Origin of the sequence: Paenibacillus sp. MMO-177 (genome assembly GCF_037147795.1) — a bacterium.
Classification (GTDB): domain Bacteria; phylum Bacillota; class Bacilli; order Paenibacillales; family Paenibacillaceae; genus Pristimantibacillus.
In genome coordinates this window covers 57672-106969 of record NZ_JBBCUR010000015.1, presented here as the reverse complement: position 1 = coordinate 106969, position 49298 = coordinate 57672, and the positions used below count along the sequence as shown (strand labels likewise).

Below are 49298 nucleotides of genomic sequence, written 5' to 3'. Positions count from 1 at the left end.
GGGGCGCCAGGGCCGAAGTGGGCTGTGGCAGCCGAATAAGAGGAAAAAACCGAGTTACAGCTGGGGCGCCAGGGCCGAAGTGGGCTGTGGCAGCCGAATAAGAGGAAAAAACCGAGTTACAGAGGGGTGGCCGAGCCGAAGTGGGGCTGGAGCAGCCGAATAAGAGGAAAAAACCGAGTTACAGGTGGGTGGACGAGCTGAAGTGGGGCTGGAGCAGCCGAATAAGAGGAAAAAACCGAGTTGCAACGGGGTGGACGAGTATAAGTGGGGCTGGAGTAGCTAAATAAGAGGAAAAAAGCGAGTTACAGCGGGGTGGCCGAGCCGAAGTGGGGCTGGAACAACCAAATAGCAGGCAAAAAGCCTGCTACAGAAAGTGAGCGGCTCAGCCGCTGCCCGCCCTCTGCCCGCTCCGGCCGCAGACGAACAAAAAAAGCTGCCCACCCGGAGGTGGACAGCTTCAACTTATATGCGCGTCATAGCCATCAGGCTGCTGTAGGCGACGGTGCGGTTGCGGCCGTCGCGCTTGGCCTGGTAGAGCGCCTGGTCGGCGTATTTGAACAGGTCGACGACTTCGTCCGCTGCATCGGGGAAGGTCGCCACTCCAAGCGACATCGTTACCGATTCGCCGATTGGAGTGACGGACTGCCCGATCCGGAGACGGATCCGCTCCGCAACCAGGACAGCCTCTGCCTCGGTGGCATGAGGCAGCAGCATGGTAAATTCCTCGCCGCCAAACCGGCAGCAGTAATCGTCGGGACCCTTCTCGCTGACCATGATGCCTGCCACAAACTTCAGCACCTCATCGCCCATTTGATGGCCATGCCGGTCGTTGACATTCTTGAAATGGTCGAGGTCCATAATAATGACCGAGAACGGCGTGCCCTGCTGCTTCCATAAGCTTGTGATCGCCCCCATAGTCCGGCGGTTCGTCAGGCCGGTAAGCGCATCGGTGTTCGCTTCGGCATGCAGCTCTTCCTTCTGCGCGCGCAGCTTGTTGAAGGCAACCGCTACCGTATCGACGAGCTGATTCGCTTCATAGTTCCAGCTGACATCCGCCTGAAGCGGCTTCAGCGTCTCGTCTCCGCCGGAGAGGCGGGAGGCGTAAGTAGCCAGCCGGTTAAGCGGATGGGCCAGCTTGCGGGACAGCCAGAACGAGAGGAGAACGAGCAGCAGAACGAACGGTGCCGAGAACTTCACCATCTCGCGGATGACATTTGCCGAGGTATTCGTAATATGGTCCTGCGGCGTCTGCGATACGATGCCCCAGCCCGCGGCCGGGACTGGCGCGAAGCCCGCGAGGAAATTCTGTCCCCGCGTGTTAATGACTTGCTCTGCGCCGGATAGTCCTTTCATCAGCTTCTGAACAACCGGATTGCTGCTCACATTTTCCGAGATGCGGTCTTTTTCCGGGTGATAGATCAGGTTGCCGGCGGAATCTACGACATAGAAGTAGGAACCGCTTGTGGTGCTTGCCTGAACGCCTAGAATATCGCGGAAAATATTCGCCTGCTGCAGGTAGATCGACCCGCCGACAAAACCTTTGTAATTGCCGTCGCGATCGAAGATCGGCGAGCTTACCATAACGATCATGCGGTTCGTTATGGCATGGAACGGCTTCGAAATATACGGCTTCTTCAGCCGGAGCGATTCCGTTGTCGCTTCCGAGGTCGGCTTGCTGCCAATTAGTTTCAGGTTGTTCGGCGAAGTGGAGACAATAACGCCATTCTTGTTCACAATGGTCAGCGAATTAAAATAAGGGCTTGTCCCCATAAAGAAATCAAGCTGGGATAAGACATTCTCATCGCTCAGCTCGACGTCCGAGAAATAATTCGCGGTCACTTCGAGACTTTTTTGCATGGAGATGACAAGCGACTGCGTGGTTTTGCTTAAGTTCAGCGCCGCAACGCCGTTCATTTCGATTGTATTATGGAAGAGCGATTTTCGCTCGGTCGTATAACCGATAACGGTGCTGATGAAGATGGTAATCAGAACAGAAAGAATAACGACGAATGAAAAAATAGAGGACAGCTTAAAGCCTTTGCGCGGCCGGATCTTGTAGACCATAGATGGTAAGCAATGCTCCTTTCCAATTCTTACTAAACGCTAAACGCTAAACGATAGTGTATCACTTTTTGTCGAAAGATACGAGATATGATAAATGTTCGACAAACAATCCGCAGGAAGAAAAAATGCCCATCCGGCCCACCGCATTCAAGGATGCGGAAGGAGCGGATGGGCATTAACGCCATTAACCTTTAACGGCGCCGGCTACAACGCCTTTAACGATATATTTTTGCAGGAAGATAAACACGATGATCGAAGGCAGAACGGCCATAACCATAGCGGTCATTGCATACTGCCAGTCCGACGTGTATTGGCCAACGAAGGTGTAAGCCGCAAGCGTCAGAGTCTTCGTATCCGGCGAGCCGTTAACCATAAGGAGCGGCAGCAGGAAGTCGTTCCAGATCCACATCACGTCGATAATGACGATGGTTGTCGTTACCGATTTGAGCAGCGGGAAGATGACGCTGAAGAAGAGCCGGAAGCCGGAAGCGCCGTCGATCGTTGCGCTCTCGTCGATTTCTTTCGGGATCCCTTTTACAAAGCCATGATAGATGAACACGGCCAGCGGTGCGCCGAAGCCCCAGTACAGAAGGCCAAGTCCCCAAGTGCTCTCGGTAATGTGGAGATTCTTGGATAATTGAAGAACGGTAAGCATGATCGATTGGAACGGAATCAGCATCGGCATAATGCAGAGCATGTAGATGAGGCCGCTCCATCTCGATTTGGTACGCGCCAGCTTATAAGCCGCGATCGAGGAAACAAGGATAATCCCTACGAGACCAAGACCGGTAATCACGAAGTTGTTCAGGAACAGCTTCGGATAGTTGATAAAGGACCAGACATGCGAGTAGTTGCCGAACGACAGCTTGGTCGGCAGGGCGATGACGTCTTTCATCACCTCGCCAAAGCTTTTGAACGAGTTGATGATGGCCAGGAACAATGGATACAGGAACAACAGAGACAGAAGGACCATCACCACTTCGAGAATGATGCGTCCGGCTTTTGATTGACGGTTCATTATGCCTCAACCTCCCTGCGTTTGAAGAACGTCAATTGAATAATCGTTACGATAAGCACGGCAACGAACAGGATCAGCGCTTTGGCCGTACCATAGCCGTACAGGTTGTTCTGGAATGTGTCGCGGTAGATGTCGTAAGCGATACTGTAAGTCGTACCGCCGGGACCGCCGCCCGTGAGCGACAGGATAACGTCGAATACTTTGATCGAGTTCGTCAGGGCCATAAAGACCGAGATCGTAATCGATGGTGCCAGAAGCGGCAGCGTTACGCTGAAGAAGCGGCGGATTGGACCGGCTCCGTCAACCGTAGCGGCTTCCTTCAGATCATCCGGTACGGATTGCAGACCGGCGATGTAAATAACCAGATAGAAGCCGATCGACTGCCAGATGGATACGAACAGGATAGAGATAAAGGCTAGTCCCGGTTCACCCAGCCAGCTAAGCTTGAAGATGCCCCAGCCCGTGCTTGCGCCAAGCGATTCGAAGCCTTGCATAAAGATGAATTTCCAGATGAAGCCGACGATAACAAGGCTCAGGATGTACGGAATGAAGAAGGCCGCACGCAGCCAGGTTGTCGATTTGAGCTTCATGTCGAGCACAAGCGCAAGCAAGATCGCAAAAACATTGATAAGTACGATGTATAGAACCGCGTATTTAATCGTGAACCATGCCGATTGGGTAAAGTTCGTGTCATGCAGGAAAATTTGCTTGAAGTTATCAAGTCCGATAAATTTAGGATGCTTGGAGATCCCGTTCCATTTGGTCAGGGAATAGCGGATCGTCATCGCGAACGGGATATAGAAAGCAATCGCGATACAGATGAGAACCGGCAGCGTGAACAGTCCGAATTCGACTTTCTCGCTTACTTTTCTCCCCATTTTCTTAAACATATTTGCACCTCTTCTCGATGTCGTCAGTTGTCGCCTAGTATGTCTTGTTGTCGTTAGCCGACTATACATCAGTACCTTATTCGATATACTGTGTATTATAAATGCGCCTTAAGGCAGCCAAAATGGATATATGAAATCTGTTAGGGGTAAAAAGGTGAACTGTACGGTAGACACCGTGAGCATGGGGAGTGGATGGCAATCGTAAATCGTATCGCAAAAAGCTGGAGCGCCTTGACCGAGCGCGTATCCAGCCGATTGGTGAACAAGCTTATTTTGCTTTTTACGACAATCATTATTCTGGTTGTGGGGTCTCTGACCTTCATCTCTTACAAGATGCTGCAGCGGGAAGCGCTGAATAACAGCATCGCCAGCACGTCGAACAATTTGCTTCTCGTCAACAAGAATCTGGAGGGGTACCTTGCGGGAATGGAGCAGCTGTCGCTGCCGCAAATTAATTACGATGAACTGGCTTTCGCCATCACGCATGCGTCCTCGGATTATGCATCCAAAATGTACGTGGAGGACTATCTCCGGGGCATGTATTTTTCCCGCAGCAATGAGGATCTGGAAGCTATTTATTTGTATTTTGTCGCGAGCGGCACGTACTACACGATTGCCAAGGAGAACTTCGATATCAAGATCCGGTCGGGTCAGGCGGATAATATTCCGTCGATGTCGTGGTACAAGCAGGCGATGGACAGCGGGAAGAATCAGGCGTATCAGTCCTTCCTTCTGTCGAACGAAGAACGGGGCTACGAGATGGACCCGAGCCGGAGCTTTATGGCGTATCACCGGGTGCTTCGCTCGATTTCGACACGCGCGCCGCTGGCGGTAGTGTCCTTCTATTACAACAAGAGTACGATCAACAAAATCATGAAGGACATTCCGGAGGACAAAGGACAGCATCTGCTCTTCTTAAGCCCGGACAATGTGCCGTTCGCGCTGGATAACAGGCCGTTCTACCAGTCGATGGAGGGCAGCGGTCTGTTGAAGCAGATTAAGATGGACGGAATAGGCGCAAACGGTCTGACCTGGACGTCGCCGGAGGATAATAAGTATCTGGTGGTCTATAACGTAGGCGCGCAGGAGGGCTGGAAATTAGTGAAGCCGATTCCTTATAAAGAGCTTTACGCGGCCGCGAAAACAACCCGTAACTTGAACTTTATGATCGGCCTGCTGTTCCTGTTGCTTGCCGTTGTGCTGATCACTTATTTCTCCAATGCGGTCACAAAGCCGCTCAAGCTGCTGTCGCAGCAGATGAAGCGTTTTAGTACCGGCGATTTCGAGGCTTCTACCGAGGTGGTCGGCCGTGATGAGCTGGCTTATCTGTCCCGTCAATTCAACCAGATGGTCAGCCAGACGAACGAGCTTATTAACGAGCGTTACAAGATGAAGCTGGTGGAGAAAAACGCGATCCTGAAGGCGCTCGAAGCGGAGATTAACCCGCATTTCCTCTATAACGCGCTGCAGGCCATCTCGACCAAGGCGCTTAAGGCGGAACGCTTCGATATCGCCGATATGGTCGATGCGCTGGCGCTTACGCTCAGATACTGCATCAGCGGCAAGGATATTGTCCGCGCGAGCGAGGAGCTGCTGCATATCGAGCGCTATATGTCGCTGCAGAAGGCGCGGTTCGGAGGCAGGCTGCAGCTGGTTATCGATTGGGATCAGGACCTGAAGGAGCTGGAGCTGCCGAAGCTGTCGCTTCAAACCTTAGTTGAAAATGCAATCAAGCACGGTGTCGAGATGGTCTCAAGCCCCGTCACGATTCGGATCAGCGCAAGGGCGGCCGGCGGACATGCCTTTATTATCGTCAGCGACAACGGACCGGGCTTTGCATCCGGCAGGCTGAAAGACGTGCTTCAATCGTTCGAGGCCGACTGGAGTGAACGAGCGGAAGAAGAGGGAAGCGTAGGGCTGGTTAACCTGAATACGCGGCTGAAGCTGCTGTACGGAACCAGCTCGCAGCTGGTGATCCGGACGAGTCCGTCAGGTACGGAAATGGAAATGCTAATACCGCGAGGAGGCGGGCAACATGTATAAAGTTCTTATTATCGACGACGAAGAACCGCTTCGCGAGGCCATTCGGATTCTGGGCGATTGGAAAGGGCTTGGCGTAAACGAGGTGCTGGAAGCCACGGACGGCAAGATGGGCCTTGAGATGATTGCCAATCATTCGGTTGATCTGGTGATGGTGGATATGAAAATGCCGGGGATGAGCGGCGCGGAGCTCCTGCAGGTGCTCGAACGCGACTACCCGGATTTGCCGGCTATCGTCATTAGCGGCTATAACGATTTTGAATATACCCGGCAGGCGATCCGCTCCAAGGTCGTCGACTATCTGCTTAAGCCGATTAACCGGCCGGACCTGAACGCCGCGCTGCGCAAGGCGGTAGATCTATTGGAAGCGCGCCGCGAACGGGAGAGCGAGTTCATTAACCGCAATATTACCCTCAATATGTCGCTGCCCAAGCTGAAGGAGAAAATGTATCTGTCGATCATCGACCGCAGCTTCCGCAGCCAGACGAACGAGGCGTTCCTTCCGCTGATCGGAGCGGATGATCCGGATAACCGGTTTGCCGCCGTTGTGCTTAGAATGCTCAATATGGAGAAGGTGCGCAAAGCCCGGTTCCATTCGGACGTGGACCTGCTTCATTTTGCCGTGGGGAATATGCTGAACGAGATTGCGGGCGAGTACTTCCAGGCGTTCAGCTTCGCCAGTCCCAAGATGGACCGCGAGCTTATCGTTATCTTGACGATGAAGGGAGCCTACCAGGAGGATATCGCGTACCGGTCGCTGCACCAAATGAACAAAGCGCTCTCCGCGCTGCAGGAGCTGCTTGGCATTGTGGCCGTGGCCGGGATTGGATCGCCATGCGAGAGTATTATGGAGATTGCCTCTTCCTACGAGACGGCCAAGGCGGCCATTAACGGAATTGATCTGCTGAAGCTGAAAGGGTACTTTGTGGCCAATACGGTGGCGAAATCCACGAACGAAGGCTATCCGGTCACGGGGCGGATTCAGATGTTCCGGGCTGCGCTGGAATCCGGCAATACGGCAGGCGCGAAGTCGATCCTCTCGGAAGAGCTGCGCAAATGGGGCGGCGCGGATTTGTTTACCCTCGGTGATGCCGATCAATCGCTGGCCCGGTTTATTATTATGATGAACGATCTCGCGCTTGATCTTGGCGTGCCGAGAGAAAAGCTGCCTTTAATGGAAGAGCATCCGGTTCGCTTCATGGGCTTGTCCGATGATTTTGCGAGCTATGAACAGTTCAGCAAGCTGCTGGAAGACGCGCTTCATTACTATCTGGAACAGATCCGCCTGACGCAGTCCGCGAATCGTCCCTTCGAGATCGGAGACATTAAAGCCTACATCGACAACCGGTATTACGAGGACATTAAAATATCGATGTTCGCCGATAAATATTTTTTAAGCAGGGAATACATAATGAAGCTGTTCAAGCAGCAGTTCGGATGCGGGATCCACGAGTACGTGCAGCGTATTCGAATGGACAAGGCAAAGGAGCTCCTTGATGATCCAAGCCTGAAGATCCAGGATATTTCCGAGATGCTCGGCTACAAGGACAAGAACTATTTCAGCAAAGCATTCCGGAATTATTTTTCCATTTCGCCGACGGAGTATCGAACCGCTCGCAAGGAAGGATAAAAAGTGAACTCGGGCAACACTCCGCTTTTTTACCCTTAACTAGTCACTTATGTGCATTTTTATCCCGTTCCGTATTCATTATGATAAACGTGTGCATAAGGTCAGCGATAGAGCAGCCCGCCAAAAAGACGGGAAGTCAGAATGCTGGCAACTATGAGAAATGGGGGCGTTACAATGTTCAAAAGAATTGCTTCGGTGTCGCTCAGCCTTGCGCTGGTCGGCGGCATGCTCGCTGCTTGCGGCGGCAACAACGGCAACGATACAGCTAATAACGGTGGCACGGCAGCGGGTAATGGCGCAGCTTCGGACAAACCGGTAACGATTAACATGTTCACAGCTTCTCCGGAGTACACGGATGCGTTCAACGCATACATCGCCGAGTACAAAAAAGTGAAGCCAAACGTAACGATTAACCTTGAAATTATGCAAGCCGATTACAATACAGTGTTGAAATCCAAAATCGCTTCGGGCAGCACGCCTGATGTATTCCAAACTACGGCCGGCGGCGACATCGATACGTTCGCGGAGTACAGCGCGGATCTGACAAACGAGCCGCTTGCGGCTGCGATGACAGACGGCGTTAAAGCAAACATGACTTCTTCGGACGGCAAAGTATTGGGTCTGCCGGTTAAAGGCAACCTGATGACGCTGATCTACAACAAGAAGCTTCTGACGGATGCGGGCATCGCTGAGCCTCCTAAGACAATCGCAGAGCTGAACGACGATATCGCGAAGCTTGAAGCAAAGAAAATCACGCCATTCGCCAACGCTTATAAAGAGTGGTGGGTATGGAAGCACATTTTCCAACACTATGTAAACGCAGCTGCTGAAGATGCGGGTATCGCACCAAAAGAACTGGTACAACAATTCATCGACGGCAAAACAACGTTCAACGATCATCCGGTTCTGAAGGACAACTTCTTCAATTTCATCGACCTGACGGTTAAGCATGGCACAGACAAGCCGCTTGAGCGCGACAGCAACGCGGAAGTAAGCGACTTTGCACAAGGCAAAGCAGCGTTCATGACGGGTAAAGGCGCATGGGATGAGGAAGCCATCAAGAAAATCAGCCCGGACATCCAAATCGGCATCGCCGGCTACCCTGTAAGCGACAAGCCTGAGCAGGCGCAAATCGTTACAGGCGCAGACCAAGCGCTTCGCATCAACAAAGATTCCAAAGTGGCTCGCGAAGCAATCGACTTTTTCAACTGGCTGTACACTTCGGATTACGGCAAACAATGGTTCTCCAACGTAGCGAAGGTTATTCCTCCAATCAAGGACGCTCCGCTTCCTGACCTGGATATGCCTAAGCAAATGGAAGAGATCCTGAAAACACAAAAATCCGGCGACCTGTCGGTTAACTACTCGCTCGATACGTTCCATCAGAAATTCGGCGAAATCATGCAGGCTTACATCGGCGGCAGCAAAACCAAAGATCAAGCAATCAAAGAAATTCAGACTGCATGGCAGCAATTCGGGTCGGCCGAATAAGCTACTTTAACAAGGGGGCTGTCCCAGAAGCCAATGGCTAATGGGACGGCCTTTTTACATCGATAAAACCTATTGTAGACGCGGCCCTTCATTTTCGAGAGGCATCGATAGAGGTCAAGTAGGGGGCGCCATTTGCGGGGCGAAACGGGTTGATGAGGCATGCGATGCCCGTTGGGGGCAGGTCCACCTGCGGAGCTAGCGGGTTGATGAAGCGCGCGATGCCCGTTGGGAGTGCGCCCCACCTGCGGGGACGTAACGAAACTAGGTAACGTTATTTGGGCCTTTTGAGCGGATTTGTGAGTGTAACGAAACTAGGTAATGTTATTTGGCCTATTTTTGCAGAATGAGCATGGTTTGATGGTATATAGCGTGTCTGAGTTTCGTTAGATTTGAAAAAACAGCAAATTTAGCGAAATAAGAATATGAGGTTTCGTTAGAATCGGAAAGGCGGTAATAGGGGATGGAGAAACTGGCTACGGCAGCGGGAATCAACAAGGTAGAAGAGAATGGCCTGCATTTGGTGTATGAGGTGCGGGAGAACGGCGATGTGCTGCTGCTTCATTTTGGCGCGTTGCCTTGGGCGGAAGAGTCGATTGGGGCGAAGCAAAAAGAAGGCTTCCGCCTGATGGAGCTGCAATTAACCGGCGAGGATCGGGCAGAATATCACGGCCGTACGCACCGCGCTTCGCAGCCGGGTCTGCGGATGGTGTATGACGGATTGTCCGACACCCGTAATGAGTTCGGACGGAAGCTGGTTCTGGGGCTGAAGGATCCGGTTACCGGCGTATCCGCTCTGTGGAATGTTCAGTTCTATAACGGCGCTCAGGTTGCGCGTTGCTGGACGGAGCTTGTGAACGGAGGCAGTGAGGAAGTTGGCGTAGAGTACGTATCTTCCTTCGCGTTGACCGGTTTTGATAAAGACGGCCAAGGTGACCGCGATGACAAAGTAACGTTGACCCTTGCGCATAACGCATGGCAAAGCGAGCTGCAATGGGGGACGTATACGCTGCCCGAGCTCGGCATGTCGCATCTGATCGACCGCGGCTCGAAGCGTCTGGCGTTCAGCAACACCGGTTCTTGGTCGGCGGCTGAGCTTATTCCGATGGCGATTATGTCGAATACGGCTTCGGGTGAAAGCTTGTTCTGGCAGATCGAGCACAACGGCTCTTGGCATTGGGAGCTGACCGACCAGGTGGACCGACTGACGCTGCTAATCAGCGGACCAACCGAGCATGACAATCACTGGTGGCTGAAGCTGGCTCCGGGCAAGACATTCGTATCGGTGCCGGTTGCGATTGGCGCGGTAGAGGGCGGAGTTGAGGAAGCGGCTGAACAGCTGACCGTGTACCGCCGCCGGATTCGCCGCGAGAATGACGATAACAAGCTGCTTCGCGTTATCTTTAATGATTACATGAACTGCCTCTGGGGTTCGCCGACGACCGAAAAGCTGCTTCCGCTCATTGATGCGGCAGCGGATGTAGGCTGCGAATACTTCTGTATCGATGCGGGCTGGTACGCACCGGGCGAATGGTGGGATGGCGTAGGCCAGTGGCTGCCTTCGGAGGAGCGCTTCCCGGAAGGAATCAAATACGTGCTTGATTATATTCGCAGCAAAGGGATGATTCCTGGCTTATGGCTTGAGCTTGAAGTTATGGGCATCAATTCACCGAAGTTGGCAGATACCGATGACAGCTGGTTCTTCATGCGTCACGGGAAGCGGGTAAAGGATCGCAGCCGCTACCAGCTGGATTACCGTAATCCGGCTGTTATTGCCCATGCGGATGAGGTGATCCGCCGCTTGGTTGAGGATTATGGCGTAGGCTACATCAAGATGGACTACAACATCAATGCGGGTATCGGTACGGAGACGGATGCGGACAGCCCTGGTGACGGTCTGCTCCAGCATAACCGTGCTTACCTGGCTTGGCTGGACGGCGTGTTTGCGCGTTATCCGGAGCTTGTTATCGAGAACTGCTCCAGCGGCGGCATGCGGATGGACTATTCGATGCTTAGTCGTTACAGCATTCAATCGACCAGCGATCAGGAGGACTACGTGAAATACGCTTCCATCGCAGCGGGTGCACCTGCCGTGCTGACGCCGGAGCAGGCGGCCGTCTGGTCTTATCCGCTTCGTGAAGGCGATGACGAGGAGGTTATCTTTAACATGGTTAACGCGCTGCTGCTTCGCGTTCACCAATCCGGCCATCTGGCCGAGCTGAGCCCGCGCCGCCGCGAGCTGGTGAAGGAAGCGCTCGATTACTACAAAACAATCCGCGGCGATATCCGCGAAGCGCTGCCGGTATGGCCGCTTGGCCTGCCGGCGCATGGCGACGACTGGCTGTCGCTTGGCTTGCGGCGCGGCGACAAGCTTTACCTCGCCGTATGGCGCATTGGCGGCGAGTCGAGCGAACTCGCTTTGCCGCTGCCGGAGCTTAGCGGCAAGCAGCTTGCAGCGCGCTGCGCGTACCCGGCAGCCGCGAGCGACACCGGCTGCAGCTGGGACGCCGCTGCAGCCGAGCTGCGCGTGACGCTGCCAAGCCCGCGCACCGCGCGCTTGTTCGAGCTGACACTGGGCTAAGCGCCAGCGCTTTTACTGGCAAAGTTAAGGCCACGGGCTATCCCGTGGCCTTTTGCTCGTGCAATAACTAGTTAGTTGAATTGACGCCATCCGCCTAAGCAGCACGTTGTGCATCGGAGTAGTGCGTGTCCACCAAGTAGCTTAGAAGACCGCCGTTGTCCGCCTTCGTTGCACGAAATGCAGTATAAAGGCGCATCGCAGCCCAGTAATCCGATATATCCTGCACGGAATGCAGGATATCGAAGTAAAACATGCCCCGATAAGCACAAATTGGGGCTATATCCTGCATTCTATGCAGGATAACTCGCTCAGTTAGCCTGAAATGGGGCAATATGCTGCATTTCGGTCAGCATATCCAAAAGGCTAGCGCTCTTTGGGATGAGGGAAAGAGGTTGAAGTGCCGCCGCCACCGTCCACCTACGCTGCACATCGTGCAACAAATGGTGGGTATGCGCCCAGCAGCTGGTTAGTTGAAGTGACGCTGCCGTCAGATTACGTTGCACGAAATGCAGTATAAAGGCGCATCGCAACCCAGTAATCCGATATATCCTGCACGGAGTGCAGGATATCGAAGTAAAACATGCCCCGATAGGCACAAATCGGGGTTATATCCTGCATTCTATGCAGGATAACTCGCTCAGCTAGCCCGAAATGGGGCAATATGCTGCATTTCGGTCAGCATATCCAAAAGGCTAGCGCTCTTTGGGATGAGGGAAAGAGGTTGAAGTACCGCCGCCACCGTCCGTCTACGCTGCACATCGTGCAACATAGGGTGGGTATGCGCCCAGCAGCTGGTTAGTTGAAGTGACGCTGCCGTCAGATTACGTTGCACGAAATGCATCATAAGGGCACAACGCAGCCCAGTAACCCGAAATATCCTGCACGGAATGCAGGATATCGAAGTAAAACATGCCCTGATAGGCACAAATCGGGGCTATATCCTGCATTCTATGCAGGATAACTCGCTCAGCTAGCCCGAAATGGGGCAATATGCTGCATTTCGGTCAGCATATCCCAATAGGGCAGCGCTCTTGGGGATGGGGGGAGACTTGCTTCAGGAGACGAGGAATCGGTGCGGTTACAGATGCTCAATAGCCCGGTCGTTCAGCTCATAATATCGAGTCTGGACGCCACGCACGGTCGGCTTCAGCATTCCTTTTGCGGATAGCGACTGCAGCCTTTTGCGTGCGGTGCGGAAGCTGATTCGGAAATGATCGGATACATCCTTGGGACCGACACGTCCTCCCGTGTGAAAAGCAAACCGAAGAACGTCTCTCTCAGCCGATGGGATTAATAGGCTCCCTGCGTTGTGCCGGCCTCGAATCATCTGCGTACCGAGAACATGCTTCAGCAGCATGATGCATATCTCCGGACGGTTCTGCACATCGTCGAAGGAGAAATGAATCATCTTCCACCCCATCCCCGTGAGGAATGTATCTCGATTTAAGGAGTAGCTGAATTTCTCGCGGTCCATATCTTTCACATGGCTTTGGAAGCCGTCGCACTCGATAGCAAACATGCCTTGCGGGGGTAAATAAGCGAAGTCTATGAATTGCGATTTGCGATTCCAATCATAAACCTCATATTCGGGATGCAAATGCTCGAAACTGCCAAATAGCGGCCACCACACGTTCTGCAGGAACAGCTTCTCCGCGAAGTTATGCCCTCTGGCTAATCTCCCCCTCCGCTCCCCCGTTCTTCCCTCCATATGAGTCTCAATAAACCGCCGATGCGCTTCCTCATACTCATCGTTAACCGTCATATACCTAACCTCCCCGAAAAATAAAAAAGAACGCCCCAATGCTGCCAATAATGGCTTGGGACGTTCTTCGTCTGAAGCTTAGTGTAGCATAGCTTTTTTGGTAATAACAGTCTCATCCTGTGGCTTACAGGATATACTGCCCGAAATGCAGTATATAAGCCCATTCCAGGCATGCTGGGGGAGTTATCCTGCACAGAATGCAGGATATAGCCTCAATTTTCACTTGTCGGGGCTGTTTTTCCCCGATATCCTGCATTTCCTGCAGGATATTCCGGGTTACTGGGCTTTCTAGCACCTTTATGGTGCATTTCGTGCAACGTAGGCGGAGGGCTGTAGCAGCACTCAACTAACTAGCTACTAGGCGGTTACCCGCCGTATGATGCATTTTAGGCGGAGGGCTGTAGCAGCACTCAACTAACTAGCTACTAGGCGGTTACCCGCCGTATAATGCATTTCGTGCAACGTAGGTGGAGGGCGGTAGCAGCACTCAACTAACTAGCTGTTAGGCGGTTACCTCCGTATGTGCATTTCTTGCAACGTAGGCGGAGGGCTGCTCCACCGCCCACGAAATGTGACCGAGCACCAAGTGCCGCGATGGCACTACGCGCCGGAAGGCATGCGAGGTGCGGTGTTTAGAACCAACCAATTATAGCCAACCTAATAAAAAACAGCAGTGCAATCCCCCGGAGGGGATCCGCACTGCTGCAGGCTTACACTTACAACGAATCTTAGTCCAATACCGCCGTAATATGCTCTTTGGTAATCGCCCAGTGGGACGCGGACCATACTTTCGCCTTTTTGTCCAAATAGATGATTTGCGGCGATTCGTGCTTCACCGCTGTGTCTTCCGCAATTTGCAACGAGACAGGGCGGGACTCGATGACCTTAACGAGTACATAATCAGCATCCTCGCGCGGGTTGCCGTTCAAATATTCATTGAACTCGCGGTACGCGTTGGCGCTTACCGGGCAAGTCGTGCTGTGTTTGAAAATAACGGTTGGACGGCCGCTCGAAGCCTCGAACGTTTCGTTCCAGCCTTCCATAGAATCAATCTCGCGATATTGTGCCATAGGGCCACACACTCCTTATAAGTAAATAGTTTTTTGAAAGAGAGAAGACTTATTCTTGTATTATATCCCCCCAAGGACAAAAAGTCATGCGCGCACACGCAAGCTTCATGTATAATCAAATGCTGAAAGCAATCGTTAGGAACCTAAACCATTAACTATGTTTACCTCCGGGTATGAAGGAGTGCAGCCATCATGTCGGATCAAACGATCATCCGATTCGAGCAAGTGACGAAGCAATACGACGATCAGACGACCGTCTTAAGCGAAGTCAGCTTCGAGATTGAAAGAGGCAAGTTCTATACGCTGCTCGGCCCGTCGGGCTGCGGCAAAACAACGATCCTTCGGCTGATCGCCGGGTTCATCGAACCGTCCAAGGGTCAGATTTATTTTAACGGCAAGGTCATTAACCGGATTCCGCCGAACGAACGCCAAGTGAACACCGTATTCCAGGACTACGCGCTGTTCCCTCATCTTAATGTGTTCGAAAATGTCGCCTTTGGCCTTCGCATCAAGAAGCTGAAGAACGCGGCCATCACGGCCAAGGTAAAAGAAGCGCTCCGCTTCGTCAACCTGGAAGGCTACGAGACGCGCAATATAAGCGAAATGTCCGGCGGCCAGCGCCAGCGCGTGGCGATTGCCCGCGCGATCGTGAACGAGCCGGAGGTTATTCTGCTGGACGAGCCTCTCTCCGCGCTGGACCTGAAGCTCCGCACCGAGATGCAGTACGAGCTTCGCGAGCTGCAGCGGCGACTTGGCATTACGTTTATCTTCGTCACGCATGACCAGGAAGAAGCGCTGGCGATGTCCGACGAGATTTTTGTCCTGAACCAGGGCAAGATCGAGCAATCAGGCACGCCAAACGATATTTACGATGAGCCGATTAACCGGTTCGTGGCCGATTTTATCGGGGAATCCAACATTGTCGCCGGCCGCATGAAGCAGGACTTCGAGGTCGAGTTCGCCGGCCGTACGTTTGAATGCGTCGACCAAGGTCTTAATCCGAACGAGCCGGTCGAGATCGTCATTCGCCCGGAGGACCTCGAAATTACGACAACGGAGCAAGGCAAGCTGCAGGTGCGCGTCGACTCTCAGTTGTTCCGCGGCGTTCACTACGAGATCTCCTGCTACGATGAAGCGGGCAACGAATGGCTCGTCCACTCTACGAAAAAAGCAGCCGTAGGCGAGCAAATCGGCTTGTACTTTGATCCGGAAGCGATTCACGTCATGCGCTTCGGCGAGACGGAGGAAGAATTCGATAAGCGTCTGGATGCGTACAGCGAGGGTCACGATGAGAACTAATACGCGCAACTTTTATCTCATTCCGTATCTTCTGTGGATCGCGCTGTTCGTTATTACGCCAATCGTGCTGGTCGTGTACTACTCCTTCTTCGACGTAGAGGGGAACTTCACGTTCGGCAATTACGAGAAGTTTTTCACGCCGGTCTATATGCGTATGACGTTGAGCTCGTTCTGGTACGCTTTTCTGATTACGGCGTTCTCGCTGCTTGTCGCTTATCCGGCTGCCTACTTGCTGACGAGAACCAAGCACAAGCAACTGTGGCTGCTGCTGATCATCCTGCCAAGCTGGATCAACCTGCTGCTCAAGGCTTATGCTTTTCTAGGCCTCTTCGGCACATACGGCGCGGTTAACGGCATGCTCAAATTCATTGGCATCGGTACGCAGCAGATTCTGTTCACCGATTTCAGCTTTATTTTTGTATCGGTCTATATCTTTATCCCGTTTATGATCCTGCCGATCTTCAACTCCCTGGAGGAGCTTAATCCTTCGCTTGTGTTCGCGGCACGGGATCTTGGGGCATCGCCTTGGACGGCGTTCCGCCGGGTTATTTTCCCGCTGACGCTAAGCGGCGTGAAGTCCGGCTGTCAGGCCGTCTTTATCCCCGCGCTGTCGCTCTTTATGATTACGCGGCTTATCGCGGGCAACCGGGTTATTACGCTTGGTACGGCGATTGAGCAGCATTTTCTCGTTACCCAGGACTGGGGCATGGGCGCTACGATCGCGGTGTTCCTCATTATCGCGATGGCGGTTATTATGCTGTTAACGGGCAGCAGAAAGAGAGGGCTGCAGAATGAAAACCGCAAAGCTGTCTAATGTGTACCTGATCGCCGTATTTATCATTTTGTACGCGCCGATCTTCTATCTGATCTTCTATTCGTTCAACAGCGGCGGAGCGATGCGCAACTTCGAAGGCTTCACCCTAGAGTGGTACCAGGAAGTGTTCGCGGACACGCGGCTCCTTATTATCGTACTGAACACGTTTGTTATCGCGCTGCTGTCGTCGGCCATCTCGGTTCTGTTCGGCATTGCAGGCGCGCTTGCCATTCATTATGTAAGAAGACGCCAGCCGAAGAATGCGCTGCTGTCGCTTAACAACGTGCTGATCGTCAGCCCGGATGTCATCATCGGCGCCTCATTCTTAATCATGTTTACCATTATCGGCATTAAGCTTGGCTTTGTGTCCGTTCTGCTGTCGCATATCGCCTTCAGCGTGCCGATTGTCGTTATTATGATTCTGCCGAGGCTGCAGGAGATGAGCTCCACGCTGATCGACGCGGCCCGCGACCTTGGGGCAAGCAGCTGGCATGTGCTGACGCGCGTTATTATTCCGTTTATCAAGCCGGGCATCTTTGCCGGATTCTTTATGGCGTTAACGTACTCGCTGGACGACTTCGCGGTGACCTTCTTCGTAACGGGTAACGGCTTCTCCACCTTATCGGTTGAGATCTACTCGCGGGCCCGCCAAGGGATTGCGCTCTCTATCAATGCGCTGTCGACTCTGATCTTCCTGTTTACGATACTGCTGGTTATCGGCTACTACTTCATCAATCAGCGGAATAACCGGACTTCGGCGCGATCGGAGGGACGGGGATGAAATCTTTAGTTCAGACGTTTATCGCCGTGCTGGTCGTTTCCTTCGGACTGATGTACCTGACCTCTTACCTCAATTCGAGTGAGGGCTACACGGGCAAGGATACGCTTACGATCTACAATTGGGGCGATTACATCGATCCGGAGCTGCTGGATGAATTCCAGAAGGAGACTGGCATCAAGGTGATTTACCAGACCTTCGACTCGAACGAAGCGATGATGACGAAGATTGAGCAGGGAGGCACGACGTTCGACGTCAGCATCCCTTCGGAATACGCGATTGACAAGATGAAGGAAGAAAATCTTCTCATTCCGCTTGACAAGAGCAAGCTGCCGAATCTGAAGTACATCGATCCAAGCTTCCTTAACCTGAGCTTTGATCCGGATAACAAATACTCGATTCCTTACTTCTGGGGAACGGTTGGGATTGTCTACAATCCCGATCTGACCGATCTTAAGTTCCATAGCTGGAACGACCTGTGGGATCCAAGCCTAAAAAATCAGATTCTGCTGCTCGACGGCGCGCGCGAGGTCATCGGGATGGGTCTGAACAGCCTTCACTATTCGCTGAACGATACGAATGAAGAGCATCTGCAGGCGGCGAAGGCGAAGCTTGGCACGCTCACTCCGAACGTAAAGGCGATTGTGGGTGACGAGATCAAGCTGCTGCTCGCGAACGAAGAGGCGGCGGTTGGGCTTGTATGGTCCGGCGACGCATCGGAGATTATGAGCGAGAACGAGAAGCTCGACTACGTCGTGCCGGAGGAAGGCTCGAACCTGTGGTTCGATAATATGGTCATTCCGAAGACGGCGAAGAACATCGAAGGCGCGCACAAGTTCATCAACTTCATGCTGGATCCGAAGCATGCGGCGCAGAATGCCGAGTATGTCGGTTACTCTACGCCTAACGCCAAGGCGCTTGAATATTTGCCGGAGGAAATCTCGGGCGACAAACGCTTCTACCCGGATAAAGAACTGACGGAAAAGCTTGAAGTCTATAAGAATCTCGGCAAAAAAATGCTCGTACACTATAACGAATTATTTCTAGAATTCAAGATGCATCGCAAGTAAAATTTTACATTTATTGGCATAGCCGTGCTAACGGCCGACCAGAGTCTCTTATTTGTGACAGAATAGGACCTCTGCCGGCGGCTGGCATGGCTTTTATTTTGTCATCTAACAGAAGGAAATTTAATTTCCAGCATTAAATATCGACTGAAAACGCTATCAAAGCAGGAATTTGTCCCGAAAAAATAGTCCGATATGATTATTTTTTGTCGAATACTAGGAAATATTGCGAAAGTGCTGATTCTCCAGTTCTATTCTGCTATAATGGGCTTCAAGTATTTTCCTAGGTACATTTTAACAATAGACAGTAGATAGGCACAGATTTCCCGCAGATACGTATGGCGGAATGGACCAAAATTGGCATCCAATTAACAGAAATGGATAACGAATTGGCAAATCAATTAGAGATAGAGCGCTCGCTCTAGTCGTTTTGTCGCGTTATTGTGTGTCTATAAATACCAATTTATGGTATAGAAAGTAGAAAAGTTACATACTGTCACACTATTAAACTACGAGGTGAATGTAAGAAATGACGATCAAAAAGAAGCTTATCGTATCCACAATCGCAGCAAGCATGGCGGCAACAGCATTCGCGGGAATTCCGCTGAGCAACAAAGGACTGGCTGAAAAACTAGGATTTAATAATACGGCTTACGCGGCAACATCGTCTACAGACCAGCTTATTGCCGAAGCTAACAAATGGCATGATGCTCTAGCTGCAACTAATGGGCTGGAGAAAGTAAAAGCATTACGCGATGTGATCAAAGGCTTGTCGAATTCCGATGTGGCAACTATTATCGCACCAATTACAGACGGCATTAATAGCAAGTACACTTTGTCTGTTGATGAGAAGGCTGCAGTAGAAGCTTTATATCTTAAAGTGCTTGGTTTTACATACACAGCGGACTTTTCTTATTTCGATGGTATTCAAGCAACACCGGGATTTGATGTATTACGTACACTTGCTGGAGAAGCTAGTGTTTCCAATCTGACCGTTGAAGATCTGGCTGCTTACGTGCTTAAAGTGAAAACAAATCTATTTGCCAGCCTGGATGCCCTTTCGGTCTCGCAAGTTCAAGCACTTGCCTCCAACCCGTTGGATGTAGTGACGCTTGTTAAGAATGCTATTCAAGCCGTACCGAACGATGGTACTGCAAGTAAAATCAAGCAAGTATTCAATTATTACGGCATTGATTCGACTGTATTGACGACAGCTGCCGGAAATCTTGTTGTTAAGGTAACTGCCGTAAAAGCTAACGCAATTCCTGATGCAGTAAAAGCTGTTATTGACGCTTATCTGAGCACTCGTAGTACTACTAACCCTGGCACCGGCGGTGGCGTAGTCGGCGGCGGAGATGAGACTGGTACTGTCGCAATTCCGAAAGATGTTACGGACTTCATTAACAGCATCAAGGACAAACTCAAGAATGCATCGGACGCTGAGAAAGCGGCTATTATCGCAGAAGCGGTTAAACAAGCAACTGCCCTTGTAAATAAGTTGTCGACAATTGATCTGTCCAGCAACATTAAAGTATCGAACGGTCAAGCATCCGTTCAAGTAAGCGGTTCGTCCGTATTGTCCGCTATCGCGGGTATCGGCGAAATCCTTAAGAACGTGAAAGCACTGGCTCCTGGCGTTACTGTTCCAGCTGTAATCTTGAATCTTAACTTGGGCAATGTTGCGCAAGACAACGTGAAGATTGGCCTCGACAATGCGGTTATCCAAGAAGCAATCAAAGCAGGTCTTGGCGGCATCAACCTGACCGTTAACGGCCTGAGCGCAACGCTTCCGGTTGGCGGACAATTCAACGGCGCAGTTGACTTCAACATCAACAAGTCGAAGGCTGATTCCTCGACAACCGGCGGATTGAAAGCAGCTTCCGATGTATACAGCTTCGACCTGACAATCGGCGGCAAATCGGTAACTTCCTTCGAGCAGCCTGTTACGGTAACGATTCCGCTAGGTAACGTAGACGGCGTAGACAAAGAACTCCTGTCGCTCGCGAAGATCGTTGACGGCAAGCTTGTGTTCCAAGGCGGTACGGTTCAAGGCAACACAATCGTTGAACACCGCGATACGTTCTCCCAATATGTTGTTGTTGAGAACAAAGTAAGCTTCACAGACATCGCTTCCGTTCAATCGTGGGCTGGACGTGCAATTGAAGTAATCGCAGCGAAAGGTGCAATCGAAGGCAAAAAAGCCGGTGTATTTGCTCCAAAAGATAACGTAACTCGTGCAGAGTTCGCGAAAATGCTGACTCGTGCTCTTGATATCGATAACAGCTCTGCAAAAGAAAATTTTGCGGACGTGAAGGATACAGACTGGTCTGCTCCTTACATCGGTGCAGCAGCTAAGCTTGGCATTATCCAAGGCCGTTCGGCTACAAAGTTCGATCCTAACGCGCAAATCACTCGCGCAGAGATGGCGACGATGATTGCTCGTGCATTGAAAGTAACAAAAGGTGCTCAAGACGTAACGGACGTGACTGCAGCATTGGCAAGCTTCAAGGATGCTAGCTCGATCAGCGCTTCCCTGAAAGCTGGCGTAGCTTTCGCTTCCAAGAACGGCATCGTAATCGGCAACAACGGCAAGTTCTCGCCGAACGCATCGGCTACACGCGCTGAAGCAGCGGTAATGATCTACCGTGCAGTAAACTTTAAGTAATCTATAGGACTCAAGACCTTCCTCTCAGATGCAGCAGTTGGGAGGAAGGTATTTTTTCGCAAAATTATAGTAAAAGTTGGTTTATTTACAATAATTGTCTACAATCTTTAGGACTAACGTATTACAATCATCATAGGCAACTAGGCAATCAGGAGGAGGCTAATAGTGTCCGAGGAACTAGATTTAAGAGAGTACTTCCTTATTGTGAGGAAGAGATTGTTGCTTATCGTTATTTTTGTACTGGTATGTACCGTGGCAGCGGGTGTATACACCAAGGTTTTCAGGGATCCCATCTATGAGGCATCAACCAAGATCGTGGTGAACCGCACCAATGAGTCGCTAGCCGTGGGAGCACTGGACATTAACGCCATTAACTCCAACATCAAGATGATCGAAACCTATAAAGAAGTCATTAAGACGCCTGCTATTCTTGGCAAGGTTGCAGAGAAGTACCCGCAGTTGGGCCTATCTGTGAAGGAACTGACGAAGATGATTAAAGTCAGCTCTGTGAACGATACACAGGTTATGACACTAGCGGTACAGGATGTATCGTACCAACAGGCCGCCAAGGTTGTTAATGCAATTTCCCTTGTGTTCCAACAAGAGATTCCACACATCTTCCAGGTCGAGAACGTATCCATTCTGAACGAAGCGCCGCTGGATGACCAGCCTGCACCGGTATCGCCGAATGTGACGCTGAACATCATCATCGCTTTTGTAGTGTCGCTTATGATTGCGGTGGGCATTGCCTTCTTGCTGGAGTATATGGACGACACGATTAAGACGGAAGCCGATGTCGAGCGTTATCTGGGTCAGCCAACTCTGGCTATGGTCGCAAGGGTAGAGGCTAGCGAATTCCAGACCGGATCGTCCCGGGCAGAGAACAGACAGAAGGCAGGAGGGCTAGAGAATGTCACAATCGGAAAGTAAACGCCGCCTGATTACCGTCGTCAATCCGCGTTCACCGGTATCGGAGACGTACCGAACGCTTCGGACAAATATCGAATTTGCTGCGATTGATTCTGCGATGCAAGTCATCATGGTATCGTCAGCAGGTCCGGGTGAAGGGAAGTCCACAACCATCGCTAATCTGGCCGTAGCGTTTAGCCAATCCGACCGCAAGGTTGTTCTGATTGATGCCGACATGAGGAAGCCAACTGCACATAAGACGTTCCAGATTTCCAACCGTTTTGGACTGTCATCGGTCATCTCGCAGCAAAGCACTTTGCAAGAGGTCATTCAATCGACCGATGTTCCGAACCTGGACGTCATTACAGCTGGGCCCATTCCTCCGAATCCAGCAGAGATGCTCGCGTCGAAACGAATGACGGCTTTGCTGGATGAGCTTCGCACGATGTACGACATTGTCCTTGTGGATACGCCGCCGCTTCTTGCGGTAACGGATGCGCAGATTGCGGCTACGAAGAGCGACGGGGTTGTCCTTGTTGTCGATCAAGGCCGGGTGAAGCGCCAGTTCGCGCAGAAGGCGATTCAGAATCTGCAGAATGTCAATGCCCGCATTCTTGGCGTTGTGCTCAACAACGTGAAGCGCCGTTCGAATGAAGAGGCTTACTACTATTATTATAGTGCTGACGTGAAGTAGGGAGAGCGGCTACAACCACCGCTCAAGGTAAAGTCTGCTGCACCTTTATCACTGCAGGCACTCGGTCACGCTGTGGGTTTATTAGTAAACCTTAGGCATTATTGCCAATGGTGTGATGTGAGGATGGGTTAAATGCCCCAATTAAATAACTAAATGTTCGAGCTATGTTTTTCTGCTGAAGGAAGACATAGCTCGTATATTTATACCCACCATTTATCCAATATCCACCACATACATAGACAAAATAGAGAGAGAAAAGAAAGAAAAGAGAGGGAACAAAACATGACGAAAGTGAAAAAGGCTATTATCCCGGCCGCAGGTCTTGGAACCCGGTTCCTGCCCGCGACCAAAGCAATGCCGAAGGAAATGCTCCCGATTGTAGACAAACCCACGATTCAGTACATCGTGGAAGAAGCGGTTGCTTCGGGTATCGAGGACATTATTATCGTCACCGGCAAGGGTAAACGCGCAATCGAAGACCATTTCGACAGTGCCTTTGAGCTTGAGCACAATCTGATGGAGAAGGGCAAGCTTAAGCTGCTGGATGAAGTACAGAAGTCTTCCAGAGTGGATATTCATTATATCCGCCAGAAGGAAGCGAAAGGCCTTGGGCATGCCGTATGGTGTGCGCGCAATTTTATCGGAGATGAGCCGTTTGCCGTTCTTCTTGGAGATGACATTGTCGATTCCGAGATTCCATGCACGAGACAACTAATGGAACAGTTCGAACAAACGGGCCGGTCGGTTATTGGCGTGAAGCCAGTTCCCATGAATGAGACCGAGCGTTATGGCATTGTGGAATACAGCGAGAAGAACGGACTGTTAAGTCAGGTTGACCGTTTTATCGAGAAGCCGGCTCCAGGCACAACGCAATCGAATCTTGCTATTATGGGTCGTTATGTCCTAACACCAGATATTTTTAAGTTCCTATCCAAGCAGGAGAAGGGTGCAGGCGGAGAGATTCAATTGACGGATGCAATTCAGAAGCTGAATGAATCCCAAGGCGTATATGCTTATGAGTTCGAAGGCAGACGCTTTGATGTGGGCGAGAAGCTGGGTTTTATTACAACAACGCTAGATTATGCCCTGCGGAATGAATCGCTTAAAGGACCATTGCTGGAAGCCATGAAAGAAATTTTAGAGCGCGAGCTTATCCATAAATCCAAGTAAACGGGGGGAGACAACAACATGGCGTTATCGCCTCTTCGGAAAGAATCCGAGATGACTATAGACAGCCATTTATCCATTGCTCAACGTGTTCAAGCCAAGACGAGAAGTACGAAACGAACTTATCTGATGATTAAGCGCATGATGGATCTGGTTGGTGCAGCTTGCGGGATCTTATTATTATCCCCGTTGCTGCTCGTAATTACCTTGCTGATTAAGCTGGAGAATCCGAAAGCACCGGTGTTCTTCTATCAGACACGGGTGGGTATTAACGAGAAGACATTCCGGATGTACAAATTCCGGTCCATGGTCCCGAACGCCGAGGACTTATTGAAGGACCTCTTACATAAGAATGAGATAGAAGGTGCCATGTTCAAGATGAAACATGACCCGAGAATCACACCAGTTGGAAGATTTATCCGACGGACCAGTATTGACGAGCTTCCTCAATTGTGGAATGTCGTTCGCGGCGATATGTCGCTTGTTGGTCCGCGTCCGCCTCTCCCAAGAGAGGTTGCTGAATATAGCAGCTATGATAAACTCCGCCTTCGTGTGAAACCAGGCTGTACCGGACTGTGGCAGGTTAGCGGCCGGAATGAGCTAAGCTTCAAGGAAATGGTGGAGCTGGATCTGGAGTATATAGAGAAACGAAACGTGTTCTTTGATCTGCAGATCATCGCTAAGACAGCTAGAGCGATGGTTGGATCGGATGACGCATACTAGGAGAAGGAGTGGATAGAGAGTGGAACTAAATTCGAAAATTTTTGTAGCGGGACACAGAGGGTTGGTAGGCTCAGCTATTCTAAGAGCTCTCGAAGAGAAAGGTTATACGAACCTGGTCTATCGCACCCGTGCTGAACTCGATCTGCTGGACAGAGATCGGGTTCTTTCTTTCTTCGAGGAAGAAGGCATTGAATATGTATTCCTGGCAGCAGCCAAGGTTGGCGGTATTGTCGCTAACAATGAGTATCCGGCAGACTTCATCCGAGACAATATTATGATTCAGACGAATGTCATTGATGCCGCATACCGCAACAAGGTGAAGAAGCTGCTGTTCCTGGGCTCAACTTGTATTTATCCGAAGTTCGCGCCTCAGCCGATGAAGGAGGAATACCTGCTGACAGGTGTTCTTGAGCCTACGAATGAGCCTTATGCCATAGCGAAGATTGCCGGCATTACGATGTGCCAATCCTACAACCGTCAATACGGAACAAAATACATCTCAGTTATGCCGACCAATATGTATGGACCTAACGATAACTTTGATCTCAAGACCTCGCATGTCCTTCCTGCGCTTATTCGCAAATTCCATGAAGCGAAGGTGAATCAATCTCCAGAGGTTGAAGTATGGGGAACGGGAACGCCTCGCAGAGAATTCCTCCACTCCGATGATCTGGCCGATGCTTGTCTCTTCTTGATGAATACCTACGAAGAGAACGAGATCGTGAATATCGGTGTTGGTGAAGATATCAGCATTAAGGAACTGGCTTATTTGATAAAAGACGTAGTAGGCTACGAGGGCGAAGTTGTATTTAATACTTCTGCTCCGGATGGTACTCCACGTAAGCTTGTAGACGTCACGAAGATTAACGGACTGGGCTGGAAAGCAACGATTCCTCTTGAAGAGGGAATTAGAGCCGTTTACGAAACCTTTCAGAATGAATATCTGGTACGGCAATAAGATTACAAAGAGAGATTAGAGGGAGTGGAAACAATGGTAAAGCGCGCATTAATTACAGGTGTAACAGGACAAGACGGTTCCTATTTGGCAGAATTCTTATTGGAGAAAGGTTATGAGGTTCACGGTGTTATTCGTCGCAGCTCCTCGTATAACCAAGAACGTCTGGAAGATCTTCTTACAGAAGAAGAGGCAAGATTCATTCTTAACAACCAGAACTTCCATCTTCATTATGGCGATGTTACCGATGCTCTTAACATTACACGCTTAATCGGTGAAATCCAGCCAGATGAGATTTATAACCTCGCTGCACAATCGCATGTACGCGTATCCTTCGATATGCCTGGCTATACGCTTGATGTTGACGGCAAAGGAACACTGAACATTCTTGAGGCAGTCAAATTCCTTGGCCTTACAGAGAAGACTCGCGTATACCAAGCTTCCACTTCCGAGCTTTACGGCAAAGTTCAAGAAGTCCCTCAGAAAGAAACAACTCCATTCTATCCTCGCTCTCCATACGGCGTTGCGAAGATTTATGGCTTCTGGATTACGAAGAATTATCGTGAATCCTATAATATGTTCGCGGTTAACGGCATTTTGTTCAATCATGAATCCGAACGCCGCGGTGAGACATTCGTTACCCGGAAGATCACCCTTGCTGCAGCGCGCATTGCACAAGGCAAACAGCAGAAGCTGATGCTTGGCAACCTGGATTCCCTCCGTGACTGGGGTTATGCCAAGGATTACGTAGAATGCATGTGGCTGATCCTTCAGCATGATAAACCGGAGGATTTCGTTATCGCTACAGGCGAAATGCACTCGGTACGAGAGTTTGTGGAGCTGGCCTTTAAGCATGTAGGTATTCAGATTGAATGGCAAGGCAACGGCGTAGAAGAGAAGGGCATTGATACGAAGACAGGTGAAGTGATTGTTGAAGTCGATCCTACCTTCTTCAGACCGGCCGAAGTGGATCAATTACTGGGCGATCCAACTAAAGCCAGAACGTTATTGGGCTGGAACCCTACGAAGACTTCCTTCGAAGAGCTCGTAAGCGTAATGGTGAAATACGACATGGCTAAAGTAAGCTCCGAAGAAGGCAGCAGAAAGATGTTCGATGGGGTGCTAGTGTAGCTTGGGGTAGTAAACCTAACCTACAAGGAGAACAAAAAATGGCGATTACAGAAATAATATCTAATAAAGAAGAGTATAGGCGTAAGGTCGATAAAAGAGAAATTCCTACCTGCAACATACTTGGTGTAAATATTGCAGCAATAAATATGCAATGGCTTTTGAATTATCTGAACCAAAAAGTTAAAAATGAAGCAGGTAACCTTCTTGCAGGGTAGTATATATGCGTTTCTAATGTGCATACAACTGTTACCTCATATGAGGATGAAGGTTACCGTAGAATTCAAAACGAGGGTTTAATGGCTATCCCGGATGGAGGACCTTTGTCCTCCTTAGGGAGAAAACGAGGATTTAAGGATATGGAGAGAGTAACTGGGCCTAGTCTAATGATCAAGCTATTTGAATCCTCCAAGATAAATGGATATCGTCACTACTTCTATGGGTCAACAGAGCAGACTCTTGAAATGTTGCAAATAGCAATAAAAAAAGAATATCCAGCAATACAAATAGCAGGAGTGTATAGCCCGCCATTTAGATCCATTACTAATGAAGAAGATGTAGAAATAATAAAGCATATTAATGAGGCCGAACCTCATTTTGTTTGGGTCGGTTTAGGTGCACCAAAGCAAGAAGAGTGGATGGCTAATCATCAAGGTAAAGTAAATGGTTTGATGATAGGTGTCGGGGCAGGGTTCGATTATATCGCAGGAAATATTCAAAGAGCCCCGATTTGGATGCAAAAGTGGAACTTAGAATGGTTTTATAGATTACTGCAAGAACCAAGAAGATTATTTAAAAGATATCTCCGTACAAACAGTAAGTTTTTATGGTTGTTAGTAATGGGAGGTAATGATCTTGAAAAATAGCCTTCATAAACCCAAAATACTTTTTGTTCATAATTACTATCAGATTCCAGGTGGAGAAGATACTGTTGTAGCAAATGAAATGAATATGTTACTGGATCAGGGTCATGAGGTTATTTTGTACAGTAGAAATAATTCCGAAATAAAAAGTATGAGTATATTTCAGAAACTTCTCCTTCCTCTTACTACAATATTTTCTTTAAAAACATACAGAGAAGTTAAAAAAATTATTAAGCAAGAAAAAATTGAAATTGTTCATGTACATAATACTCTAAGTTTAATCTCTCCATCTGTGTATTATGCAGCATTTTCTCGCAAAGTAAATGTTGTTCAAACAGTTCATAACTTTAGACTGATTTGTCCAGGGGCTTTGCTATATAGAGAAGGGGAGATATGTGAGGATTGCCTTAGTAATGGTTTGAAATGTGCTGTTACGAATAGTTGTTATAGGAACAGTAAAATGCAAACGTTAATCTGTGTTTTAATGTTAAAGATCCACAGGTTGTTAGGTACCTATAAGAGAATTAACTATATCTGTCTTACTGAATTCAATAAAAGAAAATTACTTCAAGTAAATGAAGGTAATAAACAAATAATTAATCCAGAGATGGTTTTTGTGAAGCCTAATTTTAGTATTAATAAATAAGTCTGGTGTGATATGAAGAACAGGGTTTTAATGTATATCATGAGAAAATTTTTAAAATTCCTATGGAACAAATCAAAGTTTGGGCACAGTATGAAATATCCTAAATTCGTTGATTAGGAGCGGCATATGCATTATATATCAGTAATAATGAGTGTATATAATGAACGCGACTCTTGGTTAAAAGAGTCAATAGAATCAATATTAAAACAGTCATATTCAAATTTTGAGTTTATTATTGTACTTGATCAACCCCAAAATGAGGTCTTAAAGCAAATAATTCTAGAATATGCAGAGATAGATAACAGGGTTAAATTAATTGTGAATGAAAAGAACTATGGGTTAGTCTATTCCCTTAATCGAGCCTTAGGAATAGCGCAAGGAGATTTTATAGCAAGAATGGACGCGGATGATATTGCTACACATGACCGATTTGAAAAGCAAATTAACGTTTTGAATCAAATGGGATATGATATTGTTGCATCTGCTTTGCAATATATAGATGAAGAAGGTAACAATCTTGGTCTCTCTTCATGTTATGGTCAAACGCCAGAAAAATGTAGAAATAGTCTTTCACATAGATCTATACTTGCTCATCCAACTTGGATGTTTAAACGTGAGATCCTCAATGAAATAGGTTTATATCATAATGTAGTGACGGCAGAGGATTATGATTTTCTATGCAGAGCAGTATCATCCGGAAAAAATGCTATAAACATGCCTGAAATTCTTTTAAAATACCGCATTAGAAACAATGGAATTTCAATTGGTAAGGCTTTTCAACAGCAAAGAACTATGTATATTATTCAAAATGAGTATAAAAAAACTTTTGAAAAAAGTGTGAAATATAATAGTAGGAATGTTATGAGTAGGACTGAAAAAATTGATTTCAACAAGCGTTATTCCTTCTTTTCATATACAACAAACATTTATAAGGAAGCTTGTAACTTAATCAAAAATAATAAAATAAAAGGTTATATTCTTTTGCCGATGAGTATAGTTCTAAACTATCACAATTTAATTAATTTAGTGAGCACAAAAAGATTAAAAGAGATCAATAGATAGCTCAGTATAAATAGGGTGTGATAAGATTGAAAAATTTGGTGAGTGTCGTTATTCCAACTTATAAAGGTGCGAACAAACTGGAGAGCGCTATTAAAAGTATACTGAATCAAACTTATACTTCAATCGAGATTATTGTAGTTGATGATAATGATCCAACATCAGAGGAAAGAAAAGGCACACAAGAATTAATGAGTAAGTATAATATGCCAAATATTATTTACATTCAACATGAGCGTAATAAAAACGGTTCAGCTGCGCGTAACACTGGAATAAGAGCAGCTAAAGGTGAATTTATATGTTTTTTGGATGATGATGATTGCTATTTACCAAGTAGGATTGAAAAAAGCGTTGCAGGCCTAAATAAAAATCAAGATTTTGATGCTATATATTGTAGTGTTGTTTTTACTAATGTTCTAAATGAAGTTCTCGGGACAGTACAGGCGAAGAAAGAATTGGTACAAAAGGATATTTTACTGAATGAGAATATCATTGGTACAGGTAGTAATCTATTTTTAAGAAAAGAATCACTTGATGAAATAAAAGGATTTGATGAAGGTTTTAGAAGACATCAGGATTTAGAATTTTTATTAAGATATCTAACTAAATATAAAATAATAAATTTAGATGAAGTTTTAATAGTAAAAAATATTAATCGTACAGATAATATCCCTGATTATAAAAATTTTATTGTAATAAAAGAGCTTTATTGGACGAAGTTTAAAAATGTAATAGAGCGATTAAATGATACAGAGAAAACACAGTTTTATGGGCAGGAATATGCGACTCTCCTTCAAGCAGCGGTTAAGACTGAGGATAAGCTATACATAAGAGAGGCAATAACTAATTTAGAAAAGTATAGAAAACTAAATATTAAAGAAAAAATCAAAGTATATTTAGAAGTTCGTCCACTAATCAGGAATTTAGCGTACAAAATCTTCGGATTGTTTTCGTATCTAACAAAAGCGTCGTATAAAAAAAAGAGATACAGTATGCTTAAAAAAGAAATAGCAGAATCATCAATACTCGACAGAGGAAATAACTAAAACTGGCAATATTAAAAGTTCAGATTTTAGGAGTAGATACAAATATGTTGGGTGTAAATACGTTAAATGGTAAGTTAAGAAAAAATCAATTCATTTTTGCCGGAAGGCTTGATAAAGCAAAAGGAATTGATGTTTTATTAATGGCTTGGAATATTATTAATATTAAACAAGTTAACGATAAGCCACATTTGTTGATATGCGGTTCAGGGCCAGAAGAAGATTGGTGCCTCAACTTTATAAAGAATAACTATTTGGAAGATAGCATAACCTTTCTAGGCCGCAAAGATAATAAAAGTGTTCTGAATTACATTGCAGAAAGTAGAGCACTAATATTACCGACTCAGTGGTATGAAGGGTTTCCAATGACCATTGTTGAGTCATTTAGCTTTGGCACTCCTGTGCTAGGAAGTGCGATTGGCAATGTAGGGGGAATTATTATTGAAGGAGTTAACGGATATACCTTTAATCAGAAAATCCCGGAAGAGATAGTTAAAGTTATATTTAGAGTGTTAAAAGACGGAGAGTCGGAGGAGCGTAACATATACAAAAGTACTTATGAACATTTTATTAGAAATTATACGGAAGAGCTAAATTATAACAAGCTGCGTGAAATTTATAGTCTAATAAATGGATCTCTTGAAGGAAGGAGATAAACTAATAATAAAATAGAAATTCTGAGGGGGATATTAAGGGACAATGTTCCAAAAAATTAAGTTTAATTCATCGCACCTCTTATTGTTTTTTGGTGTTGCAGTATTTATCGTTAACACAATTACTCGCATGTCTATATCTCAGTTTATTGGTTTCGGTCCAGGAAAAGTTATACCATATGGAGACTCGATAAATTTCATTGCAATTGGATGTGTTTTGGGAATAATTTTACTAAACTTTATGAAACGTCCAAATATATTAATAATTCTGTTTTTGCCATTATATTCTCTTTGTGTTTTGTATTCAAATATAAATAATAAGGCTGGTGTAGCAGTATTTCTTACTAGTGTTTTACCAGCATTTTTGTTGCTTTGTGTCAAATATAATAATTTAGATATTACAACCGTTTTTAAATCCTTTTTGAAAATATATAACCTAATAATTATTGTAATATTTAGTCTTGGGATTATTGATTTCTTTTTACATGGGATCATTAATGAGTTTATTGCAAATCATATGTCTACCGAGAGTTGGGCTACAATGATTCGCACTGAAAATAAGGTGTACGGCTTCAGAATGATCACAGTGCTTGGAGCTCCTCTAATGAATGCTTTTTATGTATTAGTTTTTTTAATATTAAATAAAATTTATGAACATAGATTTGGTATTCGCCTATTAAACAAATATTTTTTATATGGTTTCTCAATGGTCACAATCGCATTAACAGGAAGCAGAAGCGCATTATTGATAGCTTTAGTATATATTGCTTTTGCTGAGTTATTCGGAAGAAAAAAAATTATTGAGTTGATCGTTATTGTAATAACATTACTATTGATATTTAATTCCAGCTTATTCAAAGAGACAATTTACTCAAGATTTGAACTAGGTTTTAATAATGAAAATGATGCTCGATACACACTCTTTGAAAACTTAAAATCAAATAAATATGGTGAGTTTGGGGTGCTTACTGGAGGGGGATATAACTATTCAAGAACGCTAACTGCCTCAAGTTCAAATAGTGCAGTAAATTTTGAGTACCCTGTATTAATGTTTCTATTTGATAATGGTATAATTGCTACCTCTATATACTATTTAATCACAGTTTTTATACCATTAATAATTTTATTGAGATTACGAAATATTAATTATTTGGTAGGATATTTGTTGATTATAGTTTATTTAAATTTATCAAATGCAATTGCTCAATTTTATGATTTTAATATGGCACTCGCGTTCCTTCAAATTGTTCTTATTTACTTAGCCAGGAGCCAGAGGTCAGAAGAGAATATTAAGGAAAGACCTTTAATCGAAAGGAGTGTTACAATATGAATGATCCCTTAGTTTCAGTTATAATTCCTGTTTATAACGTAGAGTCATATTTAACCGAGTGCTTGGAATCAGTTATGAATCAAACTTATAGAAATATTGAAATAATTGCAATTAATGACGGAAGTACTGACGGTAGCTTAGGTATACTAAATCAATATAAAAATGATTATAACAACATACAAGTGATTACTACAGAAAATTCTGGAATGTCATGTTCGAGGAATTTGGGGATTGATTATTCGAGGGGAAAGTATATCTACTTTCTAGACTCTGATGATTACATACATCAAGATACCTTAAATATTCTTGTTGACATAATGGAGAAAAAAAACTTAGATTTAATAAGATTTAGTGCTGAACCATTTGTGGATGGAGTCAATATGGTTCTAGAGAAAAATCCTTATGACTTTAAAGATATTTTTTTGAAAAATAAAGTATACATGAAGGATGAATTTCTTGAAGTGAGCCAAAGGGCTTACTCATGCCAACCTTGTTTATATTTGGTGCGCAAGGAGCTAATATCTGCAAATAATATTAGGTTTAGAACAGGTATTTTTCATGAGGATGAACTTTTTTCATTGGAGATATTTCTAAACGCTGGGTTATCTATGTATTATCCTGAAATGTTATATAAAAGAAGATACAGGTCCAATTCAATAATGACTTCGAGAAGTTCCCAATCTTTAATTAAATCCTTTAATTCTTATTGTGATGTAATTATGGAGTTAAATAAATTAATTAGCAAATATACAAAGCCATCTCAAGTTAGAATAATTAGAAAAAGAATACATGCTTTAAGTATTGGGCTTTATATGAATAAAGATATTGATAAAGTTTATTGGGAAGAAAAAATTTCCTCTTTAAATGCTTTAAGCAAATGGAGGAAATTATATTATAGGCTACGGTATAAGTATGGAGTTTTGAATTATATTATAAAGCCACTTATTAAAAGTCAGAGATAAATATTTAATGATAAGGAGTATATCATTAATTATATGTCTCTTTTTTATTAGAAAAATTGAGAATTAGGGTGGATGATATTATGATCATAGTCCAGATAAAAGGTGGATTAGGCAACCAATTGTTTTCTTTAGCATCAGCCTACGGAATTGCTAAGGAAAATAATACTAATGTAATAATTGATAAATATATTTATGATACAAGTTACAAATTAAGAGAGTATATGCTTAAAAATTTCCCTGGAATTAGTAATGAGTTGTTAATAGGATATAACCCAAAAAATAATACTATCTCTCAGAAATTTTACAAAATTTTAAGAAAGATGAAATTACGGTATCAATATAAGTGTCAATTGATTAATGAGAGTGAAGAGTTTAAATACCAAGAAATTATCTCAGAAAAAAATCTATACTTGAATGGTTATTGGCAGAACTACATGTACTTTGATAAGTATCGTGAAGAAATCGTAGATAAGTTTAAGCCTTTAATTAAACCAACAGATTCATATACTCAATTAGCTGCTGAAATATCCGCGAATAATTCCGTTGCGGTCCATATAAGACGTGGTGATTATGTGCATTTTAAAGGTGGAAAATGTTTAGAAATAACGTATTATTTCGAAGCTATGAATGTAATTCGTAATCAGGATAGTAAGAGTACTTTTTATATATTTGCTGATGATCTAAATTATTGCAAGGAAGCTTTCGATTCCATTGAAAATGTAGTTATTATAAGTGAAAGAGGGAATTTTAGCGACTTGGAAGAGTTTGATTTAATGATAAAATGCAATAACTTTATTATAGGAAATAGTACATTTTCTTGGTGGGCTGCATATTTGTCTAAGAATAAAAATAAAGTTGTAATTGCTCCTGTGGTGGATATGTGGAAAAAGGAGTTCTACTTACCTGAATGGCGGACTATAGATGCATCATTAGAGTAGTGTATTCATTGCAATAGGTGGTGTTTATGTGAGAGAGAAGTTAGCAATGAGAAATACTACTGTAACCTTACTATGTCAGATTTCGGATACGGTGTTACAGTTTATAACTCGAAAATTATTCATTTTATATATTGGGATTGAATTGCTAGGTGCTAATAGTACTTTTATTTCAATATTAGGTGCATTATCATTAGCCGAATTAGGCTTTGAAAGTGCAGTTATATATAGCTTATATAAACCTATTGCTGAGAATAAGAAAGATGTTGTTGAAGACATAATAGTCATATTAAAAAGAGTGTATACAATTGTAGGAGTATTTGTAATAATATCGGGCTTTGTTTGCGTACCATTATTACCGTATATCTTAAAAGGTATTGAAGTAACCTCAGAGATTTATTTAGCTTTCATTATTCAGGTACTAAGTACAGCAATAACTTATTTTATGGCACACAGAAGAACACTTCTCTATGCCTTGAAAATGGATTTCATAAGAAATCTATATATATCCGGTTATAAGTTAATCGCTGCTATCTTTCAGATCATCATACTGTTAAACTTTTCGAGTTTTATTGGTTTTGTATTGGTTGTGTTTATACAAAATATACTCACAAACTTTTCAATATCACGATATGTTAAAAAAAGATATGATTATAACTTTAAAGGTAGAAAGTTTAATAAAAAGTACTATCAAAATATATTAAAAAATGTTAAGGATATTTTCTGGGGGAGAATTGCAGGGTATATTTACTTTTCAACCGATAGTTTAGTGATATCTACAGTTGTTGGGGCAACAGCAGTAGGGTATTTATCGAATTACATGCAAATTTTTATTCAATTAAAAACGGTGCTTAGTAATGTACTAAACTCTAACAGGCCCATTATCGGAGATCTATTATCTCAAAGTGATAATAAAGAACATACACTAAGAGTGCTACATAATTATACTTTTATTCGTTATATATTATGTAGTGTATGTTTGGTACCAGGTGCATTATTGATTGATAATTTTATATCTTTATGGTTATCTCCTCTTTTTATACTTCCTTTTTATATTACAATATTTATAGTCGCCGATTTGTTTATCACAATCGTTCATGGTGCTTTGGTAGATTACATTTCAGGACTTGGATATTTTTCGCATGATAAAAAGATTTCTATTGCTGGTGCCTTAATCAATCTCATTACATCCATAATCATGGTTAATTTTTATGGTGTGGCAGGAGTGTTAAGTGGTACTATTATTAGTCAGGCTTTTTTCTGGATTGCAAGAAGTATTATTGTTTTTAAATACTATTATTCTGATACAAGGATACAACTTTATCGCTATTGGCGAAGACAGTTTATATACATCATGCTCTTCTCGTTGAATATAATATTAGGATTTTATGTGAATAAATTAATCTCTTTAGATAATTTGTATCTAAGGTTTATTATAGGCGGATTAATTTCTTTGGTTATTGTGGGATTTGTAAATATTGCTGTATTTCACAGATCTGCGGAGTATAGATATATTAGGGAAGTATTCGAAAGAGTGATAGCAAAACTGATTGTGAGAAAGAAAAAAGAGTTTATGAGCTCTAACTAAATAATTCTAAGTTGGAGGGTTAAAGATTGAAACTAATACTCTTATCAGGGGGATCCGGCAAGCGGCTTTGGCCACTCTCTAACGATGCCCGGTCTAAGCAGTTCTTGAAAGTTCTAGAGAACCAAGATCAAGATCTCGTCTCAATGTTACAACGAGTATGGGGACAGATAAAAGATAACGGTTTAGCTGATTCCAGCTACATCGCTACAGGCAAAGCTCAGATTGAGATGATGCATAATCAGATCGGACCGTCTGTACCGCTTATTATTGAGCCTGAACGTAGAGATACATTCCCGGCGATTGCTTTAACGGCCTCATATTTATATTCTGTCGCCAATGTTGATTTGGACGAGGTTATAGCAATTTTACCAGTGGACCCTTATGTTGAGGGCCACTTTTTTTATGCCGTTAAACAGCTAGAAGCTACCATTCAACAGACTCAGACTGATTTAGCCCTAATCGGAGTGAAGCCTACATACCCTTCGGCCAAATACGGCTATATTATTCCTGAACGTGAACAAGAGGCTTCTGGTGGTGTTCTAAAAGTCAGTCACTTTCAGGAAAAGCCTACTGAAGAGGCAGCTGTTGGCTTAATTGAACAGCATGCTCTGTGGAACTGTGGCGTGTTCTCCTTCAAACTTGGTTACCTCATTAATATTCTTAAGGAAAAGGGCTATCCGATTCAATATGAGCAGCTTGTTGAGCAGTATCATGAGCTGCCGAAGATCAGCTTCGATTATGAAGTCGTTGAGAAGACCAAGAACATTGTTGTAGTACCGTATGATGGTTATTGGAAGGATCTTGGTACGTGGAATACATTAACGGAAGAGATGGGACAGAGCCAGATTGGCAGAGGAACGATCAGTGAGGACTGTGTAAATACTCATCTGGTTAACGAGCTCGAGATTCCGGTTACTGTACTTGGAGTATCCAATGTTGTTGTAGCTGCTAGTCCTGACGGTATCCTTGTGACGGATAAGAGTGCAAGTCCCCGGATTAAAGACTTTATTAATTATGATCAAGGCCCTATGTTCGAGGAGAGAGAATGGGGGTGGGTCAGAATACTGGACGATGAGCGTTACGAGGACGGTCGTACTGTAATAACGAAGCGTGTGGCAGTCAAAGCGGCTAGGAATTTTAGTTATCTCATGCACTTAAACCGCGAAGAAGTATGGACGGTTGTAAAAGGTGAAGGGGAGTTCGTACAGAACGGCGTGCCGATGAAAGTGAAAGCCGGTAATGTCCTGCATATTCCAATGAAGACTTTGCATAGTCTTAAGGCAATTACCGATATGGAGATGATTGTTGTCCATAGCGGATATTCGGATGAAGATAAGGTGATGGAGCTGTATTCTACCTGGTCAGAGATGTCCGAACACTGCCTTAATATTTCAATGAGATAATGAATACGAAATCGATCGCTTATTATGTTTCTGATTATGGTTATGGCCACGCTACAAGAAGTATTGCTGTCATTCGTGCTTTGCTTCAAGTTGCAGAGCAGCCTTATAGACTTGTCCTATGTTCTTCAGACAAGGTATTAGCCTTTATGCAGGCTTCCCTTTTCGACTATCAAGAGATTATTCAATATCGTCGATGCATCTCGGACGTGGGTTATGTTCTTCAGCCAGACAGCATTGAACCTGACTCAGTGGCCTTTGCAGCAAAGTATCTCGAATATATGGAGAACTTGCCTTATGAGGCGGCAAGGGAGACAGATTTTCTTCGAACGGCTGGGGTTAATCTCGTGATCTCAGATATTTCTCCTATTGCCTTTGCAGCTGCGAAAAAGGCTGAAATACCCTCGTTAGGAATATCTAACTTTACTTGGTATACGGCCTATTTGGAAATGATCGATCATTCTGCTCTCCAACCATTATTTGATGTCTATGCTGCAATGAATTATTTTGTTCGTTTGGAGGGTGCTTTTGAACCGGACTGGGGGCAACGAGGAACTTTTCAAGCGGATTTTTTCAGCAGGGAAGTGGATCAGCAGGAAGTAAGCCGTATTTTACAGACCATAAATCCTGGAAGGCAGAAGAGAGTCGTCTATTTCGGCATTGGAATGAGTATAAATGTACAAGATTTGGCTGCGTTGAAGCTGTGGGAGGATGATGCTTGCCTCTTTATTGTGTCAAGCAACATGCAGGTGGAGCATAAGAATATTATAGCTATTCCGGCTTCCTATACGGAGTCGCAAAATTATGTTGCAGCATCGGATCTTGTTATCAGTAAGCCTGGATGGAGTACGGTTGGAGAAGCAGTGGCGCTTCGAAAGCCATTACTCCTGCTTCATCGAAGCAAGATGAAAGAAGATAAGAATACTATTCAGGCTCTTCAAGACCGTCACCCCTATCGAATGATAGAGTGGGGGCAATTAATGGCAGACAACATGCATGACTTTATAGATAGAGAGCATTTCTTTGAAGATACTCGGCAACGTAATGGAGCAGTTCAAATTGCTGAATATCTCAAACAAATTGTAGGGAGTGAGTGAGGATGAAGCTGGCGGTAATTGGTACCGGATATGTTGGCTTAGTCTCTGGGGTGTGTTTCTCTGAACTGGGCAATGAAGTTATTTGTGTAGACAATGCCCTATCAAAGATCGAGTTATTGAATAATGGTGAAGTCCCTATTCATGAGCCTGGTCTTAAGGAACTAATTGCAAGCAATACGGAAGCGGGACGCTTGTCCTTCACAACGAATCTGGCTGCTGCCGTGAATGCTTCAGAAATCATTATTATTGCTGTTGGCACCCCATCCTTGCCAGATGGAAAGGCCAACTTGGCCTATATCGAGCAAGCAGCGGCGGAAATTGGCCGTGCCATTAATGGATACAAAGTTGTCGTTGTGAAAAGTACAGTACCAGTAGGAACGAATGAGAAGGTTGCAGCTATCATTCGTAATTATGCGGCGGAATCCTTTGACTTTGCTTCTGTTCCTGAATTCCTGCGAGAAGGAACAGCTGTTAAAGACACATTAAATCCGGATCGGATTATTATCGGGACGGAAAGTGAACGTGCAGCAGAGATGCTTACTGCGTTGCATCGTCCATTAACGGATCAAATTACCATTACCGATGTGCGCAGCTCGGAGATGATTAAGTATGCTTCGAATGCCTTCTTGGCTACTAAGATTTCCTTCATTAATGAGATCGCCAATATCTGTGAGAAGGTAGGTGCGGATGTGGAGGAAGTAGCGAAGGGAATGGGGATGGATCGGCGTATCGGTTCTTCTTTCCTGAAGGCGGGTATCGGGTACGGCGGATCTTGCTTCCCGAAGGATACGCAAGCTCTCATTCAGATCGCGGGACAGATGGATTATGATTTTAAGCTGTTGAAGTCCGTAGTTGAAGTGAACCGGGATCAACGCTTTAATGTTATTCGGAAGCTGGATGAACTGTTGGGAGACGTGACGGGAAAAACGATTGGGATCTGGGGATTGGCTTTCAAACCGGAAACAGATGATGTTCGTGACGCTCCAGCCTTTGAGATTATGGAGACATTATTGGAGCGGGGAGCTTTGGTTAAAGCCTATGATCCTATTGCTTCGAGCAACTTCGAAAAGGCCTTTGACCGTTCTGAGGTGGAATACTGTACTTCTGCCCAAGAGGCTGCTGAAGGTGCGGATGCTCTGTGTATTCTAACGGAGTGGAAAGAGTTTATTAACATTCCTTTGTCGGATATTCAGAAATGGTTAAAAACGCCAAATCTCATTGACGGCCGGAATATTTATCGGGAAGAAGATCTGGAGGCAACTCCTTTCGCCTATTACTCCATAGGAAGACCTAAGATGAATAATGGAGTGAAGGAGACCAATCCTATTCTTTCTTTCTAGATTATTATTAATGTAGATAGGAGACATCATGGAAACGCCACGTAAGCAAAAACCAAAAAAGAAGCTAAAGCCTTGGATGAAGTGGGTAATCGGTACCGCTTCATTTTTTGTTGTTGTCGGATTGATCTTTATAGGAGTCACTTACTATTACATCAAATCCATTGATATTAAGGATATTGCAGCCCGCCATAGCAGTGATCAAGTGGCTAATTCCGGTAAACAGCAAACAGAGACGAAAAAGTTGCCGGCCATTATAGAAAAGCCTGTTGAAAAGGCTAGCGAATTAATTGGCGGGGACAAGATTGATAGTGCAGATGCACTTGATGTAGCTGCTATTCTTATGAACTCAGGCTTGAGTCTCAAACAGATCTCTTATCTTCAGGGGAATGCGACTTATGACTTGTCGGATGAAGAGAAGACAAAAATTCGCGAGATATTATTATCTAAGCTCTCAGACGAAGAAATAAAACTTCTAAAAGATATTACGATTAAGTATGGTATTACACTTAATATTCTTAATCCGGATTACCCAATTGAATGGGTAGGTGAAAAAGATCCGGAAAAAGTTAAGGAGATTAATGAAGCTTGGAAGAAGATGAATCAACAATCCAATGGTTCATCCAAACCCAACGATACCGGAACTAAACCAACTGTTAAACCTACCGAAACCAGCAAGCCAACAGAAGAACCGGAAAAAACACCAGCACCGGAGCTTACTACTGATTTGAAGCAGGTCAAGCAATCCATCGATTCCAAGACAGAGTCGCAATTAGCATCGCTATCCGGCACCTGCAAGGCCAAAAGCAACGCCATCCTTCAGCAGATCGTTGGCAGCGCGGATGGGGTTACAGTAGAGGAACTTCAAAATAAATATCTAGGTAAAGTCATGGAGGCCGAGGGCTCTTGTGATGCGCAGTTCCAGGGCATCGTGAGTCAAGCGGCCTCTAGTTATGCTGATGCAGGAATTGATAGTGGTGCAATGCCGAATTGGAATGCGAAGTATGAAGCTAGTAAGCAAAGTGTACGAGCATCCGCGATTAGCGCTATTGCCAAAGCTATTAAATCATAATAAATAAGAGGAGAATCAAAATGATGAAAAATTTACGCCATTACACACTCATGCTGTTAATTATCGCTTTATGTACCGTTCTGCCGCTGACAGCCGGTGCTGCATCCAGCTCGGTAACAATTAAGACACAGGCTGTTAACCTGAAGTTTGATGGGCAGTCGCTTGCTTTGCCAGACGGACAATATGCTTTCATTTATCAGGACCGTACTTATATTCCGGTTCGCTTCATCTCTTACGCGCTGCAGAAGTCGGTGAAGTGGGATCAAAAGACTTCTAAAGTTACCGTATCCGAACCAACTGCAGCAGAGAAGGAAGCTCTTGCGAAGCTGCTTGCTGGCGCAGCTGCTGGCGGTGCACAGCCTGCTGCTGGTAAGAGCATTACGATTAAGCCGGTTCAAGCTACGCTTGTCTTTGATGGACAGGCAAAAGCTCTTCCTACAGGTCAGTCGCTTTATTCGATCAACAACAGCATCTATGTTCCGCTTCGCTTCATGTCCGAGGCTGTGGGAACGGATATTAAGTGGGATCAGAAGACCAACAGCATTACAGGCGAATCCGCGGCATACAAAGCGGCACAAGCTGGTGGAAATAACGGTACTGGTACTAATCCAGGAACCGGTACGGGTGGCGGCACAGATCCGGTTGGAGAAACGAAGCCATCTTATGAGTCAATAATAAGTAGCGCGAAGTCGAGGCTTGATGCACTTCAAGCAAGCTGCTACGCTTCTTTGTACAGCCAGTACATGCAATATCAGGCGGCAACCGAACAAACGGTGAAGGATAATCTTAAGGTTCAGGGGCAACAAGTAATGGACAAGTGTCAAGCTGATTTCGATAAGGAAATAGCTAATATTACGGCTGAGTTGACGAAGTATGGTTATAGCACGGATATCATTGCTGAATATAAGAAAGAATTTGAAAAAGGTCGCACTAGTGTTATTGATCTGTTCAACTCGTTGAAATAACCCAAAAACTCCCCCGATGGCTTCGCGCCTTCGGGGGAGTTTTTCTATTGTTTATGATCATATGTATGGCAGTAAGTAGATTATCTGAACAGCCGAGAGCGTTTGTTGTTTCGGTATTTGTACCAGTAGTCGCCGTTCTCGTCTTTAAATACTCGTATGCCTACCACCTTGAAGGGTGTCCAAATCTCGGAGAACATCAAATAGCCAGCCATTCTCTAACCTCCTAAAATGAATGATCACACAAATGTCCGTTTTCAGGGACATTCGTGATGGTTCATGCTTCGTAAGCATGGCCCTAATAAAAAACTAACCACAATAGAATTTATTAGCTTCACATTATAATGAAACTAGAAATTCTATTTGGCGATAAAACCTACCTATAAACGCGGTCGCTCATCATTGATTGGCTGCGATAAAAGGTTTTATCAACAACTTTCATATATTTGTATAATACCAAAGAATGGATGATGAAAACAATAGTTTATAGGACTTTTAGATCAAATTTACACTACCTTAGAATTGTTTTTGCGAGGAAAATCGGTAGATTTCCATTTCCTTCATGAATCTGATACAATAACAGACCAGAGAAAGAAGTCGGGCGGGGCGGATTGTGTCGAAGGAGTGTTGAAGAATAATGGTGAAAAAGGATAGAAAAAATTCTATAATATGGTTTTTTGTCGTTTTTTGTTGGATATTTTTCATTTTTACATTGTCATCTGAATCGTATAATCAGCAATCCATCAAACCCACATTAAATAAATGGGTGACCAAAGAGGAATTGGCTCAGAAGCTGCCTGATACTTCCATTACGTATCATGGCACAACGGTTGTAGCCAAAAAGGACCCGTATGGCTTCGTGGAATTCTTCTTCCGCAAAGGGGCGCACTTGTTCATGTACGCGGTGCTATGCGTCGGGTTGTATATGCTGATCCGTAATCTGATGGCGCGCAGGCAGATGGTGCTGCCGGTCATCATGGCGCTGATCCTGACGGGCGGGATTGCGGCGATGGATGAGACGAATCAATTAAGCAGAGCGGGGCGGACGGGGAATCCGACGGATGTTCTTGTGGATTTGACGGGTGGCTGCATTGGCCTCATCATCTGCATTTCAATTAATTATTGGCTGGACCGAAGACGCCGGCGGCCGGAATACCGATTCGTCCGGAAGTTCTAGAGCAGGCAGCAATAGCGGCAGCCTTTCGCTGATGTGGCGGAAGGCTGTTGTTTTTGCTTATTATGGATATGCTGAGAGTAAGATCAACAAGAGGAGTGTGTGCAGGAGCAGTGGACGGTGCTAATAACTTAACGCTTCATACGGATAAATATCAGATTAATATGATGTACGCCCATTGGATAAATGGCACGGACGGGGAGGGCGCCGTATTCGAGGCTTTCTTCCGCAAGCTGCCGTTCGGCAACGGTTATGCGGTATTCGCAGGACTGGAGAGAATCGTCGAGTTCATCCGGCATTTGAAGTTTGGGGAAGAGGAGCTCGCTTATCTCGCGAAGCAGGAGGAGAATTATGATCCCGGCTTCCTGGAGCGGCTTCGGCAGTTCCGCTTCAAGGGAACGGTGCATGCCGTGGAAGAAGGCTCGCTGGTGTTCCCGAATGAACCCATCGTGCGGGTAGAGGGCACGATCTTCGAGACGCAGCTGGTGGAGACCGCACTGCTGAACTTCATGAACTACCAGACGCTAATCGCGACGAAAGCTTCGCGGATTAAGCAGGTAGCAGCGGGAGATATTCTGCTGGAGTTCGGAACACGCCGGGCACAGGAGGCGGATGCGGCGGTATGGGGAGCGCGCGCGGCCTATATTGCGGGCTTCCATGCGACCTCGAACATGCATGCCGGCATGATGTTTGGCATCCCGACGAAGGGGACGCATGCCCATTCCTGGGTGCAGGGGCATGAATCCGAGGAGGAGGCTTTCCTGGCTTATGCGAAGGCTTTACCGGAAGGAGTCACGCTGCTCGTGGATACTTACGACACGCTGAGAAGCGGGGTGCCCAATGCGATTAAGACCGCCCGCTATCTGGAGAGCATCGGCAAGCGGCTTGGCGGCATCCGGCTCGACAGCGGCGACTTGGCGTATCTGTCCAAGGAAGCGCGGAAGATGCTTGATGCGGCAGGACTGCAGGATGCGAAGATCGTGGCCTCGAACGACCTCGATGAGACGCTGATCTTCAACCTGAAGGCGCAAGGCGCCAAGATTGATACGTGGGGCGTTGGCACGCAGCTCATTACGGCGGCCGATCAGCCGTCGCTTGGCGGCGTCTACAAGCTGACAGCCCGCAAGCGTGACGGGCAATACATACCGGTGATCAAGATCTCGGGCAATCCCGAGAAGGTATCCGCTCCGGGCAAGAAGAACGTGTACCGGATTATGAACAAGTCCACGGGACTTGCCGAAGCGGATTATATGACGCTGCATGACGAGACGGCTATCTTGAATGGCGAGCGGATCAAGCTGTTTGATCCGGTTCACCCGTATATCCACCGGTTCATTAGCAGCTATGAAGCGGTACCGATGCTGAAGCCTATCGTGGTGGATGGCGAGATCGTGTACAAGCTCCCGCAGCTGGAGGAGATCCGCAGCTTCCACGAGCATCAGCTCAGCCTCTTCCGGCCGGAGATTCTCCGCAAGCTGAATCCGGACCTGTATCCGGTTCATCTAAGCGAGCAGGCCTGGCAGCTGAAGACGGATCTGATCAAGGCGCATCAGCAGTAACAGTTATCCGAGCTATCGCCGCTGCTGATGCCGCAAGCTTCAGCCATGCGAGAAGCGCTGGCGGTATTTGCGGGGTGATATGCCCTCGTACTTGGCGAAGCAGGAGGTGAAGTAGGCGGCGGAGTTGAAGCCGACCTCTTCGGCCACCCTTGCAATCGTATAGTTTGTCTGCACAAGCAGCAGCTTCGACTGCTGAATGCGGAAGCGCAGCAGGAAGTCGAACGGCGAGCAGCCGAATTCTTTTTGCATGCACCTGGCGATATACACGGGATGGAAGTTGATGCTCTCGCCCAGCTGCTGCGCCTTAATATCCTCGCGGTAATGCTTCCTTAAGTACGAGGCGGCCAGCTCCGCGCATTGCGAGGTTGGCGTCGTGCCCTGCATCTCGATGGAGGCGGACAGCTGCTCGATAATCTCCTGGAACAGCACCTGCTGCTTCCAGCTGACGCTGCCCAGATGATTGCCGTGGCCAAGCTCCATGAGCTGCTGGATCTGCTCGACCACCTTCGCGGGCTGCAGCAGCCTGGTGTATTGCGGCACCTGCTTAATGAAGGTTTGCGTAGTGAAAATTTGGGGATTTAAGCCATGCGGCTCCCTGCCTTGAATAATCCGCGGAGCATATTCCTCCGAAGCCGCCCACCGTCCCGTTGTCTGGAAGTGAAGCCAGTAATAGGCGGAGGGCTCTTCGCATTCTTTTGTCGCGTAATGATGATTGTCCGGCCCCAGAATCAATGCCTCCCCAGCCCGTACCTCAAACGTGGAATCGCCCTCCCCCATAAAGAGACAGCCCTCTGTAACGACAAGCAAATCAAATACGCCAATCCGGTATCTGCTCGGATGTTTGAACCCGGCGGAGCTCTTCGTATAGCCCGATGCGATATAGTGCGGAAGCGGCGGAACGGTAAAATGAAACAGCGTCATGGCGGCACCTTTTTATACCCCTTGCGGAGGTTTGAATTTTGAAAGTTTCGGTTGTAAAACTGATACAATATCCGAAGTATAGCATCTATAATATGAAATTGCATGACTATTATAGTGGCGTATTGGGGTTGCCGTTTACTTGAACATCGGCTGCAGCATGTGTACGCTCGGGAGGATTACAAAATGCAAAAGCGCGAACATCACAAGTTTTCGCTATGGATGCTTGCATGGCCGATATTTATTGAGTTATTCCTGCAATTTCTGTTAGGGGCAGCCGATACGCTGCAGGTGAGCAAGATTTCGGATAATGCGGTTGCGGTCGTAGGCTTCTCGACGCAGCTGTTCAGCGCCTTGATGACGCTGTTCATGACGGTAGCGAGCGGGGCGGGTATTCTGATCGCGCAGCGGATTGGGATGAGGAAGCACGAAGATGCCCGGACGATCGCGATTATGGCTGTAAAAGTCAGCGCGATTATTGGTCTGGGAATCAGCGTGCTGCTGTATCTGTTCCCGGGGCCGATTGCTTCGGCGCTTCAGCTGCCGGATGAATTATTGCCGCTGGCCCGGACGTATATTTCGATTGTGGGCGGCGGGATGGTGCTTGTGGCCATCATGGCGGCGCTTAGCAATGCGATCCGCAATACGGGCAACACGAAAGGCCCGATGTATACGGCCATTGGCATGAATATCGTTCATGTCGGGATGAACTATGCGTTTATTTTCGGCAAATTCGGATTTCCGCAGTGGGGGCTCAAAGGGGTTGCGATCTCGACGGACATCAGCCGCCTGCTTGCGGTGATCGTGCTTCTGGTCATGTTCCTTGGCGCTTTCGAGCGCCAGATTTCGCTTCGCGACTTCAAGCTGTTCGACGGCAAGCTGTTCAAGGAAATTCTGAAGATTGGCTGGCCGCTTGGCATTAACATGTCCTGCTGGGTCTTCTCCCAGCTTCTGATCTATACGTATATCGCGCAGCTTGGCGCGGTGGAGCTGTCGGCTCGTACGTATATGAATACATTGGAATCATTTTGCTTCATGCTTGGTTATTCGCTTGCGCTTGCGCTCCAGATCCAGATCGCGCATCTGTTCGGGGCGGGCAAGGCGCAGGAGGCTTACAGGAACTCCTATCGTGCGCTTTGGATCGGGCTTGCGATCGTGACGGTGAACGCGCTGGTGCTGTATTTGATCGGCGGCACGATCCTCAAGATCTTCACGAAGGATCCGGAGATTATCGCGATGGGCGTGTCCCTGCTTGGGATGAACCTGCTGCTGCAGCCGGGCAAAATGCTCAACATGGGCATCGGCAACGCGCTGAACGCGGTTGGCGACACCCGTTACGTGATGTGGACCTCGATTACTTCGATGACCTTGATCGCAACTATCCTTTCTTATATATTTGGGATAACGCTGGGCTTTGGACTTGTTGGCATCTACGCGTGCATGATCATGGACGAATACATCCGCGGCATATGGGTGCTCAAGCGGTGGAGACAGAAGAAATTCATGAAGACGGGCCAGGAGATGCCGGCTCCCGTCTCGCCTAACGGCGCGGGAGGCCAAGGCGCAACCTTAGAGGCTTAACAGACAGTAGACGGGGGTTATACGATTTATGTTGATTATGAATGAGAAAATAAAAGCAGCCGAGGTGCGCCTCACCGGTCTAGACGGGGAATCGCTTGGCATCGTGCCGACGGAGGAAGCGCTTCAGATGGCGAAGCAGCTGAAGGTGGATCTCGTCTGCGAATCGCTGATGAGCAGTCCGCCTCCGTGCAAGCTGATCGTGCGCGGCGGCGCCAAGCAGCAGGCGAGCCAGCAGAAGCGAGCGGAGAAGGTGAAGGATCAGCCCGCGAAGGTGAAGGAGCTGCGGCTTAGCGTGGATATCGAGCAGCATGATTATGATACGAAGCAACGGCAGGCGGTGAAGCTGCTGGAATCGGGCAACGCGGTTCAGCTGGTCATCCGCATTCAAGGCAAAGAGGGAGCTCGAGCGAAGGAGCTTCTGGAGCAGCTGCTGGCGGATCTGAAGCCATACGGCACGAAGCAGACGGGCATTCAGCTCAGCGGCAAGCAAGCGGCGGTTCAAGTGAACCCGAATTAATTGACAGTCATGCCCATCCCATATATGATAATGATTATCAACTAGTGAATAAAGGCTGCTTCGTCTATATGAGGAGCAGCCTATGTTTTCGCGGTGAAATAGAAGCCTGGTAGATGACACATCTCGTATATGCTTATATTTTTTCGAAAAAAGGAGATCCAGATGCTTAAGAAGTTTTTTGCGTACTACCGGCCTTATCGTAAGTTGTTCCTGCTCGACTTCTGCTGTGCGGTCGTTCTGGCTGTTCTGGAACTATGCTTCCCGCTGGCGGTCAGCCATGTCATTGATACGCTTCTTCCGGAAGGGAATCTGAAGTTAATTATTGGCGCCTGCGCGATTCTGCTCGCCGTCTATGTGCTGAATACGTTCCTGTCATTTGTCGTGACGTATTGGGGACATATGCTGGGCATCAATATCGAGACGGATATGCGCAAGAGGCTGTTCGAGCATGTACAGAAGCTTAGCTTCCGATTCTTCGATAATACGAAGACCGGCCATCTGATCTCGCGTATGACGAATGACCTGTTCGAGATCGGGGAAGTGGCGCATCATGGTCCGGAGGATATGTTTATTGCCGTTATGACTCTGATTGGCGCGTTTGGCATTATGGCGTACATTAACCTGCCACTGACGATCATGACGTTTATCGTCGTGCCGATTATTCTGGTGCTTGTTCTGTATTTCAATGGAAAAATGACGAAGGCTTCCCACCGTCTCTTTGGGGATATGGCCGACTTTAATGCCCGCGTCGAAGATACCGTTGGCGGTATCCGCGTTGTTCAGGCTTTCTCGAATGAGAAGCACGAGAGCAAGCTGTTCGCAGGCAACAATAGCCGGTTCCGTCAAGCGAAGCTTATCTCTTACAAAATCATCGGTCTCAACTCGTCCGTCACCTATTTCCTGATGAGACTGGTTACGCTGTTTGTCTTGCTTGCCGGTACTTGGTTCGTGATTAACGACAATCTGCTGTACGGTGAATTTGTCGCGTTTGTCCTGATGACCAATATTTTCTTCAAGCCGATCGAGAAGATTAATGCCGTTATCGAAAGCTATCCGCGCGGGATCGCGGGCTTCCGCCGTTACGTGGAGCTGCTCGAGACCGAGCCGGATGTAGCGGACGCTCCAAATGCGAAGTCGGTTGACCGTCTGCATGGCGATATCGAATACCGGAACGTGACGTTTGGTTACGAAGGCGAAGCGAAGGTGCTGAAGGATATCAGTCTGTCGATTCGCGCGGGCGAGACCATCGCGTTCGTTGGCCCGTCCGGCGCCGGCAAAACAACGCTCTGCAGTCTGCTGCCGCGCTTCTATGAAGTGGATGGAGGAAGCATCTCGGTGGACGGTCACGACATCCGCGATCTGAAGCTGGAATCGCTCCGCAAGCAGATTGGGATCGTGCAGCAGGATGTCTTCCTGTTTGCCGGTACAATCCGCGACAACATCACCTACGGCAAGCTTGGCGCATCCGACGCGGATATTATGGAAGCGGCGCGCCGCGCGAGACTGGAAGAGTTTATTCAATCACAGCCTGATGGCTTGGGCACGGTTGTCGGGGAACGGGGCGTGAAGCTGTCCGGCGGCCAGAAGCAGCGGATGGCGATTGCCCGCATGTTCCTGAAGAACCCGCCGATCCTGATCCTGGACGAAGCAACTTCGGCGCTGGATACCGAGACCGAGCAGGCGATCCAGCAGTCACTGGCCGAGCTGTCCGAAGGCCGGACAACGCTTGTTATCGCGCACCGTCTGGCGACGATCAAGAACGCCGACCGCATCGTGGTGGTGACCGAGAACGGCATCACCGAGGAAGGCCGTCACGAGGAGCTTGTGGCTACGGGCGGCATCTATAGCCGCTTGCATCAA

The 49298-nt window shown here is 46.7% G+C and carries 42 protein-coding genes (1 of these 42 only partly in view); 35 read left to right on the top strand and 7 right to left on the bottom strand.

Features of this window, described 5'->3' with window-relative positions:
- Positions 1 to 462: 462 nt before the first annotated feature.
- The 3 genes from WFK81_RS28615 to WFK81_RS28605 form a co-directional block, all read right to left on the bottom strand.
- A complete protein-coding gene (locus tag WFK81_RS28615; protein ID WP_336790638.1) occupies positions 463 to 2064 on the bottom strand; it encodes a sensor domain-containing diguanylate cyclase in 1602 nt (533 codons plus the stop codon).
- A 184-nt stretch (positions 2065 to 2248) separates the two neighbouring features.
- On the bottom strand, positions 2249 to 3082 hold the full coding sequence (locus WFK81_RS28610; RefSeq protein WP_336790637.1) for a carbohydrate ABC transporter permease: 834 nt from the start codon (positions 3080 to 3082) through the stop codon (positions 2249 to 2251).
- Positions 3082 to 3972 carry a carbohydrate ABC transporter permease gene (locus WFK81_RS28605; RefSeq protein WP_336790635.1) on the bottom strand — a complete coding sequence of 297 codons (891 nt, stop codon included), beginning with the start codon at positions 3970 to 3972 and terminating at the stop codon, positions 3082 to 3084. Before WFK81_RS28605 ends, WFK81_RS28610 begins: the two co-directional genes overlap by 1 nt.
- Before the next feature lie 192 nt (positions 3973 to 4164).
- On the opposite strand from WFK81_RS28605, the gene WFK81_RS28600 reads away from it, so the two are divergent.
- The 4 genes from WFK81_RS28600 to WFK81_RS28585 all read left to right on the top strand — a co-directional run bounded on the left by WFK81_RS28600 (position 4165) and on the right by WFK81_RS28585 (position 11711).
- Positions 4165 to 6015, top strand: a complete 1851-nt coding sequence (locus tag WFK81_RS28600) for a sensor histidine kinase (RefSeq protein WP_336790633.1) — start codon at positions 4165 to 4167, stop codon at positions 6013 to 6015.
- Positions 6008 to 7642, top strand: a complete 1635-nt coding sequence (locus WFK81_RS28595; protein ID WP_336790632.1) for a response regulator — start codon at positions 6008 to 6010, stop codon at positions 7640 to 7642. The genes WFK81_RS28600 and WFK81_RS28595 overlap by 8 nt, the downstream gene beginning before the upstream one ends.
- A 174-nt stretch (positions 7643 to 7816) precedes the next feature.
- A complete protein-coding gene (locus WFK81_RS28590; RefSeq protein WP_336790630.1) occupies positions 7817 to 9133 on the top strand; it encodes a sugar ABC transporter substrate-binding protein in 1317 nt (438 codons plus the stop codon).
- A gap of 460 nt (positions 9134 to 9593) precedes the next feature.
- Positions 9594 to 11711, top strand: coding sequence for a glycoside hydrolase family 36 protein (locus tag WFK81_RS28585; protein ID WP_336790629.1), 2118 nt, complete (start codon positions 9594 to 9596; stop codon positions 11709 to 11711).
- Between the two features lie 1078 nt (positions 11712 to 12789).
- Here WFK81_RS28585 and WFK81_RS28580 read toward each other — a convergent pair.
- Both WFK81_RS28580 and ytxJ read right to left on the bottom strand, forming a co-directional pair.
- On the bottom strand, positions 12790 to 13473 hold the full coding sequence (locus tag WFK81_RS28580) for a hypothetical protein (RefSeq protein WP_336790627.1): 684 nt from the start codon (positions 13471 to 13473) through the stop codon (positions 12790 to 12792).
- A 728-nt stretch (positions 13474 to 14201) separates the two neighbouring features.
- Positions 14202 to 14543: a bacillithiol system redox-active protein YtxJ gene (gene ytxJ, locus WFK81_RS28575; RefSeq protein WP_336790625.1), complete on the bottom strand. Its 342-nt coding sequence runs from the start codon at positions 14541 to 14543 to the stop codon at positions 14202 to 14204.
- A 192-nt stretch (positions 14544 to 14735) separates the two neighbouring features.
- Here ytxJ and WFK81_RS28570 point away from each other — a divergent pair, with 192 nt between their 5' ends.
- From WFK81_RS28570 to WFK81_RS28445, 26 genes are all read left to right on the top strand, one after another.
- On the top strand, positions 14736 to 15842 hold the full coding sequence (locus tag WFK81_RS28570; RefSeq protein WP_248760743.1) for an ABC transporter ATP-binding protein: 1107 nt from the start codon (positions 14736 to 14738) through the stop codon (positions 15840 to 15842).
- Entirely contained in the window at positions 15832 to 16656 is an 825-nt protein-coding gene (locus WFK81_RS28565; protein WP_336790623.1) for an ABC transporter permease, read from the top strand. The genes WFK81_RS28570 and WFK81_RS28565 overlap by 11 nt, the downstream gene beginning before the upstream one ends.
- Positions 16634 to 17437, top strand: coding sequence for an ABC transporter permease (locus tag WFK81_RS28560; RefSeq protein ID WP_336790621.1), 804 nt, complete (start codon positions 16634 to 16636; stop codon positions 17435 to 17437). The genes WFK81_RS28565 and WFK81_RS28560 overlap by 23 nt, the downstream gene beginning before the upstream one ends.
- The gene (locus tag WFK81_RS28555; RefSeq protein WP_336790620.1) at positions 17434 to 18504 is read left to right on the top strand and encodes an ABC transporter substrate-binding protein; all 1071 of its coding nucleotides are present in this window, start codon (positions 17434 to 17436) and stop codon (positions 18502 to 18504) included. The genes WFK81_RS28560 and WFK81_RS28555 overlap by 4 nt, the downstream gene beginning before the upstream one ends.
- Positions 18505 to 19030: 526 nt before the next feature.
- Entirely contained in the window at positions 19031 to 21166 is a 2136-nt protein-coding gene (locus WFK81_RS28550) for an S-layer homology domain-containing protein (protein ID WP_336790618.1), read from the top strand.
- A 165-nt stretch (positions 21167 to 21331) separates the two neighbouring features.
- Positions 21332 to 22096, top strand: coding sequence for a YveK family protein (locus WFK81_RS28545; RefSeq protein WP_336790617.1), 765 nt, complete (start codon positions 21332 to 21334; stop codon positions 22094 to 22096).
- Positions 22077 to 22769 (top strand): CpsD/CapB family tyrosine-protein kinase, encoded by a 693-nt coding sequence (locus WFK81_RS28540; protein WP_336790615.1) that lies wholly within the window; start codon positions 22077 to 22079, stop codon positions 22767 to 22769. The genes WFK81_RS28545 and WFK81_RS28540 overlap by 20 nt, the downstream gene beginning before the upstream one ends.
- Before the next feature lie 282 nt (positions 22770 to 23051).
- Positions 23052 to 23939, top strand: a complete 888-nt coding sequence (galU, locus tag WFK81_RS28535; RefSeq protein WP_336790613.1) for a UTP--glucose-1-phosphate uridylyltransferase GalU — start codon at positions 23052 to 23054, stop codon at positions 23937 to 23939.
- An 18-nt stretch (positions 23940 to 23957) separates the two neighbouring features.
- Complete coding sequence (locus tag WFK81_RS28530) at positions 23958 to 24659, top strand: sugar transferase (RefSeq protein ID WP_336790611.1); 702 nt, start codon at positions 23958 to 23960, stop codon at positions 24657 to 24659.
- Positions 24660 to 24678: 19 nt separating this feature from the next.
- Positions 24679 to 25617 carry a GDP-L-fucose synthase gene (fcl, locus tag WFK81_RS28525; RefSeq protein WP_336790609.1) on the top strand — a complete coding sequence of 313 codons (939 nt, stop codon included), beginning with the start codon at positions 24679 to 24681 and terminating at the stop codon, positions 25615 to 25617.
- Positions 25618 to 25650: 33 nt separating this feature from the next.
- Positions 25651 to 26745, top strand: a complete 1095-nt coding sequence (gene gmd, locus WFK81_RS28520) for a GDP-mannose 4,6-dehydratase (RefSeq protein ID WP_336790608.1) — start codon at positions 25651 to 25653, stop codon at positions 26743 to 26745.
- Between the two features lie 38 nt (positions 26746 to 26783).
- Positions 26784 to 26960 carry a hypothetical protein gene (locus WFK81_RS28515; RefSeq protein WP_336790606.1) on the top strand — a complete coding sequence of 59 codons (177 nt, stop codon included), beginning with the start codon at positions 26784 to 26786 and terminating at the stop codon, positions 26958 to 26960.
- Between the two features lie 81 nt (positions 26961 to 27041).
- Positions 27042 to 27608, top strand: a complete 567-nt coding sequence (locus tag WFK81_RS28510) for a WecB/TagA/CpsF family glycosyltransferase (RefSeq protein ID WP_336790605.1) — start codon at positions 27042 to 27044, stop codon at positions 27606 to 27608.
- Positions 27598 to 28251 (top strand): glycosyltransferase, encoded by a 654-nt coding sequence (locus WFK81_RS28505; RefSeq protein WP_336790603.1) that lies wholly within the window; start codon positions 27598 to 27600, stop codon positions 28249 to 28251. The genes WFK81_RS28510 and WFK81_RS28505 overlap by 11 nt, the downstream gene beginning before the upstream one ends.
- Positions 28252 to 28398: 147 nt before the next feature.
- Entirely contained in the window at positions 28399 to 29313 is a 915-nt protein-coding gene (locus WFK81_RS28500; RefSeq protein WP_336790601.1) for a glycosyltransferase, read from the top strand.
- A gap of 26 nt (positions 29314 to 29339) precedes the next feature.
- Positions 29340 to 30356: a glycosyltransferase family 2 protein gene (locus WFK81_RS28495; protein WP_336790599.1), complete on the top strand. Its 1017-nt coding sequence runs from the start codon at positions 29340 to 29342 to the stop codon at positions 30354 to 30356.
- Between the two features lie 44 nt (positions 30357 to 30400).
- The gene (locus WFK81_RS28490) at positions 30401 to 31009 is read left to right on the top strand and encodes a glycosyltransferase (RefSeq protein WP_336790598.1); all 609 of its coding nucleotides are present in this window, start codon (positions 30401 to 30403) and stop codon (positions 31007 to 31009) included.
- A 43-nt stretch (positions 31010 to 31052) separates the two neighbouring features.
- Complete coding sequence (locus tag WFK81_RS28485) at positions 31053 to 32336, top strand: hypothetical protein (protein WP_336790596.1); 1284 nt, start codon at positions 31053 to 31055, stop codon at positions 32334 to 32336.
- Entirely contained in the window at positions 32333 to 33298 is a 966-nt protein-coding gene (locus tag WFK81_RS28480) for a glycosyltransferase (RefSeq protein WP_336790594.1), read from the top strand. Before WFK81_RS28485 ends, WFK81_RS28480 begins: the two co-directional genes overlap by 4 nt.
- A gap of 80 nt (positions 33299 to 33378) precedes the next feature.
- Positions 33379 to 34236 (top strand): alpha-1,2-fucosyltransferase, encoded by an 858-nt coding sequence (locus WFK81_RS28475; RefSeq protein WP_336790592.1) that lies wholly within the window; start codon positions 33379 to 33381, stop codon positions 34234 to 34236.
- Between the two features lie 28 nt (positions 34237 to 34264).
- Complete coding sequence (locus tag WFK81_RS28470) at positions 34265 to 35821, top strand: lipopolysaccharide biosynthesis protein (RefSeq protein WP_336790591.1); 1557 nt, start codon at positions 34265 to 34267, stop codon at positions 35819 to 35821.
- Positions 35822 to 35847: 26 nt separating this feature from the next.
- Positions 35848 to 37224: a sugar phosphate nucleotidyltransferase gene (locus WFK81_RS28465; protein WP_336790590.1), complete on the top strand. Its 1377-nt coding sequence runs from the start codon at positions 35848 to 35850 to the stop codon at positions 37222 to 37224.
- Positions 37224 to 38318, top strand: a complete 1095-nt coding sequence (locus tag WFK81_RS28460) for a hypothetical protein (RefSeq protein WP_336790588.1) — start codon at positions 37224 to 37226, stop codon at positions 38316 to 38318. Before WFK81_RS28465 ends, WFK81_RS28460 begins: the two co-directional genes overlap by 1 nt.
- Before the next feature lie 2 nt (positions 38319 to 38320).
- Positions 38321 to 39658, top strand: coding sequence for a UDP-glucose dehydrogenase family protein (locus WFK81_RS28455; protein WP_336790586.1), 1338 nt, complete (start codon positions 38321 to 38323; stop codon positions 39656 to 39658).
- A gap of 28 nt (positions 39659 to 39686) precedes the next feature.
- On the top strand, positions 39687 to 40727 hold the full coding sequence (locus WFK81_RS28450) for a hypothetical protein (RefSeq protein ID WP_336790584.1): 1041 nt from the start codon (positions 39687 to 39689) through the stop codon (positions 40725 to 40727).
- A 23-nt stretch (positions 40728 to 40750) separates the two neighbouring features.
- On the top strand, positions 40751 to 41692 hold the full coding sequence (locus WFK81_RS28445; RefSeq protein WP_336790582.1) for a stalk domain-containing protein: 942 nt from the start codon (positions 40751 to 40753) through the stop codon (positions 41690 to 41692).
- A gap of 80 nt (positions 41693 to 41772) precedes the next feature.
- On the opposite strand, the gene WFK81_RS28440 is transcribed toward WFK81_RS28445, so the two are convergent.
- Positions 41773 to 41904, bottom strand: a complete 132-nt coding sequence (locus WFK81_RS28440; RefSeq protein ID WP_268960397.1) for a hypothetical protein — start codon at positions 41902 to 41904, stop codon at positions 41773 to 41775.
- Between the two features lie 422 nt (positions 41905 to 42326).
- Here WFK81_RS28440 and WFK81_RS28435 point away from each other — a divergent pair, with 422 nt between their 5' ends.
- Positions 42327 to 42866 (top strand): VanZ family protein, encoded by a 540-nt coding sequence (locus tag WFK81_RS28435; RefSeq protein WP_336790579.1) that lies wholly within the window; start codon positions 42327 to 42329, stop codon positions 42864 to 42866.
- 68 nt (positions 42867 to 42934) lie between these two features.
- Positions 42935 to 44422 (top strand): nicotinate phosphoribosyltransferase, encoded by a 1488-nt coding sequence (locus WFK81_RS28430; protein ID WP_336790644.1) that lies wholly within the window; start codon positions 42935 to 42937, stop codon positions 44420 to 44422.
- Positions 44423 to 44461: 39 nt separating this feature from the next.
- Here WFK81_RS28430 and WFK81_RS28425 read toward each other — a convergent pair whose 3' ends face one another.
- On the bottom strand, positions 44462 to 45343 hold the full coding sequence (locus WFK81_RS28425; protein ID WP_336790577.1) for a helix-turn-helix transcriptional regulator: 882 nt from the start codon (positions 45341 to 45343) through the stop codon (positions 44462 to 44464).
- A gap of 183 nt (positions 45344 to 45526) precedes the next feature.
- Here WFK81_RS28425 and WFK81_RS28420 point away from each other — a divergent pair, with 183 nt between their 5' ends.
- From WFK81_RS28420 to WFK81_RS28410, 3 genes are all read left to right on the top strand, one after another.
- Entirely contained in the window at positions 45527 to 46921 is a 1395-nt protein-coding gene (locus WFK81_RS28420; RefSeq protein ID WP_336790575.1) for an MATE family efflux transporter, read from the top strand.
- Between the two features lie 28 nt (positions 46922 to 46949).
- On the top strand, positions 46950 to 47438 hold the full coding sequence (infC, locus tag WFK81_RS28415; protein WP_336790573.1) for a translation initiation factor IF-3: 489 nt from the start codon (positions 46950 to 46952) through the stop codon (positions 47436 to 47438).
- 162 nt (positions 47439 to 47600) lie between these two features.
- Positions 47601 to 49298, top strand: the 5' portion of a protein-coding gene (locus tag WFK81_RS28410) for an ABC transporter ATP-binding protein (protein ID WP_336790571.1). It continues 21 nt past the right edge of the window; the window shows 1698 of its 1719 coding nt (coding positions 1-1698); it begins with the start codon at positions 47601 to 47603; its stop codon lies off the right edge, out of view.

Coding starts and splice junctions, on each gene's coding strand:
- WFK81_RS28515 (WP_336790606.1), top strand. CDS start 26,784: ATGGCGATTACAGAAATAATATCTAATAAAGAAGAGTATAGGCGTAAG.
- WFK81_RS28450 (WP_336790584.1), top strand. CDS start 39,687: ATGGAAACGCCACGTAAGCAAAAACCAAAAAAGAAGCTAAAGCCTTGG.
- WFK81_RS28460 (WP_336790588.1), top strand. CDS start 37,224: ATGAATACGAAATCGATCGCTTATTATGTTTCTGATTATGGTTATGGC.
- WFK81_RS28485 (WP_336790596.1), top strand. CDS start 31,053: ATGTTCCAAAAAATTAAGTTTAATTCATCGCACCTCTTATTGTTTTTT.
- WFK81_RS28540 (WP_336790615.1), top strand. CDS start 22,077: ATGTCACAATCGGAAAGTAAACGCCGCCTGATTACCGTCGTCAATCCG.
- WFK81_RS28595 (WP_336790632.1), top strand. CDS start 6,008: ATGTATAAAGTTCTTATTATCGACGACGAAGAACCGCTTCGCGAGGCC.
- WFK81_RS28585 (WP_336790629.1), top strand. CDS start 9,594: ATGGAGAAACTGGCTACGGCAGCGGGAATCAACAAGGTAGAAGAGAAT.
- WFK81_RS28480 (WP_336790594.1), top strand. CDS start 32,333: ATGAATGATCCCTTAGTTTCAGTTATAATTCCTGTTTATAACGTAGAG.
- WFK81_RS28440 (WP_268960397.1), bottom strand. CDS start 41,904: ATGGCTGGCTATTTGATGTTCTCCGAGATTTGGACACCCTTCAAGGTG.
- ytxJ (WP_336790625.1), bottom strand. CDS start 14,543: ATGGCACAATATCGCGAGATTGATTCTATGGAAGGCTGGAACGAAACG.
- WFK81_RS28530 (WP_336790611.1), top strand. CDS start 23,958: ATGGCGTTATCGCCTCTTCGGAAAGAATCCGAGATGACTATAGACAGC.
- galU (WP_336790613.1), top strand. CDS start 23,052: ATGACGAAAGTGAAAAAGGCTATTATCCCGGCCGCAGGTCTTGGAACC.
- WFK81_RS28490 (WP_336790598.1), top strand. CDS start 30,401: ATGTTGGGTGTAAATACGTTAAATGGTAAGTTAAGAAAAAATCAATTC.
- WFK81_RS28420 (WP_336790575.1), top strand. CDS start 45,527: ATGCAAAAGCGCGAACATCACAAGTTTTCGCTATGGATGCTTGCATGG.
- WFK81_RS28430 (WP_336790644.1), top strand. CDS start 42,935: ATGCTGAGAGTAAGATCAACAAGAGGAGTGTGTGCAGGAGCAGTGGAC.
- infC (WP_336790573.1), top strand. CDS start 46,950: ATGTTGATTATGAATGAGAAAATAAAAGCAGCCGAGGTGCGCCTCACC.
- WFK81_RS28605 (WP_336790635.1), bottom strand. CDS start 3,972: ATGTTTAAGAAAATGGGGAGAAAAGTAAGCGAGAAAGTCGAATTCGGA.
- WFK81_RS28580 (WP_336790627.1), bottom strand. CDS start 13,473: ATGACGGTTAACGATGAGTATGAGGAAGCGCATCGGCGGTTTATTGAG.
- WFK81_RS28500 (WP_336790601.1), top strand. CDS start 28,399: ATGAGTGTATATAATGAACGCGACTCTTGGTTAAAAGAGTCAATAGAA.
- WFK81_RS28510 (WP_336790605.1), top strand. CDS start 27,042: ATGGCTATCCCGGATGGAGGACCTTTGTCCTCCTTAGGGAGAAAACGA.
- WFK81_RS28565 (WP_336790623.1), top strand. CDS start 15,832: ATGAGAACTAATACGCGCAACTTTTATCTCATTCCGTATCTTCTGTGG.
- gmd (WP_336790608.1), top strand. CDS start 25,651: ATGGTAAAGCGCGCATTAATTACAGGTGTAACAGGACAAGACGGTTCC.
- WFK81_RS28615 (WP_336790638.1), bottom strand. CDS start 2,064: ATGGTCTACAAGATCCGGCCGCGCAAAGGCTTTAAGCTGTCCTCTATT.
- WFK81_RS28445 (WP_336790582.1), top strand. CDS start 40,751: ATGAAAAATTTACGCCATTACACACTCATGCTGTTAATTATCGCTTTA.
- WFK81_RS28555 (WP_336790620.1), top strand. CDS start 17,434: ATGAAATCTTTAGTTCAGACGTTTATCGCCGTGCTGGTCGTTTCCTTC.
- WFK81_RS28475 (WP_336790592.1), top strand. CDS start 33,379: ATGATCATAGTCCAGATAAAAGGTGGATTAGGCAACCAATTGTTTTCT.
- WFK81_RS28570 (WP_248760743.1), top strand. CDS start 14,736: ATGTCGGATCAAACGATCATCCGATTCGAGCAAGTGACGAAGCAATAC.
- WFK81_RS28590 (WP_336790630.1), top strand. CDS start 7,817: ATGTTCAAAAGAATTGCTTCGGTGTCGCTCAGCCTTGCGCTGGTCGGC.
- WFK81_RS28560 (WP_336790621.1), top strand. CDS start 16,634: ATGAAAACCGCAAAGCTGTCTAATGTGTACCTGATCGCCGTATTTATC.
- WFK81_RS28455 (WP_336790586.1), top strand. CDS start 38,321: ATGAAGCTGGCGGTAATTGGTACCGGATATGTTGGCTTAGTCTCTGGG.
- WFK81_RS28610 (WP_336790637.1), bottom strand. CDS start 3,082: ATGAACCGTCAATCAAAAGCCGGACGCATCATTCTCGAAGTGGTGATG.
- WFK81_RS28600 (WP_336790633.1), top strand. CDS start 4,165: ATGGCAATCGTAAATCGTATCGCAAAAAGCTGGAGCGCCTTGACCGAG.
- WFK81_RS28550 (WP_336790618.1), top strand. CDS start 19,031: ATGACGATCAAAAAGAAGCTTATCGTATCCACAATCGCAGCAAGCATG.
- WFK81_RS28435 (WP_336790579.1), top strand. CDS start 42,327: ATGGTGAAAAAGGATAGAAAAAATTCTATAATATGGTTTTTTGTCGTT.
- WFK81_RS28425 (WP_336790577.1), bottom strand. CDS start 45,343: ATGACGCTGTTTCATTTTACCGTTCCGCCGCTTCCGCACTATATCGCA.